This window comes from Phenylobacterium sp., assembly GCF_036495085.1.
Lineage (GTDB): Bacteria > Pseudomonadota > Alphaproteobacteria > Caulobacterales > Caulobacteraceae > Phenylobacterium.
In genome coordinates this window covers 1-44,704 of the sequence record NZ_DASXNL010000006.1, presented here as the reverse complement: position 1 = coordinate 44,704, position 44,704 = coordinate 1, and the positions used below count along the sequence as shown (strand labels likewise).

47 protein-coding genes are annotated in these 44,704 nt (G+C 67.3%); 19 read left to right on the top strand and 28 right to left on the bottom strand.

All coding sequences use genetic code 11. The features are described 5' to 3' along the window. Together VGI62_RS00795 and VGI62_RS00790 are read right to left on the bottom strand one after the other, a co-directional pair. A partial coding sequence (locus tag VGI62_RS00795; protein WP_331502480.1) for a hypothetical protein occupies positions 1-240 on the bottom strand: 240 nt, incomplete at its 3' end. A gap of 29 nt (positions 241-269) precedes the next feature. Further along, positions 270-464, bottom strand: a complete 195-nt coding sequence (locus tag VGI62_RS00790; protein ID WP_331502479.1) for a hypothetical protein — start codon at positions 462-464, stop codon at positions 270-272. Positions 465-614: 150 nt separating this feature from the next. Between VGI62_RS00790 and VGI62_RS00785 the strand changes: the two genes are divergently transcribed. Then, entirely contained in the window at positions 615-1,049 is a 435-nt protein-coding gene (locus VGI62_RS00785) for a hypothetical protein (protein WP_331502478.1), read from the top strand. Here the strand turns inward: VGI62_RS00785 and VGI62_RS00780 are convergent. From VGI62_RS00780 to VGI62_RS00760, 5 genes are all read right to left on the bottom strand, one after another. Further along, entirely contained in the window at positions 1,024-1,911 is an 888-nt protein-coding gene (locus tag VGI62_RS00780) for an alpha/beta hydrolase (protein ID WP_331502477.1), read from the bottom strand. The two genes, VGI62_RS00785 and VGI62_RS00780, sit on opposite strands and share 26 nt — an antisense overlap. Continuing rightward, positions 1,908-2,954, bottom strand: coding sequence for an amidohydrolase family protein (locus tag VGI62_RS00775; RefSeq protein WP_331502476.1), 1,047 nt, complete (start codon positions 2,952-2,954; stop codon positions 1,908-1,910). Before VGI62_RS00775 ends, VGI62_RS00780 begins: the two co-directional genes overlap by 4 nt. Positions 2,955-3,029: 75 nt before the next feature. Beyond that, a complete protein-coding gene (locus VGI62_RS00770) occupies positions 3,030-3,233 on the bottom strand; it encodes a hypothetical protein (RefSeq protein WP_331502475.1) in 204 nt (67 codons plus the stop codon). Between the two features lie 91 nt (positions 3,234-3,324). After that, the gene (locus VGI62_RS00765) at positions 3,325-3,525 is read right to left on the bottom strand and encodes a hypothetical protein (RefSeq protein ID WP_331502474.1); all 201 of its coding nucleotides are present in this window, start codon (positions 3,523-3,525) and stop codon (positions 3,325-3,327) included. A gap of 385 nt (positions 3,526-3,910) precedes the next feature. Next, complete coding sequence (locus VGI62_RS00760) at positions 3,911-4,408, bottom strand: FKBP-type peptidyl-prolyl cis-trans isomerase (RefSeq protein ID WP_331502473.1); 498 nt, start codon at positions 4,406-4,408, stop codon at positions 3,911-3,913. A gap of 119 nt (positions 4,409-4,527) precedes the next feature. Here VGI62_RS00760 and VGI62_RS00755 point away from each other — a divergent pair, with 119 nt between their 5' ends. Further along, positions 4,528-4,743 (top strand): hypothetical protein, encoded by a 216-nt coding sequence (locus tag VGI62_RS00755; RefSeq protein ID WP_331502472.1) that lies wholly within the window; start codon positions 4,528-4,530, stop codon positions 4,741-4,743. Positions 4,744-4,848: 105 nt separating this feature from the next. Here the strand turns inward: VGI62_RS00755 and VGI62_RS00750 are convergent, their stop codons facing one another. Beyond that, positions 4,849-5,844 (bottom strand): alpha/beta hydrolase, encoded by a 996-nt coding sequence (locus tag VGI62_RS00750; protein WP_331502471.1) that lies wholly within the window; start codon positions 5,842-5,844, stop codon positions 4,849-4,851. A 151-nt stretch (positions 5,845-5,995) separates the two neighbouring features. On the opposite strand from VGI62_RS00750, the gene VGI62_RS00745 reads away from it, so the two are divergent. Further along, complete coding sequence (locus VGI62_RS00745) at positions 5,996-7,276, top strand: J domain-containing protein (protein WP_331502470.1); 1,281 nt, start codon at positions 5,996-5,998, stop codon at positions 7,274-7,276. A gap of 62 nt (positions 7,277-7,338) precedes the next feature. Here VGI62_RS00745 and VGI62_RS00740 read toward each other — a convergent pair whose 3' ends face one another. The 6 genes from VGI62_RS00740 to VGI62_RS00715 all read right to left on the bottom strand — a co-directional run bounded on the left by VGI62_RS00740 (position 7,339) and on the right by VGI62_RS00715 (position 15,236). Then, a complete protein-coding gene (locus tag VGI62_RS00740; protein WP_331502469.1) occupies positions 7,339-8,427 on the bottom strand; it encodes an acyl-CoA dehydrogenase family protein in 1,089 nt (362 codons plus the stop codon). Between the two features lie 211 nt (positions 8,428-8,638). Further along, complete coding sequence (locus VGI62_RS00735; RefSeq protein WP_331502468.1) at positions 8,639-9,850, bottom strand: acyl-CoA dehydrogenase family protein; 1,212 nt, start codon at positions 9,848-9,850, stop codon at positions 8,639-8,641. Between the two features lie 157 nt (positions 9,851-10,007). Beyond that, positions 10,008-11,240 carry an acyl-CoA dehydrogenase family protein gene (locus VGI62_RS00730; RefSeq protein ID WP_331502467.1) on the bottom strand — a complete coding sequence of 411 codons (1,233 nt, stop codon included), beginning with the start codon at positions 11,238-11,240 and terminating at the stop codon, positions 10,008-10,010. 180 nt (positions 11,241-11,420) lie between these two features. Then, positions 11,421-12,614 (bottom strand): acyl-CoA dehydrogenase family protein, encoded by a 1,194-nt coding sequence (locus VGI62_RS00725; protein WP_331502466.1) that lies wholly within the window; start codon positions 12,612-12,614, stop codon positions 11,421-11,423. 105 nt (positions 12,615-12,719) lie between these two features. Then, positions 12,720-13,946, bottom strand: coding sequence for an acyl-CoA dehydrogenase family protein (locus tag VGI62_RS00720; RefSeq protein WP_331502465.1), 1,227 nt, complete (start codon positions 13,944-13,946; stop codon positions 12,720-12,722). A gap of 69 nt (positions 13,947-14,015) precedes the next feature. Further along, positions 14,016-15,236: an acyl-CoA dehydrogenase family protein gene (locus VGI62_RS00715; RefSeq protein ID WP_331502464.1), complete on the bottom strand. Its 1,221-nt coding sequence runs from the start codon at positions 15,234-15,236 to the stop codon at positions 14,016-14,018. A 150-nt stretch (positions 15,237-15,386) separates the two neighbouring features. On the opposite strand from VGI62_RS00715, the gene VGI62_RS00710 reads away from it, so the two are divergent. From VGI62_RS00710 to VGI62_RS00700, 3 genes are all read left to right on the top strand, one after another. Then, positions 15,387-17,060, top strand: coding sequence for a bifunctional lysylphosphatidylglycerol flippase/synthetase MprF (locus tag VGI62_RS00710; protein ID WP_331502463.1), 1,674 nt, complete (start codon positions 15,387-15,389; stop codon positions 17,058-17,060). 147 nt (positions 17,061-17,207) lie between these two features. Then, on the top strand, positions 17,208-17,798 hold the full coding sequence (locus VGI62_RS00705) for a response regulator (protein WP_331502462.1): 591 nt from the start codon (positions 17,208-17,210) through the stop codon (positions 17,796-17,798). Continuing rightward, positions 17,795-18,259 carry a hypothetical protein gene (locus VGI62_RS00700; RefSeq protein WP_331502461.1) on the top strand — a complete coding sequence of 155 codons (465 nt, stop codon included), beginning with the start codon at positions 17,795-17,797 and terminating at the stop codon, positions 18,257-18,259. The genes VGI62_RS00705 and VGI62_RS00700 overlap by 4 nt, the downstream gene beginning before the upstream one ends. 8 nt (positions 18,260-18,267) lie before the next feature. On the opposite strand, the gene VGI62_RS00695 is transcribed toward VGI62_RS00700, so the two are convergent. Further along, on the bottom strand, positions 18,268-18,471 hold the full coding sequence (locus VGI62_RS00695) for a hypothetical protein (RefSeq protein ID WP_331502460.1): 204 nt from the start codon (positions 18,469-18,471) through the stop codon (positions 18,268-18,270). Positions 18,472-18,635: 164 nt separating this feature from the next. Between VGI62_RS00695 and VGI62_RS00690 the strand changes: the two genes are divergently transcribed. The 4 genes from VGI62_RS00690 to VGI62_RS00675 are packed head-to-tail and all read left to right on the top strand — an operon-like array spanning position 18,636 to position 23,601. Next, a complete protein-coding gene (locus VGI62_RS00690) occupies positions 18,636-21,371 on the top strand; it encodes a peptidoglycan-binding protein (RefSeq protein ID WP_331502459.1) in 2,736 nt (911 codons plus the stop codon). Positions 21,372-21,414: 43 nt separating this feature from the next. Then, positions 21,415-22,338 carry a sulfite exporter TauE/SafE family protein gene (locus VGI62_RS00685; RefSeq protein ID WP_331502458.1) on the top strand — a complete coding sequence of 308 codons (924 nt, stop codon included), beginning with the start codon at positions 21,415-21,417 and terminating at the stop codon, positions 22,336-22,338. Next, positions 22,338-23,117: a TIGR02186 family protein gene (locus tag VGI62_RS00680; RefSeq protein WP_331502457.1), complete on the top strand. Its 780-nt coding sequence runs from the start codon at positions 22,338-22,340 to the stop codon at positions 23,115-23,117. The genes VGI62_RS00685 and VGI62_RS00680 overlap by 1 nt, the downstream gene beginning before the upstream one ends. 4 nt (positions 23,118-23,121) lie before the next feature. Next, positions 23,122-23,601 (top strand): DUF3429 domain-containing protein, encoded by a 480-nt coding sequence (locus VGI62_RS00675; RefSeq protein ID WP_331502456.1) that lies wholly within the window; start codon positions 23,122-23,124, stop codon positions 23,599-23,601. On the opposite strand, the gene pdeM is transcribed toward VGI62_RS00675, so the two are convergent. The 4 genes from pdeM to VGI62_RS00655 are packed head-to-tail and all read right to left on the bottom strand — an operon-like array spanning position 23,598 to position 28,170. Beyond that, positions 23,598-24,338 carry a ligase-associated DNA damage response endonuclease PdeM gene (gene pdeM, locus VGI62_RS00670; RefSeq protein WP_331502455.1) on the bottom strand — a complete coding sequence of 247 codons (741 nt, stop codon included), beginning with the start codon at positions 24,336-24,338 and terminating at the stop codon, positions 23,598-23,600. The two genes, VGI62_RS00675 and pdeM, sit on opposite strands and share 4 nt — an antisense overlap. Further along, positions 24,335-26,923 carry a ligase-associated DNA damage response DEXH box helicase gene (locus VGI62_RS00665; protein WP_331502454.1) on the bottom strand — a complete coding sequence of 863 codons (2,589 nt, stop codon included), beginning with the start codon at positions 26,921-26,923 and terminating at the stop codon, positions 24,335-24,337. The genes pdeM and VGI62_RS00665 overlap by 4 nt, the downstream gene beginning before the upstream one ends. 30 nt (positions 26,924-26,953) lie before the next feature. Then, positions 26,954-27,901, bottom strand: coding sequence for a phytanoyl-CoA dioxygenase family protein (locus tag VGI62_RS00660; RefSeq protein WP_331502453.1), 948 nt, complete (start codon positions 27,899-27,901; stop codon positions 26,954-26,956). After that, a complete protein-coding gene (locus VGI62_RS00655; RefSeq protein WP_331502452.1) occupies positions 27,898-28,170 on the bottom strand; it encodes a hypothetical protein in 273 nt (90 codons plus the stop codon). Before VGI62_RS00655 ends, VGI62_RS00660 begins: the two co-directional genes overlap by 4 nt. Before the next feature lie 133 nt (positions 28,171-28,303). Here VGI62_RS00655 and VGI62_RS00650 point away from each other — a divergent pair, with 133 nt between their 5' ends. Next, on the top strand, positions 28,304-29,452 hold the full coding sequence (locus tag VGI62_RS00650; protein WP_331502451.1) for a saccharopine dehydrogenase family protein: 1,149 nt from the start codon (positions 28,304-28,306) through the stop codon (positions 29,450-29,452). Between the two features lie 92 nt (positions 29,453-29,544). Here the strand turns inward: VGI62_RS00650 and VGI62_RS00645 are convergent, their stop codons facing one another. Then, the gene (locus VGI62_RS00645) at positions 29,545-29,913 is read right to left on the bottom strand and encodes a hypothetical protein (protein ID WP_331502450.1); all 369 of its coding nucleotides are present in this window, start codon (positions 29,911-29,913) and stop codon (positions 29,545-29,547) included. A 93-nt stretch (positions 29,914-30,006) separates the two neighbouring features. Further along, entirely contained in the window at positions 30,007-30,609 is a 603-nt protein-coding gene (locus tag VGI62_RS00640) for a glutathione S-transferase N-terminal domain-containing protein (protein ID WP_331502449.1), read from the bottom strand. A gap of 156 nt (positions 30,610-30,765) precedes the next feature. On the opposite strand from VGI62_RS00640, the gene VGI62_RS00635 reads away from it, so the two are divergent. After that, the gene (locus VGI62_RS00635) at positions 30,766-31,737 is read left to right on the top strand and encodes an SDR family oxidoreductase (protein WP_331502448.1); all 972 of its coding nucleotides are present in this window, start codon (positions 30,766-30,768) and stop codon (positions 31,735-31,737) included. Positions 31,738-31,814: 77 nt separating this feature from the next. Here the strand turns inward: VGI62_RS00635 and VGI62_RS00630 are convergent, their stop codons facing one another. After that, on the bottom strand, positions 31,815-32,042 hold the full coding sequence (locus VGI62_RS00630; RefSeq protein ID WP_331502447.1) for a DUF6471 domain-containing protein: 228 nt from the start codon (positions 32,040-32,042) through the stop codon (positions 31,815-31,817). Between the two features lie 240 nt (positions 32,043-32,282). On the opposite strand from VGI62_RS00630, the gene VGI62_RS00625 reads away from it, so the two are divergent. Both VGI62_RS00625 and VGI62_RS00620 read left to right on the top strand, forming a co-directional pair. Next, entirely contained in the window at positions 32,283-33,035 is a 753-nt protein-coding gene (locus VGI62_RS00625) for a PIG-L family deacetylase (protein ID WP_331502446.1), read from the top strand. Positions 33,036-33,596: 561 nt separating this feature from the next. Next, positions 33,597-33,776 carry an RcnB family protein gene (locus VGI62_RS00620; protein WP_331502445.1) on the top strand — a complete coding sequence of 60 codons (180 nt, stop codon included), beginning with the start codon at positions 33,597-33,599 and terminating at the stop codon, positions 33,774-33,776. On the opposite strand, the gene VGI62_RS00615 is transcribed toward VGI62_RS00620, so the two are convergent. From VGI62_RS00615 to VGI62_RS00605, 3 genes are all read right to left on the bottom strand, one after another. Then, positions 33,773-34,936, bottom strand: a complete 1,164-nt coding sequence (locus VGI62_RS00615) for a Gfo/Idh/MocA family oxidoreductase (protein WP_331502444.1) — start codon at positions 34,934-34,936, stop codon at positions 33,773-33,775. The two genes, VGI62_RS00620 and VGI62_RS00615, sit on opposite strands and share 4 nt — an antisense overlap. 131 nt (positions 34,937-35,067) lie before the next feature. Continuing rightward, positions 35,068-36,882 (bottom strand): PBP1A family penicillin-binding protein, encoded by a 1,815-nt coding sequence (locus tag VGI62_RS00610; protein WP_331502481.1) that lies wholly within the window; start codon positions 36,880-36,882, stop codon positions 35,068-35,070. Between the two features lie 174 nt (positions 36,883-37,056). Next, positions 37,057-37,551 (bottom strand): hypothetical protein, encoded by a 495-nt coding sequence (locus tag VGI62_RS00605; RefSeq protein ID WP_331502443.1) that lies wholly within the window; start codon positions 37,549-37,551, stop codon positions 37,057-37,059. 230 nt (positions 37,552-37,781) lie between these two features. Here VGI62_RS00605 and VGI62_RS00600 point away from each other — a divergent pair, with 230 nt between their 5' ends. Beyond that, positions 37,782-38,825, top strand: a complete 1,044-nt coding sequence (locus VGI62_RS00600) for an energy transducer TonB (RefSeq protein WP_331502442.1) — start codon at positions 37,782-37,784, stop codon at positions 38,823-38,825. A gap of 122 nt (positions 38,826-38,947) precedes the next feature. On the opposite strand, the gene VGI62_RS00595 is transcribed toward VGI62_RS00600, so the two are convergent. Beyond that, a complete protein-coding gene (locus tag VGI62_RS00595; RefSeq protein WP_331502441.1) occupies positions 38,948-39,568 on the bottom strand; it encodes a ParB-like protein in 621 nt (206 codons plus the stop codon). Positions 39,569-39,614: 46 nt separating this feature from the next. On the opposite strand from VGI62_RS00595, the gene VGI62_RS00590 reads away from it, so the two are divergent. The 3 genes from VGI62_RS00590 (at position 39,615) to VGI62_RS00580 (ending at position 41,602) form a co-directional block, all read left to right on the top strand. Next, positions 39,615-39,995 carry a hypothetical protein gene (locus VGI62_RS00590; protein ID WP_331502440.1) on the top strand — a complete coding sequence of 127 codons (381 nt, stop codon included), beginning with the start codon at positions 39,615-39,617 and terminating at the stop codon, positions 39,993-39,995. Between the two features lie 8 nt (positions 39,996-40,003). Beyond that, positions 40,004-41,200, top strand: coding sequence for a cytochrome P450 (locus VGI62_RS00585; RefSeq protein ID WP_331502439.1), 1,197 nt, complete (start codon positions 40,004-40,006; stop codon positions 41,198-41,200). 93 nt (positions 41,201-41,293) lie between these two features. Next, positions 41,294-41,602 (top strand): UrcA family protein, encoded by a 309-nt coding sequence (locus VGI62_RS00580; protein WP_331502438.1) that lies wholly within the window; start codon positions 41,294-41,296, stop codon positions 41,600-41,602. Between the two features lie 63 nt (positions 41,603-41,665). On the opposite strand, the gene VGI62_RS00575 is transcribed toward VGI62_RS00580, so the two are convergent. After that, positions 41,666-43,192 (bottom strand): M20/M25/M40 family metallo-hydrolase, encoded by a 1,527-nt coding sequence (locus VGI62_RS00575; RefSeq protein ID WP_331502437.1) that lies wholly within the window; start codon positions 43,190-43,192, stop codon positions 41,666-41,668. Positions 43,193-43,370: 178 nt separating this feature from the next. Here VGI62_RS00575 and VGI62_RS00570 point away from each other — a divergent pair, with 178 nt between their 5' ends. Continuing rightward, positions 43,371-44,393 (top strand): hypothetical protein, encoded by a 1,023-nt coding sequence (locus tag VGI62_RS00570; RefSeq protein ID WP_331502436.1) that lies wholly within the window; start codon positions 43,371-43,373, stop codon positions 44,391-44,393. Positions 44,394-44,404: 11 nt separating this feature from the next. On the opposite strand, the gene VGI62_RS00565 is transcribed toward VGI62_RS00570, so the two are convergent. Then, positions 44,405-44,614, bottom strand: coding sequence for a dodecin family protein (locus tag VGI62_RS00565; RefSeq protein WP_331502435.1), 210 nt, complete (start codon positions 44,612-44,614; stop codon positions 44,405-44,407). Positions 44,615-44,704: the final 90 nt, after the last annotated feature.

The following is a 44,704-nucleotide window of genomic DNA, read 5'->3' as shown; positions in this document are numbered from 1 at the left end:
CCCGTCGCCGAAGCCCATGATGTACTCGTAGGGTTTGCCGGCGCGCTGGATCGTATTGGAGACGACCATGCCGAGCTTGGCCATGTACCAGGTCTTCTGCGCCTCTAGGTCGCTGACGTTCAGCCCGGGACCGGCCACGTGGGCGGGCTTCAGTTCGGCCGGCGGGCCCTCGGCCCAGGCGACGCCGGCGCTCAACGCCAAACCTGCCGCCACCGCGGCGGCGATCGTCCAGGTCCTCATGCGCGTCCCCCGCTTCGGTTGCTTGCCGCCTAGCTGTCCAGGCTCTCGTCGTTGTCGCTCATGATGTGCTGGTAGACCGCGCTCGCCATGCCGCGGACGGTGCGGGCGGCGGTGAGCAGCGCCGCTTCGCCAACCAGGGTCGCGCCCTCGCCGGCCAGTTGGTCAAGCTCGTCGGCGATCGCCGTGAGCTTCTGGTAGACGGCGATGTCGGAAACTCCGCTCATGGATGCACCCCTACAAGCCCTCCGCGCACCGCGCAAACCACTCGAATGATGGAAAGCGTCAGCTTCAGTCGATGCTAACCACGTAAGTTCACCCTGAATTGACGGCGATGGGCGCATAACAACGCAGTTCGTCAATCTGGGGTCCGCCAGGTGTTTCCGACTGTTCCGTTTCGCACGACGCGTCTCGTCTCAGCACTGGTCGTCCTGACCTGCGCCGTGATGCTGGTGGCGCCGCTGGCTCTCCCCGCCGCGATCTCACCTGAGAGAGCCTGGGTTGGCGCACTGATCTTCTACGGCGTCACGGCTGGGGCCTACGGAACCCTGCCGTTCATCCGCAGAGGCGACATCGCCGCGGTCGCGATGTGGCTGATGCTGGCCGTCGGGATTGCACCCTGCGTCGATGGTCATGAGCTCTCGCCCCCGAACATGTTCGCAGACATGGCAGGCGTGCTGATGGCCATCGCGCCGATCTACCTTGCCCGCTACCGCCAGGTCGTGCAGGGCGACACACGCTTCCATCGGCTCGGCCGCGATGTCGACATCGCAGCCGAGCAGCCGGCTACTTCAATTCCGCAAGCCAGCTGATCACCGCGGCCTCCAGCGCAATCCGCCGGCCGCTCCAGCCATGGTCGGTGGCTTCGTGCCGAACCGTGACGGACCTGCCGCCCGCGTCCTGAACCGCTTTGGCCAGCTTCTCGGCGCCAGGCGCCAGTCCGTCATCCGAGGTCAACACCAGTAGCGGCTTTCCGGCGAGGCCGCGGGCCACCTGGGCGTTGAACGAAAGCCTCGGCGTGAGGCCGATGACTTCGTCGGCCATCTTCTCAGGGGAGGTCCCCGCCAGGGATTCCATATTGCCGGCCATCGACTTCACGACCGCGGTCTTCGCGGCGGCCGTGGCTCCCTGTCCTCCCATGTCGGCGGCAGAGATGAGTATTGTGCCGGCCAGGCCCGGGTCTTGGGCCGAGGTGAGCGCGCTCACCCAGCCGCCCATGCTGTGCCCGGCGATCACTAAACGGGTGGTGTCGATCCGCAGGCTCGAGGCGTGGGCAGGGTCGCGCAGGTAGGCCAGCACCGCTTTGGCGTCGGCCAGATTCCCCTCGAAGCTGAAGGTCCCGGGGCTGCCCCAAGAGCCGCGATAGTTGAAGGTCACGACGTTCCAGCCCGCCCGTCGGATCGCCTGGGCCAGGTCGAGGTTCTTCTCGTTGCCCGGCAGGCCGTGCAGCAGGACCACGGTCGGATGGCGCCCCGCGCCGCCGGCCAGATATGCGACTCCGTTGATCTCCACCCCACCGCTCGGGATATGCAGAACCTCCATCCGCGGCGGGTTGGCGGTATCGGACGCAGGGTCAGTGAAGACCGCCGGGGGCAGCGATACGGGCTGGGCCAAGGTCGCCATCGGCGCCGCGCTGAAGGCCGTCAGCGCGGCAAGTAGGAGCAGGCCCCTCATTGCAGTCCAAGACGGTAGGTGTTTGCCGCCGTCCCGGAGAAAAGTGAGGTTTTCTCATCGGGCGAATAACCCTTGGCGATGCGCTTGAAGGCGTTCCACAGGGTCGCGTAGTCGCAGCTCCCCATGTCCACGGGAAAGTTGCTCTCGAACATGCAGCGCTTGGGTCCGAATGCCTCGATGCACGTCTCGATATACGGCCTCCACTCGGCGGCCAGCTGCTCCGACGGCGCCCTGGGCTCGGCCAGGAACGAGGGGAAGTTGCAGAAGGCCATGGCCAGTCCGCCCAGCTTCACCACCACGTTCGGCGACTTGGCGAGTTCGCGCACGTTCTCCCGCCAGATCGGGAAGCGCTCCTTGAGCTTGCCTTGATAGCTCGCCCGGCCGAGCGGCGTGCCGACGTGGTCGAGGACGATGTGGGTTTCCGGGAAGGCGCGGGCGAGGCTGATCGCGTCCGGCAGCTGTGGCTCGAGGAGCCAGGCGTCGAAGGAGAGCCCTAGCGGGGCCAGGCGCCTGAAGCCTTCGCGAAACTTGTCGGAAAGGTAAAGTCCGGCTTCCGCCCTGTTGAGTGGGCCCAGCACTTCCTTGTCATCCTCGAAAGAGGCCGAGTTGCGGATGCCCCGAAAACGCCCACCGCCAGCTGCGATGTGGGCCTCCAGCACCGGAACCACGCCGTCACCCAGGGAAAGGTCCGCGCGACTGACGATGCCGGCGCAGGCGCGGGTGTCGCCGTACATGCCGCTCGCGCTCATGGCGGCGACACCGTTTACGAACTCGGTCTCGCCGACCGTTCGCATCTCCACGGGCCCGTCGGCCCTGTAGAAAGCGCCGCATTCCACGAAGACAGTCGCCACGATCCGGTGGCCGCTGCCCGTGTCGGCCAAGAGCTCGTCCAGCAGGTAACGCCGCGCATCGGCGATCGCGGTCATGAAGGGGTGTTCAGGCGCAGCCGCCGAGGCGCCCGGCGCTACGTAGCTGCGGCGGTCCCATAGGTGATGATGCGGATCCACGATCGGCAGATCGGGTTCCAGGATCGTTTCGGCCATGTGGATTGTCCCCTAAGGCGGCTGCGGACGATCCTCTCCTATCGGACGGCGCGGCGGCAATCCAAAACGGCGTCGCTAGAGCTCCGCCATCGATTCCATGGGGAAGGCGAAGGCCCGCATCGACCCCGGCAGACGAAGCGCCGCGCGGGTGCCTTCGCGGATGTTCTGAAAGCGGACGGCGTGCTGAGCGCTGCCCACCCACTGGGCGCGTCCCGTCTCACGCTCAAGATACTCCAGGCCGTTCAGGCTGGTACGCGCGACAACTACGGCGAATGTCATGTCTCTGCCTCCAGTGTTCGCCGAACGTGTTCTGTTTCGGCTCACTGCGGGCGGGCGTTTCAAGACCCGTGCCGGGGCGCCGAGGGCGCTCCTACCTTGGCGGCCCGGCACGCCGGGCGAGCAATGCTGAGCCTTCGGGCGTGATGTCCCATCCTTCGCGGCTACGCTCCGCGAGGCCCAGGTCAGTGAGCGTCCGAGCCGCCCCAATGTTGATGAACGGAGCTTCCGCACCCGTCTTTTTTCGGGCGAGGTTTTCGAGCGCGTTCAACTGAACGTCGGTGAGGTCGACCATTTGGCGACCCTACACCCACAATGGAGTCGCGGCCCGATATTTGGAACATCGCGGAGGGCTCAGCCCAGGATCTTCAGGATCAGACCCAATACCGCCATGGCCAGAAATGCCCACATAGCGAGCGAGAAGCCCACAGCGGCGAGCAGCCCAAGGAAGCGCCCCGACCGGCTGGCCGGGCGTTGCCCCCTGGCGTCCGCAGGTGGGCCATCCGCAGGTGGTTTTGTCGCGTCCCCGTTCACGCCACCTCGCCCCGCCGCCGTTCCCGAAGCGCGAGACCTTATGGTTCGCTCGCTCGACGGTCGGGGGTTAAGGGGCCACGTCCCGGCGCGCCGCGCAAGGGTTTGAGGTTCCGCTTTCGGCGCAGCCGCCCAAGACATTGACGCCGCTACGGAACCTTCGCCGCAGCAATGGCCACCAGTTCGACGTCGAAGACCAGAATCGCTTCCGGCGGTATGCCTCGCCTCTGCGTCACCTGGGAGTTTTGCGCTGCGCTCGCCGGCGTCTCGAGGGGGCGTCCGGGGCCGTAGGCCAGGTATGGCGGCATGGTGATCCGCCACCGATCGCCGGGCCGCATGAGTTGGAGCGCCGCACTCATTCCCGGAATCACTTCTTTGACGCCGAAGGTCGAGAGCCCGGACCCGTCCGCGGGAGACGTCGAGAACACCTCCCCGCTTTCGAGCCGGCCGACATAGCGCATGGTGATGGTGTCCGCCCTCGTCGGGTGCGGGCCCGTCGCCGGCCCGGCGACCAGCACCTGATAGGCGATGCCGGGCAGAGTGACGGTCTTGGCGTCCGCCGGAGCTGCTCTTGCGCCCGGCGCGCCGAGGGCGAGCGACAGGAGGGCCAAGAAGGTCGTCAGGCGGCGAATCCCGGCTATCCCCAAAACGCTCGCTCCACCGTAAGCTGTGTCGGCGCCATCTCCACAACGGCGTCGCTCTGGATTACGGTAGTAAGGTTGAGTCTGGCCCAAACTGGTCCGGGCCGCGAGAGGGAGACAAACACGTGAAACTAAGGACGATTGGCCTGGCGCTCGTCGCTACAGGCTTCATGGCCAGCTCCGCGCTTGCTCAGGCGACAATGCAGCCCATTCCGAACCCCTCGGATAAGGCGGCTCATTCAGCCAAGCACTCGACGAAGAAGAAGCACGCTGCGAAGCCCGCCGAAGCCGGCACACCGGCGCCTGCCGACGCGAAGTCCGACGCAGCGCCTAAGAAGTAGCGCCTGCCGGCGGGCGGGGGCGCCCCGTCCGCCGCTCGCGCCATCCGTTTTGGCGCCAAGCGGCCGCGCGCAGCGGCCGCGGCCGGCCGTATGCGTCGACGTCGCCTATCTGCGCGTTGCGTCGAGCACCTCGAACACCGCGTTCAGCACGATATCCGGCCGTTGCTGATGAATGTAGTGGGTCACGTCGGGCACCACGCGATCGACGCCGCGTCGCGACAGCTCCGCCATCTCCTCATGCATCGTCGTCCAGACTTTGCGGATCGCGGCTGTCTCGTCGGCGGAGAGGCCCGGCATGGTGTTGGCCCCGGCGGTCAGGATGACCAGCGGCATGGTTCCCAGCGAGCGCCGCGCTGCCATCAGCTCCTTGCTGTCGGTTTTCTCGAACGCGATCTGCTCGGACAGCTGCGTCCGGTAGTAGTCGGGCCCCTGAGCCTGGGCGTAGAGGTCCGCAGCCTCCGGCGGCGCGTCCGCCGGCGCGGATCGAACGCAGACCTTCTCGAGCCGGCTTGGGCGAGGCGACTGCGCACATAGCGGAAGGCCGACGTCCGCCGCCTTGAGGATATCTGGCACCCTCGGCACGACAGCCGTCATGCGGTCGAACTGCCGGTCGGCTGAAGGATCGACCAACACCATGCCGGCCACCTGGCCGCGATGCTCGAAAGCAAAGAGCCGCAGATTGAAGCTGGCCAGCGAGTGGCCGACCAGGATGTAAGGGCCGGGCTCGCGCGCGGCCTGCAGCGTAGCGGCAAGGTCCGCGGCGAGGGCGCGGCTGTCCCTTGGCTCGGGTCCCGGCGTGCTTCGGCCATAGCCGGCCCGGTCATAGGCGCAGACCCGCGTCCTGGCGGCGATCTGGTCTTGCACCATCCGCCAGCTCGAAGCTCCATCGCCCAGGCCGGAATCCAGCACCACCAACGGCGCCCCATGGCCTTCGCAGTAAAGGTTGATCTTGCGTCCATCCGGAAGCTTCACGAGCCGCGAGCCCTCCAGATAGCCCGTCCACCAGTCGCCGGGCGGCGGCGGCGCCTTGCGCGCCTCGGCTGTCCCCGCCAGCAGCAGCCCGGCGACGACGCCGGCCAGCACCGCGACACCTCGTTTCATGCGACCCGCTCCAGCACAGCTTCAGCAGGAGCAGACCCCAGCCTGCTCGACCTGTGAAGAGATTTCCGCAAGCTCGCGTGGAACGCGCACGGCGGTTGTGGCCATATCCATGCCCGACCTATCCTCGCGGCCGGGAACAAATGGGGCGAGCGTGGGGCAGCGTATTCAGAACAGCTACTATGGTTTGCTCGGCGTCGCCCCCACGGCGACAGCCGACGAGATCAAGCGCGCTTTCCGCCTCCTCGCCAAGGAATGCCACCCGGACCAAAATCCTGCTCCCGCGGCGGCGGCGCGATTCAAGGTGATAAGCGAGGCCTATGCCGTCCTGTCGGACATCGACAGGAGGCGGACATACGACGTGTCCTACGAGGTCGCGAACCGGCCGCCTGCATACAAAGCGCTCGAACCCATACGCTGTTCGAATTGCCGCCGGCCGACCATCCAGCCGCGACGCGTTGTCCATTGGTCAGTCGTATCGTTCCTGGTCGCGACCTGGCGAAATCCGTCCGAGGGGATCTACTGTGCGGGCTGCGCCGGCAGGACCGGCCTGCGCTGTACGGCGATCTCCGCCGTGCTCGGATGGTGGAGCGTACAGGGGCTGTTCTGGACGCCCCTTTCGATATTGCGCAATGCCAACGGCGGGCGGCGTCCGGACGACGCCGATGCCGGACTTCTCTGGCAAAACGCGCTGGCGTTTCGTTCCCAGGGCGAGCTGGCGATCGCCCATGCCCTGGCTCGACAAGTCGCCGCCTCCGGGTCGGAACATGCCTCGGAGGCCATGCAGATGCTCACGCAACTGCGTCGGGCAGGCGTTCCGCAAGACGCGCCTCCACTCCCGGATGCCTGGAAGACCCAGCCCGCCAACGTGGCGGCGCAGGCGGCCATGGGGTTGTTCGTCCCGCTTGCCGTCGCAGCCTTGGTCTATTCAGCCCACGCCCCGGCGCTCAACGCTGCGCCGGCGCCCTTGCGCGCCACCGAAACAAGCGCTCAGCAAGCCGCCATCGCCCCGACCTGCGCGCGAGCGCCCGCCGATGGGGAGGTGCTGCAGGGCCACCTCGACCAATCGGAATTCGGACATCAGCTGGAAATCAACAACGTCTCTGGCAAACCCGCGATCATCAAGGTTCGCGAGGCCGTGTCGGGCATCACCCAGGTCGCGTTCTTTGTCGGCAAGGGCGGGAAGGCGAGCGTGGGGCCCCTGCCGGACGGCGCCTACCGCATTCAGTATGCCTTTGGCCCGGCGCTAGCGGAAAACTGCAAATCATTCACGTACATAGACAGTGCGTCGGAATTTCCTGATCCGGAGACCTTCAGAAAGGAACATCGCGGCGGGCGGACGATCGCCCAGCGCCTGTCCTACACGCTCTATCCCGTCCCGAAGGACGCCTCGGGTCCCGAACAGATCGATCCGGCGAGTTTCCTCGCCGAATAGACCTGATCGAGCGCCGAGCCGGAGCCGCTTGACCGCGGGGCAGCGGCTCCGGGCTAGGCTTCTTAATATCCCTGGATCCGCGCGTAGCGGTCGCGGTGGAACGCCTGGTTGCCGAAGGCGGCTTCCGCGGCACGGGCGCGCTTAAGGTAAAAGCCCGCGTCGTGGGCGTCGGTCATGCCGATGCCGCCGTGCATCTGGACCATTTCGTTGGAGACCAGATGGAAGGTGTCACCCATCTTGGCCTTCGCGAGGCTGACCAGCTCCGGAACGTCGGGGCTGTCGGCGTCGATGGCCGCGAGCGCGGCTTCCACCGCCGAACGCGAGAGCTCCAGGTCGGTGAACATCTTGGCCGCGCGGTGTTGCAGGGCCTGGAACGAGCCGATCACCTGGCCGAACTGAACGCGGACCTTCAGGTAGTCGAGCGTTGTCTCGAAGGCCTGGACGGCGGAGCCCAGCATCTCGGCGGCCACGCCGGCGCGGGCCCGGTCGAGCACTTTTTCGATCAGCTCCGGCCCGCCCGCCAGCGCCTCGGCGGCGGCGCCGCTGAACTCGATGTTGGCCGCGCCGCGGCTGTCGGCCAGGTGCAGGCGGGTGCGCTTGACGCCGGCATCGTCAGCCTTGACCAGGAACAGACCGACGCCGTCTGGGCCCTTGGCCGAGACGATCAGGATGTCGGCCGCCATGCCTTCCAGCACGAAGGTCTTCTTGCCGGTCAGCTTGCCGCCCGAAACGGTGGCCGCGACCTTGTCGGGCGCGTGGTGGGCGCCCTCATCGATGGCGAGCGCGCCAACAGCGGTGCCCTCGGCGATCTTCGGAAGCCAGGTCGACTTCTGCGCCTCGGTGCCGCCCAGGATCAGGGCCGAAGCGGCGGCCAGGCCGGAGGCCAGCAGCGGCGAGGCGGTCAGCGTGCGGCCGAGCTCTTCCAGGACCAGGCCCAGGCTCAGGTAGCCGAAGTTCGAGCCGCCGTATTCCTCGGGGATGATCACCCCGGCCCAGCCCATCTCGGCCATCTCGTTCCAGGCTTTGACGTCGTAGCCCAGCTCGGCGCCTGAATCGCGCATCTTGCGGAAAGCGGTGACGGGACTCTTTTCCTGCACCCAGCTCTTGGCTGCGTCGCGCAGCATGCTCTGTTCTTCGCTCAGAACGGCCATGTCGTTTTTCCTCGTGAAATTCGTGTTGTTCTAATGGGTTAGGGTAAAAGCGTTCCGGCCTCGCGCGCGCAGCGGGGAGGGGCGTCCGTCGAAGAGCCGGTGGCGGAGGAGCTCGAGCGCGGTACGGCGCTCGCCCCATCCGCCATGCCTTCTGCCAGGCGTGGTCCCCCCACCCCGCGAACGGGGAAGGTGATGGATCGCGGGTTCGTCATCACTTGCTTTGGGTCAAGTCCGGCAGGCCCAGGATGCGCTTGGAGATGATGTTGGACTGGATCTCCTGGCTGCCGCCGTAGATCGTCGTCGCCTTGCCGCCAAGCCACCCGCGCACGGCGGTGAGTTCCTCGGCGGTGAAGGCGTCGCCCTCCCAGCCCAGGCCCTGGCTGCCCATGATCTCCAGCGTCAGCTCGGCGCGGTCCTGCATCACCCGCGTGCCGGCGTTCTTCATGATCGAGGTGGCGGCGGAGGGGCCTGAATTGCCCTTGGCCTCCATCATCGCCCTGACTGCCGTCTGCTGGAAGGCGCGTGTGTCGATCAGGTTGTTGACGATCCGGGTGCGCAGGTCGCTGTCTGCGATCCGGCCCTTGTCATCCGTCCCGACGTATTCTTTGGCGAGAGCCTCCAGGGACTTCTGCGCCCCGAAGAAGCCGCCACCGCCGCCGGCGCCGGAGAGGCCCGAGCGTTCGTGCTGCAGGAGCCGCTTGGCGATCGTCCAACCGCCGTTGAGCGGGCCGACCAGATCCGATTTCCTGGCGATCGCGTTGGTGAAGAAGGTCTCGCAGAAAGGCGAGTTGCCGCTGATCAGCTTGATCGGCCGGACCTCGACGCCCGGCTGGTGCATCGTGAACAGGACGAACGAAATGCCCTCGTGCTTCTTGGAGGTGTCCGTGCGCACCAGGCAGAAGCACCAGTCGGCGAACTGCGCGCCGCTGGTCCAGATCTTCTGGCCGTTGATCAGGAAGTGATCGCCCTTGTCCTCGGCCTTGGTCTGCAGGCTGGCCAGATCCGATCCGGCGCCCGGTTCGGAGAAGCCCTGACACCACTGGATCTCGCCCTTCACGATCGGCGGGATATGCTCCTGCTTCTGGGCCTCGGTGCCGTATTCCAGCAGCGTCGGGCCGAACATCATCACGCCCATGCCGCCGATCGGGTTGTAGGCCCCGGCGCGGTTCAGCTCCTGTTGGATCACCCGGGCCTCAGGTGCCGAGAGCCCGCCGCCGCCATAGGCCGCGGGCCAGGTCGGCACGCCCCAGCCCTTCTCGCCCATGGCCTTGCGCCAGGCTTCCTGGTCGGCCGAGGGCGTCCTGCGCTCCTCGGTCATCATCGGGTTGGGCTTTCCCTTCAGCCCGGCGGGGAAGTTGGCCTCGATCCACTCACGCGCGCTGGCGCGAAAGCCCTCAAGGTCCGTACCGCCAAAATCAGCCATCAAATTCGCTCCTCAAAAATTCAGCCTATCTTATTTCCCGCTCGCCCCCGCGGAAGCGGGGATCCAGGCTTTTCCTGATGCGGCATATAGCGCCGGGAACCCTGGGGAACGGAAGTATTCGAATACACAAAAATACGTGGGCGTCCCTTCGGCAGGATCACCCCTTCTGCGTCACCTCCGGCAAACCCAGGATCCGCTTGGAGATGATGTTGAACTGGATCTCCTGAGACCCACCGGCGATGGTCCCCGACTTGCCGCGCAGCCACGCGCGCGCGGTCCCCAACTCGTCGTCGCTGAAACCTTCGCCCGACCAACCCAGCCCTTGCGCGCCCAGGATCTCGACCGCAAGTTCGGCCCGTTCCTGGCGAACCTGCGAGCCGACGTTTTTCAACACCGATGATACTGCGCTTGGACCCTGGTTCGATCGCGTCTCCGCCGCCGCACGCTGCCCGGTGAGCTGGAAGGCCCGAGCCTCCATCAAATGCTTCGTCAGCCGGCTGCGAAGGTCCTGGTCGGCGAGCCTGCCGTCGTCGTCGACGCCCACATAGTCGCGCGCCAGGGTCTCAAGCGAAGGTCCCGGCACCACGCCCGGTCCAGCCTGCGCGCCCGGCGCGGCGTTGACCCCCGAGATCCCCTGCCGCTCGTGTTGCAGGAGCCGCTTGGCGATCGTCCAGCCGCCGTTCAGAGGCCCGACGAGGTTCTCCTTCGGCACCTTCACGTCCGTGAAGAAGGTCTCGCAGAAGGGCGTCGTGCCGTTGATCAGCAGGATCGGCCGCGGCTCCACGCCCGGGCTTTTCATGTCGATCAGCAGGAAGCTGATACCCTCGTGCTTCTTTGACGGATCCGTGCGCACCAGGCAGAAGCACCAATCCGCGAGGTGCGCGCCGGACGTCCAGATCTTGCTGCCGGAGACCAGGTAATGGTCGCCCATGTCGACAGCCTTGGTCTGCAGGCTCGCCAGGTCCGACCCGGCGCCGGGCTCCGAGAACCCTTGGCACCAGCGCAGCTCGCCCCTCACGATCGGCGGGATGTGTCGCTGTTTTTGCTCCTCGTTACCGTATTCCAGCAGTGTCGGGCCGAACATGATCACGCCCATGCCGCCGATCGGATTGGGCGCGCCGATGCGGGCCATCTCCTCGCTCAGCACTTTAGCCTCCGCACCGGAAAGGCCGCCGCCGCCATAGGCCTTGGGCCAGGTCGGCGTGCCCCAGCCCTTCTCTCCCATGCGTTGCTTCCATAGAGCCACGTCGCCGGTGGGAATGGCGCCGTTCAACTCCGGTTCGGCGACAGCGCTCGCGTCGCGCCGGAGCGACGCCGGGAAGTTCGCTTCCAGCCACTCCCGCGCTTCGGCGCGGAAGCCATCGAGTTCTGTCCCGCCAAAGTCGGCCATCGTTCTCGCTCCCTGTGCTTCCCCACTCCCAGAGTGTCATGCCGGATATCGCGCTATGAAAGACCAGGACCCGCAGACGCCGACGTTCCAAAGCTAGTCGCAGAGCGTGGCGAGTACGTGTCCCGGACAAATCGTCTGCGCGCCTCCGGAGTGACAGCCAAAGGCATGCGAGGGCGCTCGTCACCCGTTCTGCGTCGTGTCCGGCAGGCCCAAAATCCGTTTCGAGACGATATTCGACTGGATCTCCTGGCTGCCTCCGAAAATCGTCGTGGCCTTGCCCGAGAGCCAGGTGCGGACGGCCTCGCGCTCGTCCCTGGAGAACTCCTCGCCTTCCCAGCCCAGGCCCTGGTGACCCATAATCTCCAGCGTAAGCTCGGCCTTTTCCTGGCCGATCCAGGTGCCGGAGTTCTTCATCACCGAAGTGGTGGCGCTCGGGTTGACGTTGCCCTTGGCCTCTTCGGCCGCGCGCTGCAGCGTGAGGCTATGAGCCCTGGCGTCCATCATGTGCCTGGCGACGCGGGTTCGCAGGTCGCTGTCGGCGATCCGGCCCCTGTCGTCGAGGCCGACGTACTTCTTGGCCAGGTCGACGACGTTGGCGCCGGCCATCATCCGCCCGCCGCCCTGGCCCGACCGCTCGTGCTGCAGGAGCCGCTTGCCGATCGTCCAGCCGCCGTTCAGCGGCCCGACCATGTCGTCCTTCTCAGCGCGTGCGGCGGTGAAGAAGGTTTCGCAGAAGGGCGAATTGCCGGCGATCAGCTTGATCGGCCGCGTCTCGACGCCCGGCTGACGCATGTTGATCAGCACGAAGCTGATGCCCTCGTGCTTCTTGGAGGTGTCCGTGCGGACCAGACAGAAGCACCAGTCGGCGTACTGTGCGCCGCTCGTCCAGATCTTGCTTCCATCAATCTGCCAGTGGTCGCCCTTGTCGACGCACTTGGTCTGCAAGCTCGCCAGATCCGAGCCTGCGCCCGGCTCGGAGTAGCCCTGGCACCAACGAAGCTCACCGCGCACGATCGGCGGGATGTGCCGGCGCTTCTGCTCCTCGGTGCCGTATTCCAGAAGCGTCGGGCCGAACATCGACGTCCCCATGCCGGCCACGGGGTTTTCCGCTCCGATCCGCCCCATTTCCTGCTGCAGCACGCGGGCCTCGGCGCCTGAAAGCCCGCCGCCGCCGTATTCGGTGGGCCAGGTCGGCGCGCCCCAGCCCTTATCGGCCATCCGCTGCTTCCACAGCTTGCCGTCGGCGCTCAGGTTTTCGTCACCCGGGATCATCGCCGTAAGCTGGTTCGCCAGCGATTTTGGGAAATTCGCCTCGAGCCACTCGCGCGCCTCGGCGCGGAAAGCGTCCAGATCGGAGCCACCGAAGTCGGCCATCCTGAAATCTCCCTAATATCTTATATTTTCAATATCTTAGTCATAAGCCTAGCACGGAAACGCGTCAGATTGGAGTCTCCCCGCGACTCGCGGTCGGACCTTGCTTCACTTCGGGTCCGGAAGCCCCAGGACCCGCTTGGAGACGACGTTCAGATTTATCTCCGATGTGCCGCCCTCGATGGAATTGCCCTTCGATCGCAACATGGTGCGAAGCGCGGTGATTTCGGGCGGCGAATAGCCTTCGCCATCCCAGCCCAGGGCCTGATGACCCATGGCCTCGACCAGCAGCTCGTTGCGCTCCTGGGCGATTTTGGCGCCGGCGTATTTCATGATCGAGGTTGCGGCCGAGGGGCCCTGGTTCGACTTCGCCTCGTCGGCCACGCGGCGCACGGTGAGCTGGAAGCTGCGGGCCTCCAACAGGTGGTCGGTGATCCGCCGGCGCAGGTCACTGTCGGCGAGCCGACCGGTCTCGTCGACGCCCACATAGTCCCTGGCGGCCTCGACCACGGTTGGCAGCGGCGTCGCCTGTCCGATGTTGCCGCCGCCCAGCCCCGCCGAGATGTTCTCGCGTTCGAACTGCAGGAGCCGCTTGGCGATCGTCCAGCCGCCGTTCAGCGGCCCCCAGAGCTGGTCCTTCGGAACCTTCACGTCGGTGAAGAAGGTTTCGCAGAAGGGCGAGGTGCCGTTGATCAGCGGGATCGGCCTGACTTCGACGCCTGGCGCGCTCATGTCGATCAGAAGGAAGCTGATCCCCTCATGCTTCTTGGTGGTGTCCGTGCGCACCAGGCAGAAGCAGCGGTCAGCGAGATTTGCGCCGCTCGTCCAGATCTTGGACCCGTTCACCAGCCAGTGGTCGCCCCTGTCCTCGGCGCGTGTCTGCAGGCTCGCGAGGTCGGAACCGGAACCTGGCTCTGAATAGCCCTGGCACCAGCGGACCTCGCCCTTGATGATCCCGGGCAGGTGCTGGGCCTTGAGCTCGGATGTGCCGTACTCGATCAGCGTCGGGCCGAACATCATCACGCCCATGCCGCCGATCGGATTGCGGGCGCCGATCCGGGCCATCTCTTCCTGCAAGACGCGGGCTTCCCGGCGAGACAGACCGCCTCCGCCGAATTCGGCCGGCCAGGTAGGCGTGCCCCAGCCCTTTTCGCCCATCGCCTTGCGCCAGGCTTTGGCGTCATGGCTCTCATCGCTGGCGAGGCCTGCCGCCATGGCGGCTTGCCGCGACGGATCACGTTTGAAGGCGTCCGGGAAATTCGCATCCAGCCATGCCCGGACCTCGGACCTAAAGGCCTCAAGGTCGCCGCCAACATCCGCGCCAGTATCAGGCATTGGGAAATCTCGCCGTTAAAAATTAAAACCTTCGAGGCTCCGGCCAGAATAGACCGCAGCCCAAACAGCCTACTTGGGATCCGGGAGTCCAAGGACCCGCTTGGAGACCACGTTCAGATTGACCTCCGAGGTGCCCCCCTCGATCGAATTGGCCTTCGTGCGCAGCCAGCCATGCACCGTGGTGATCTCGGGCTGGCTGAAGCCCTCGCCTTCCCAGCCCAGGCCTTGGCCGCCCAGGGCCTCGACCATCAGTTCCGAGCGCTCCTTGGCGAACTCCGCCGCCGCATATTTGATGATCGAGGTCGCGGCTGACGGGCCGTTGGCCGCCCGGCTCTCCGCCGCGGTCCGCCCGATGGTCTGGCGCAGCGCCTGGAAGTTCATCTTGTTGAGCGTGATGCGTTGGCGCAGATCCAGGTCAGCCAGCTTGCCCCCGTCCATTCCGACGTAGCGTTTCGCCACTTCGCCCAGGTCGCCCGAGGCGCCGCCGGCCGTGCCGCCCTCGCCAAAGCCAGCCGAGATGTTCTGGCGCTCGTATTGCAGCAACCGTTTGGCGATCTCCCAACCGCCGTTGATCTTGCCGACCAGGTTGCCTTTCGGGATTTGCACGCCGGTGAAGAAAGTCTCGCAGAACGGGCTTTCGCCGGAGATCAGCAGGATCGGCCGCGTCTCAACGCCCTGCGTACGCATGTCGATCAGCACGAAAGAGATGCCCTCGTGCTTTTTTGAGGGGTCGGTGCGGACCAAACAGAAGCACCAGTCGGCCTTGTCGGCGTAGCTCGTCCACACCTTCTGGCCGTCGATCCGCCAGTGATCGCCCTTGTCTTCGCAGCGGGTGGCGAGGCTCGCGAGGTCGGAACCAGCGCCGGGCTCGGAGTAGCCCTGGCACCAGCGAATCTCGCCGCGCGTGATCCGCGGCAGGTGTTCCCGCTTCTGCTCGTCGTTGCCGTACTCAAGCAGCACCGGCCCCAGCATCCACAACCCGAACGAAAGCAGCGGGGAGCGGTAGCGACCGGCGGCGATCTCCTGCTCGACGACGCGGGCCTGCTGGGCATCGAGTCCGGCGCCGCCGTATTCCTTCGGCCAGGTCGGCGCCGTCCAGCCCTTCTCGGCGACGCGGCGCGTCCAGACGGCTTGCGGATCTTGGGAGCCCTCGAAAGCGCGGCCGCCCCAAACGGCCTCGGGATCGGTCTCGGCGTTCGGCTCACGCAGCTCGGCCGGGTAGTTGGCCGCCAGCCAGTCGCGCACCTCCGTGCGAAACCCATCAAGGTCGGCGGCGCCGAAATCAGCCATGGCGGTCTCCAACGCTCGACGAAAGGAAGGCGCGCCACATTAGCGCTGCGCCTTGCGAGAGCAAGCGGGACTAAACGGATGTTTGAGGCGACGATCGGGCGCGAATTGCAGCTATAAGGCGGCAACCCGTTGGCAGACCGATAGGCCTGGATGCGTTTCCTGAGAGATCTCCGCCCCGCGGCCTTCGAGCTTGCGCCCTGGACAGGCGCGATCCTTACGCTTGCAGCAGGGGTGATGCTGCTGGCCTCCGGCGCCACGCCCTCGGAGCCCGCGCGCTTCATGCGGCTGATTCAGATCACCCCGGTCTATCTGATCGAGGCCGCGCACTTCCTCTCCAGCATCCTGGGCTTGGTGCTGATCCTGCTTTCGTTTGGCCTGCGCGCCCGCCTCGACGCGGCCTGGGGCGCGACCATGGGCGCGTTGCTGCTGGGCGCCAGCCTCGCCCTGCTCAAGGGGTTCAACTGGGAAGAGACAGCGGCCCTGGTTGCGCTGGCGTTGCTTTTGGCGCCGTTCCACGGAGCCTTCCCGCGGAGCTCGCGGCTCACCCGGATGGAGATCACGCCGGGTTGGCTTTTCTCGGCGGCCTGCGCGGTGATCGGCGCCGGGCTCTTGGGCCTGTGGACGTTCCAGCACTCGGACTACGCCGACCGACCTTGGTGGCGGGTGATGGCTGACGCCGACGCCGAGCGCGCGGTCCGGGCCTGGGCCGGCGCGGCCATTGTGCTCTTCGCCTTTGGCCTCTGGCGGCTGTTCGCCTCGGCCGCGACACCGCCGGTGGTCGGCGAGAGCGACCCCGACTTCGAACGGGTGCGCGCGATCCTAGCCAAGGCGGAGTCGGCCGAGCCCGGCTCCAATCTGGCGCTGCTCGGTGACAAACGGTTCCTCTTCTCTGCGTCGGGCGAGAGCTTCCTGATGTTTGGCGTCCGCGGCCGCGCCTGGGTCGCCCTCGGTCCCCCGGTCGGCCGCCGTGAAGAGCGTTCCGAACTTCTCTGGCGCTTTCGCGAACTCGCCGATTCGCACGCTGCGCGGCCGGGGATCCACGGCCTGAACGCTGAGGACCTGCCGGAGATCGTCGAGCTGGGATTCTCCATCCAGAAGGTGGGCGAGAGCGCCGCCGTGCCTCTCGAGACCTTTTCCATGGACGGACGAAAGCGCGGCACCGCGCGGCGAGCATGGCGCAAGCTCGGCGAGGCCGGGGCCACTTTCGAGGTGCTCGAGGGCGAGGCGGTCACAGCCATGCTGCCCACCCTCCAGGAGATCTCCGACCAGTGGCTGTCCCACCACGCCGGCGGCGAGAAGGGCTTCTCCATGGGCGGTTTCTGGCCGGGCTATGTGCAGGAGTTCCCCGTGGCCCTGGTCCGCGTCGAAGGCAAGCCCATGGCCTTCGCCACGCTTTGGACGACAGCCCGCCGCAGCGCCTTTTCCATGGACCTCATGCGCTATGCCGACGACGCCCCGAACAACATCATGGACTATCTGTTCGTCGAGCTGATCGGCTGGGGTCGCGGACAGGGTTATGCGGCCTTTGAATTCGGCATGGCGCCGCTCGCTGGCCTCGAGGACCGGCCACTGGCCCCGATCATGAGCCGCGTTGGCAACCTGCTCTTCGAGCGCGGCGAGGAAATCTACAACTTCCAGGGCGTGCGGCGCTACAAGGACAAGTACGACCCGCTTTGGCAGCCGCGCTATTGCGCCGCCCCGCACAAGTGGTCGATCCCATGGCTTATGGCCGACGTCGGCCTGCTCTCGTCTGGCGGGGTCTCAGGCCTTTCCAAGCGGCCCAGGAAGGCTGAGGAGCCCAAGGAACTCGCGGCGGCGGCATAGAACGCCGGCGATCAGCCGGAAGCGGCTGTCCGGATGTGCGAGATACTTCCCGTGTTCCGACAAGACTTCGTTAACCGCAACCGCCGGTATAGTCCCTACGCCTGCGAATAACACGCTCGCTGGATTGGTAAGGGGGGCTTTACCGCCATGGCGCTCGATCCCGCTTCGCGCGCGCGATTCAACCTGGAGCGGGCGGCAATCCTGCTGCTCGACGATACGCCCGTGGGCATGTCGATCCTGGTGCAGATCGTGACCGGGCTTGGCGCCAAGCAGCTCTACCGGTGTACGACCGTCGAGCAGGCGCAGGAAGTCGCCGTCAGCCAGCAGATCGATCTGGCGATCGTCGACAGTCTGTCGCCCTCCGGCGGCGGATACGACTTCATCAAATGGATGCGCCACAACGCCGCCGAGCCCAACTGCTATACGCCGGTGCTGGTCACAACGGCTCATACTCCGGCCAGCGACGTCACCCGCGCTCGTGACTGCGGCGGCCATATCCTGATCAAGAAGCCGATCGCCCCGATGGTGATGCTTGAACGGATCATCTGGGTTTCCAAGGAGGGCCGCACGTTCCTCTATTCCGATGGCTATGTCGGCCCCGACCGCAGGTTCCGCGACGAACCGCCGCCGGGAGGGGGCCGCCGCCGCGAGGACCGCGCGCCAGCGACGCCGAACAGCGACGAGGAGATCGCCCTAGGAGCGCTCGGCAGTAAACCCAAGGCTCTGAAGGCCTCATGAGCAGTGTTCGGTTCGTCTTCCCTAAGCACCGGCTTGCCGAACTCCTGCGCGAGCCAGGCGGCCTGGCGGTGGCGGAAGCCCTGGATCGCGCCCAGGCGAATCTGGAGACCCTCAAGCCCACATGCCGAGCCGAGCTGATGGCGCTGCTGGAGTTGGCGGAGGTCGCCTACGGCCGGCTGGGTCAAAGCTTCGACGACGCCGGCATGGCCGAACTCTACACGTTGGCGGCACATGGGATCGGCGCAGGCGCCGTCTGCGGCGCGCCGGCGGTCGACGAGGGTCTGAGCAGCCTTTGCGACTTGGTCGATCACCTCCGCACTCGGCGCGTCTACGACCGCGAGGCGATCGGCGTGAATATCCGCGCCTGGCGGCTGCTGATGACGCCCGGCCTTCCGGCCGAGGGAATAGCGCCTGTCCTCGCTGGCTTGCGGAAGGTCAGCAAACGGTACGCTCCGACCTAACGTTGATCCTAGCGCCCGGTCGTCACGCCTACCAGGTTCAAGAGGTGCACCAGGATCGGCAGCAGGCCGGCGGCGGCGGTCACCATAATCACCCGCCAGGGCATCATCCTGGGGCCTCGCCGCGGATCGGGCGGCCGGGCGCCGCGCCAGCCGGAAAAAATCGCCAGGCCAAGGAAGACCGCGCCAATTGTCAGAGTGAGGGGGATATCCATCCGGGAGGCCTATCGCAGGCGCCCGTGACGAACGGAAGCTGCGGCTTCCACCGGGTCTGATCCATCCACAACCGAAGCGCCCGCCCACCACATCTAGCGTTAAGCTTTCGTTTACACCCCAAGCAACGGTGGGTAGCGTCTTTACATCCGGGAGGGGCGATTCGATGACTGCGGCGGCGCCCTGGAGCGTCAAGGGTATCGATCCGAAGGCGCGAGAAGTCGCCAAGGAGCTGGCGCGTCGGTCAGGCATGACGCTCGGCGAGTGGCTGAACCGGGTCATTCTCGAAGACGATGTTCCCGAAGAAGTAACCTCAGAGGCGCACTTTGGGGCGCGGCCGCTCCGCGCCGCGAACGAGACGCCGAAGTCGTTCATGCTGACCTCGTCCGCCGGTTCCGAGTCCGACGACCTGGGGCGTATCGCCTTTGCGCTGGACCTGCTCACTGACCGCATAGAATCCTCCGAGACCCGCGCCGGCCTGGCCATCTCCGGCGTCGAGCACTCCGTACGCCACGCCATGGCGCGGCTCGAAACAGCGGAACGCGAACAGCTGGCGTTCGTGGCCCGCCTCGACGCCGCCGCCGAACAGCTGGCTGCCGGCCAGGCGAGCGCCGCCGAGCGGCTGCGTCACATCGAAGATGTCGCCGGTCCGCGTTCCGCCGAGGCGATCCGACGGCTGGAAGAGACCGTCGCTCGAGCCGAAACGGCAGGCGATCCGGCGGTGCTCATCGAGGAGGTTGTCGAGCGCTTCGGACAACGGATGGCCGACGCTGAGACGCGCACCCGCGAGGCGCTCGACAGTCTCCGCGACGCGCTCGCCCAGCTCGACCAGCGGATGCACGCCGCCGACGGCAGCCTGCGCGGCGACATGGGGCAGCGGCTGGAAGGCCTTGCCGAAGACCTGACACGACGGGTCGAGGACGCGCGCACGGAGATCGCCACGCGCTTGGCAGCTTCCGGGCCGGAGCGCCTGGAGGAGAGGCTCGGCCAGATCGCCGCGGACGTCTCCGCCGCCGAGCAGCGCTCAGCGCGCGCCATTGAGACGATGGGACGCGAGGTCCTGAGCATGGCCGACATCTTGACCCGGCGCGTGCAGAGCGCTGAACAACGCAGCGCCGAGGCCATCGAACAGGTTGGCGGCGAGATCGCTCGCATCGCCGGCGCGGTGGAGAATCGCCTGGGACGAACCGATCAACTGCATGCCGAGGCGCTGGAGCGGCTGGGCGCGGAGATCGGCCGTATCACCGATCGGCTCACCGATCGCATCATGCAGTCCGAGCGCCGGGCCGCCCAGGCCATCGACGACGTCGGCGAGCAGGTGGCCAAGGTCACCGAGCGCATCGAGCAACGGCATGAGCGCGCCGCCGGTGACCTCGCTGAACGCTTGCGCCAGAGCGAGGAGCGCACCGCCCGGCTGCTGGCCGATTCCCGCCGGCGCCTCGCCTCCGAGCCGTTCCCCGAGGCCTTCCCAAGGACCGCGAGCGAGACCATTTCCGAGCCGACACGCGAGGCTTTCAGCCCCGCGGCGGCTGCGCCCGCACCGGACGAGGCGGCGGAGACCGTCTTCACGGCTGCGCCGATGGTGTTCGGTGCAGATTTCCTCTCGCGCGCGGAACCGGTCAACCAGCCGGCGCTCGATCCGTGGAACCCCGCGTTCGGCGAAGAGGATTTCGCTGCGGCAGGCGCCTTCGCACCGATCGCCGAAGCCGCCGCAGAAACCGAGGCGGAGGAGCCGGCCGGCCTCGAACTCGACACAGTGATGACGGAGGCCGCGCCAGCGCTCTCCACCCGCGAAGTGATCGAGCAGGCCCGCGCCACCGCTCGCGCCGTCGCCGGGCCGCGCGAAGACGTCCTGCATGCGCCAGAGCCTGCGCCGCGCCGCTCGCGGGGCCTGTTCGGCCTCAAGCCGAACCGACCCGCCTCCACTTGGCAGACCGCCCTCATGGTCGCCGGCGGAGCGGCCTTCCTGAGCGTCGGCGCAGCTGGAGTGGTGCTGTTGGAAGGCCCGGCTGCGACACGCCAGGCCCAGGAAGCAGCCTCGATCGAGACAAGCCCCCGCGCGGCGCTCGCGCTGACGCCGGCGACCGGCCCGTCAGCCCCGGCCGTCCAGAAGGCCCCGGCTCCTGCGGTGGTCGAGCCTGCCGCCGCAGCGCCGCGGCCCGACCCTGAAGCCACCGACTACATCGAGACGGTTCGCGCCGTGGAGGCCAGGCAGCCCGGCGCGCTTGCTCACCTGAAGGTCCTCGCCGATGGCGGCTGGGCCCCAGCCCAGGTTTACCTGGCCCGGCTCTATGAGACAGGCCAGGCGGGGGTCGTCCAGAACATCGGCGAGGCCCGTCGCTGGACCGCTCGCGCCGCTGACGCCGGTGACCCGCCGGCCATGCATAACCTCGCCCTCTTCCTGTTCCGCGGCGAGGGCGGGCCGCCCGACGCGGCCGCCGCCGCTCAGTGGTTCAAGAAGGCCGCCCAACATGGCGTGGTCGACTCGCAGTACAATCTCGGCCTGCTCTATCAGTCGGGTTCGGGCGTGCCGCGCGACCTAGCGCAAGCCTACAAATGGTTCCTGATCGCCGCCAGCGCGGGCGACGCCGAGGCCCGCGCCAGCGCCACGGAGTTGCAGGGCAAGGTGCCTGCCGCCCAGCTGGCGACGGCGGAGACTCAGGCCAGCGCATTCGAGCCGACCCCCGGTGTGGCTGTATCTGAGACGCCGGCCTCCGGCCTCTCGGTGACCGCAGCTCAGAAGGTCCTTGGCCGGCTCGGCTACTACAAGGGCCGCCCGGATGGCGCGGTTTCGCCTCAGCTGAAGCTTGCCGTGACCGCATATCAGCGCGATCAAGGCCTTGCGGCCACCGGGTCGCTGGATCCTACCACTGTCGCGCGGCTCACCGTCCTGACACGTTGAGGCGCGCTCGGGCCGCCTGCTCGTAACCGTAGGGCCGCAGAGCTTGGACCTCTACCTGCCCATCGCCGAGGTCTCCGTGAACGCGCCGTTGCTGGTGGCGTTGGGCGCGTTGGTGGGCTTCATCTCGGGCATGTTCGGGATCGGCGGCGGCTTCCTGATGACGCCGGTGCTGGTGTTCCTTGGCATCCCCCCGGCGGTCGCGGTGGCCAGCATGTCCAACCACGTCGCCGCCTCGTCGATGTCGAGCGTGATCTCCTACGGCCGCAGGCGCGCGGTGGACTTCCGGATGGGCGGTGTGTTGGCGGCCGGTGGGGTGGTCGGCGCCGTGCTGGGCGTTGAGATCTTCCGCTGGCTGCGCCTGATCGGCCAGGCCGACCTGGTGGTGGCGCTCTCCTATCTGATCTTCTTAGGGATCATCGGCGGCCTGATGTTCTGGGAGTCGGTCGGGGCGATACTGCGACGCCGCCGCAACCAGCCCCCACCGCCTCCGCGCGGCCGGCGGCCGCCCTGGCTCTATGGACTGCCGCTGAAGATGAGGTTTCCGCGCTCGCGGCTCTATATCAGCGTGATCCCACCCATCCTGCTGGGCGTGTTCGTGGGCATGCTCTCGGCGATCATGGGCGTGGGCGGCGGCTTCGTGCTGGTGCCGGCGATGGTCTACATCCTGCGGATGCCGGCCGGCATCGTGGTCGGCACCAGCCTCTTCCAGATCATCATCACCACTGCGCTCACCGGCGTTCTGCAGGCAGGGCGCAACCAGACGGTCGACATTCTGCTGGCCACCCTGCTGTTGCTCGGCGGCGTGCTGGGCGCCCAGTTCGGCGCGCGCGCCTCGTCCCGGTTCCGGGCCGAGGAGCTTCGCGCCCTACTTGCGCTGATCGTTCTCCTGGTCGGCCTCAGGATGGGCCTTGGTCTCTTTTTTACGCCGCGCGAGGCCTTCGTGCTGATGTCGGGGACCGGCGGCTGATGGCGATCGCAGCGCCGCCTCCCTCGGTCCAGGCGCCGCGCGCCATGCCGGCCATCGCCGCGGCCCTGACAGACACCAACGTGCGGGTGAACTCCGATTTCCGCGGCGACCGGATCGTGCTCTACGGCGCGGTCTTCGATCCCCTGTGGCGGCCCAGCGACGTGCTGGTCATCGTACGCGGCCCGGAACAACCGGTACGCATCGCCCGCAAGAGCCGTGTGGCCGGCGTCTGGATCAACAGCCGGCCCGTGGTGTTTCACGGCGCGCCCGGATTCTACATCGCAGCTTCGAACCGGCCGCTCGACGACATCGCCCATTTCGCCGAGCTACGTCGCCTGGGCGCCGGCGTCGATCATCTGGCGATCAATGCGCCGGCCGAGCAACGTATCGAAACCCGCTACGGCATCCGCGACATGGTGGTCAGCCGGCTGGGGGCCGACTACTACGACTGGCGCCGCGCCGTCGTGAGACTGAAGGAGGCGGAGCACCTCTACGATGTCGACGAGCATGGCGTACGCTTCGTCGATAGGGGGCTATTCCGCGCCGAGATCGCGCTGCCGGCCGAGGCGCCGATCGGCCGCTACGACGTTCGTATCTTCCTGTTCCAGAACGGCCACCCGGTCTCCCAGCGGTCACGCACGCTCACGGTGGAAAAGGTCGGGGTAGAACGCGGACTTTACCTTTGGGCGCACCAGAGGCCATGGTCCTACGGTCTAGCTGCGATGGCTTTCGCATTGGCGGCCGGTTGGGCGGCGTCGTCCGCTTTTCGGAGAGACTGAAATCGTGAACGACCAGCCGAGCGCCGCTGCGCGGCATGATGCCATTCCCCCAACTCTGTGGCTCATCGCACTCAGCGCGCTCGCGCCTTTCCCCCTGGCCGCCCTCGCCTACGGCTGGGGTCCGCCGGCCGTGGCGCTCCCTGCGCTGACCGTCATCCTGACATGGTCGGGCGTCGTCCTGGCCTTCCTGGGCGGCGTCCGGTGGGGAATGGAGACCGTTCGTCCGAGGCCAAGGGCCGAGCGGCTGCTGATCTCGGTGCTGTCGCCCATCGTAGCCTGGACGCTGCTTGCGACGCGTCATCGCATTCCCGATGGCTGGGTGATTGGCGGCTGCATCGGCGCCTTCCTGGTGCAGTGGCTGTTCGACCATCATGCGCCCGACGTCCCTGCCCGCTACCCGAGGCTCTCCACCACGCTCACCGCCGGAGCTTGCATCTCGCTGGCGGTCTGCCTCGATCAGGCGATGAAGACCGGTCGCCTCTAGTCTCCCACGAGCGAGCGCCAACCCACCGCGTGCACGCGGCCCCGGCCCAGCGCCCCGGCCAGAGGGGGGCGCAGGAAGAGGCCGGCGAAGGCTGTGTCGCGCACATTCAGTCCTCCCGCGTAGGCCCCGAACGCCGGCAGGACTGCGCGCTCGGCGTCGGTGACGAAGCAGCGGCGGCGTACGCTTCCGAGCGCGCCCTTTACCCTGGCGGCGGGGTGGAGGTGGCCGCAGATCTCTCCCGCCTGCGCCCCGGCGCGGGGCTCGTGGCGCAAGGTGAGCCCACAGAGTTCGAACTCGTCGGCGACCTCGCCGGGAAGCGCGCGAGGCCCATCGGCGTCATGGTTGCCGATCACCCAGACGAGGGTCCGTCCCCGCGCCAGTTCGCGCAGCCCCTCGGCATCGTCGCCCGCCAGCCGCGCCTCTGACTTTCGGTCGTGGAAGGTGTCGCCCAGCAGAACGAGCAGTGTCGGTGAGAGCGCCGCCACCTCGGCGGCCAGTCGGCTCAGGGTCTCGCGAGTGTCGTATGGCGGCAGCATCTGGCCGCGGGCAGCATAGGATGAGCCCTTTTCCAGATGCAGGTCAGCGACCACCAGGGCGCGCTCCGCCGCCATCCACAGCGCCCCTGAGCTACGCAGCATCACCTCGGCCGGCCCCACCGATGTGCGCAGCGACCCGCATTCCGCCACCGAGTAGTCGTAGGCGAACGCCTTGGCGGGCAGAGCCTCGGGCGCGCTCACTGCAGGGCCTCGGCGATCAGGTCTTCCTCGGCTTCACGCAGGATCATGGTCTCACCCGTGTGGCCGGGACTGCGCTCCTTGCCAATCTCGAGCAAGATGGGAACGGAGAACGGGGACAGGTGCTCGAGCGGCGCATGGCGGATGCGCCCTTTGATGCGCGCCAGCATCTGCCCCAGCCGCGCTACGTCGATAAGTCCGCTCGCCGCATCGTCGCGCGCACAACGCAGCAGCAGGTGCTCCGGCTCGTGGCGACGAAGGGTGTCGTAGATGAGGTCCGTCGAGAAGGTGATCTGCCGCCCTGACTTCTGCTGCTGGCCTGGAAAGCGCCGCTCGATCAGCCCAGCGATGATCGCACAACCCTTGAAGGCGCGCTTCATCATGAAGCTCTCCGCAAGCCAGGCCTCCAAGTCGTCGCCGAGCATGTCCTCGTTGAAGAGTTCGCTGAAATCCAGCCCTTCCAGCGGATTCAGCGTCCACACCGCCAGCGCATAGTCGTTGCAGACAAAGCCGAGCGGCGCAGCCCCGATCCGTTCCAGCCGGCGCGTCAGCAGCATGGCCAACGTCGTGTGCGCCAGCCGGCCTTCGAACGGATAGCAGACCATGAAATGCCGCCGGCCGCGGACGAAGGTCTCCAGCAGCATCTCGTTTTCCTCGGGGATCACCGAGCGGTCTCGCTGGGCCTCAAGCCATTCGCGTACGTCCGTTGGCAACACCTGCCAGTGCGCCTGGTCGTACATCAGCTGGCGGACCCGCTTGGCGAGGTAGGTCGACAGCGCGAACTTGGAGCCTCCCCACGACGGCATCTTTGGGTCCGCCGCGGGCGCGGGCTGCACCAGGACATCAAGATTGGTCACCGCCACCAATCGCCAGACCTGACCGGCGAAGACGAAGGTCTCGCCGGGCTCCAGCATCTCGACCATGCCTTCTTCGATCTCACCCACCTTGCGGCCGCCGCCGCCGCGGCGCGTGGCGATGCGCACCGCCAGCATCGCCGGCGAGACGATGGCGCCGATGTTCAGCCGGTGGCGCTGGGCGGTCTCGAGGTTGCGAACCCGCCATAGCCCGTCCAGCCCCTTCACGATCCGGCGAAAGCGATCATAGGTCTTGAGGGCGTAGCCGCCGGTGGAGACGAAATCGACAACCTGCTCAAAATCCTCCCAAGGCAACGCGCGATAGGGCCCCGCCGAGGTCACCTCGTCATAGAGCGCCAGGAGATCGAACGGCTCCGAGCAGGCGCAGCCCATGACGTGTTGGGCCAGGACGTCCAGCGCCCCGACCCGCGGCGGATCTCCGTCGAGCTTGTTCTCAGCGATCGCTTCGCGCGCCGCCTGGCATTCCAGCATCTCGAACCTGTTGGCCGGCACGAACAGCGCGCGCGAAGGTTCATCGAGCCGGTGGTTGGCCCGCCCAATTCTCTGGACCATTCGCGAGGCGCCCTTCGGCGAGGCGAGCTGGATGACCAGGTCGACGTCACCCCAGTCGATGCCGAGATCCAACGTCGAGGTGCAGACCACGGCGCGAAGCTCGCCCCTGGCCATCGCCGCCTCGACCTTGCGGCGCTGTTCTGCGGCCAGCGAACCGTGGTGCAGCGCGATCGGCAGCGCATCCTCGTTCAGCCGCCACAGTTCCTGGAAAGCGAACTCGGCCTGAAAGCGGGTGTTGACGAAGACCAGAGCTGTCCTCGCCGTCTTGATGACGTCGTACACCTCCTGCATGGCGTGCTGTGCGGTGTGCCCCGACCACGGTACCCGACCCTCCGACAGCAGCACCTCGACAACCGGCTCGGCGCCCGAGGGTCCGCGCACAAGGTCGATGGAGGCGTTGCCTCTGCCGCGTCGATCCGATCCTCCTGCGACTCCTGCGTTCGGGGACGATTGCGGGGCGCAGCCTTGCTCTTCGCTTTCCCCGAAGGCGGCGGCGGAGGTGTCAGCAAGGCTGACGGCGGGGCCGTGGCGCGCCATCCAGGCCTTGATCACTTCAGGGTCGTCCACCGTCGCGGAGAGGCCTACCCGACGCAGGTTCGGCGCGAACCGAGCGATACGGGCGAGATCGAGCGCCAGGAGGTCTCCGCGCTTGGAGGCGTGCAGGGTGTGGATCTCGTCGAGGATCACGCACTCGAGGCTTTCAAAATAGAGCCGCGCCCCTTCCCAGGCGCAGAGCAGCGCCAGCTGCTCGGGCGTGGTCAGCAGGATGTCAGGCGGTTTCACCCGCTGCCGTTGCCGGCGGGAAACGCCCGTGTCGCCCGTGCGGCTCTCCGCGACGATCGGCAGACCCATCTGTTGGATCGGGGCGTTCAGGTTTCGCTCCACGTCGACCGCCAGGGCCTTGAGCGGCGAGATGTAGAGCGTGTGCAGGCCGTTCGGCGCGTTCGTGCGCGGCCGGTCGGCAAGCGCGATCAGGCTCGGCAGGAACCCCGCCAACGTCTTGCCTCCGCCGGTCGGCGCGATCAGCAGCGCGTCGCGACCGGTCTGGGCCTTTTCGATCATCGCCAGCTGGTGGGCGCGCGGGCTCCAGCCCCGCTCGGCGAACCAGTCGGCGAACCGGGGCGGCAGTAGATCGGCGGAAAGGCCCGCAGAGTCGGCCATCCCGCGCCTATAGCATGTTCCCGTTACGTTTCATGGCCCAAAGGCGGGGCGACGTACCCGCGCCGGGTTCTCCAGCCGCGTCATCCAGTAGTCGCTGTCGAAGGTCGGGTCGCCCGTCAGGTGACGCCACAGCTTGATGCGGTTCACGTATTCGAGCCGTCCGGTGTCCTGTTCGAACCAGGGTTCCGGTGTCATCAAGATGCTCTCTACCGTCTCCGGCAACTGACCTTTCACGAAGAAGATCGGCCGCTCGGCCGGCGCCTCGGGCATCGTCGCCATGTCCCAACGCCGGATCTGCGGCTCTACCGGGTTCATGCGGATCTTGAACATGGTCCGGGTGCGGTCCGACAGGTTCACCCCGCCCCCGTGCCAGATGCCGTTGTGCAGAAAGAGCAACGTACCGGCCTCGCAGACCATGTGCTGCTGGCCGACCATGTTCTGGTAGCGGCCCAGCGACACTTCGCTGACCTTGCGCAGGTGCGTGCCGGGGATGAACCGGGTGCCACCCATCAGCCGGGTCACCTGGTGTGGATAGTACATGATCTGCAGATCGAAACCCGCCTGCGGGTCGATTGTGGAGTCCTGGTGGGTATGTTGCGAAACGTTCTCGCCGCCTGTCTCATAATAGGCAGGTGGGAAGGTCACGTGCAGGAAGTGATGGTCGAACACTGGCTCGGGACCAACCAGGCTCCGGATCGCGCCCGCCACCAGCGGCAGCTTCAGGAGCCGGTCGATCGCCGAACCCTGGGGATAGGCCGCGCTCAAGGGGACGCCCGGCGCTACCTCGGGGATGCCGGAGCCGGACAGTAGGCGGCCATAGGTCTGGCGCATCTTCGCGCCGGGCTCTGGCGCCTCGCCCGCCTCGGCCAGGAACTGGTCGTTGATCTCGGCCGGAACGACGCCGTCGAAGCGCAGGAAACCGCGCGCGACGAACCGGGCCATGTCGAGCGAGCCGAGCAGGGGCGACGGGGTGGTCATGCGACGGCCTCCACGAGCTTCTCGAAGAAGAATTCATACTTCAGATAGGCGAGGTCGAATTCCTCGCCACGACTGTGCGGCACGATCTGAGAGGCCTGGATCAGCCGCCAGCCATCCTTCAGCGCCTCCACGCCGGTGCGATAGGGCGGCTGGTCGGCGTCTCCAGCCATTGGGCGCGTCTCGCCGGTCCCGTCATAGACAGCCCAGGCCACAGTGGGCGCATCGAGCGCCGAGTTGGCCAGATACAGTACCAGCACCTTCTGGCGCATCGCCAATCCTTCCGCCGGGCGAACGCCGGGTCGCGGGACGATCATGGCCAAGCCGGCGGGCTGCGTCGAACGATTGCTTACAGCGTCAAGCGTGGGCAGGGTGCCGCCGCATCGTCGCCAAGGAAACCGCACTATGAAGCCCAACGCCGAGTTCGACATCATCGTCTATGGCGCCACCGGCTACACCGGACGGCTGGTCGCTGAATACCTGGCCCAACGCTACGGCATCGGCGGCGAGGTGAAATGGGCGATGGCCGGGCGCAGCGCCGCCAAGCTGGCGCAGGTCCGCGACGAGATGGGCGCGCCAAAGGACACGGCGCTGATCGTCGCCGACGCCGACAATCCGGCGGAGCTCGACGCGATGGTCCGCCGCGCCAAGGCGATCATCACCACGGTCGGGCCCTACCAACTCTATGGTGACAAGCTCGTGGCGGCCTGCGTGGCGGCCGGGACCGACTGCCTGGACCTCACGGGCGAGCCCAACTGGATGGCCACGATCATCGCCGCCCACCACGCGGGCGCCAAGAAGAGCGGCGCGCGGATCGTTCATTCCTGCGGCTTCGACTCTATTCCCTTCGAGCTCGGCGTCTTTTTCGCCGAGGAGACAGCCAAGGCGAAGCTGGGCGCGGCGGTTCCCCGCGTGAAGGGCCGAGTCCGCGCCATCCAAGGCGGGCTCTCCGGCGGCACGGCCGCAAGTGGAGCTGCGACCATGGCGGCGCTGCAGAAGGACCCTGGTCTCATCGCTCTGATGATGAACCCGTTTGCGCTCACCCCTGGCTTTGAAGGACCCCCTCAGCCGGCGGCCAATTCCGTTGAGCATGATCCGGACGTCGGCGCCGACGTCGGGCCGTTCATGATGGCGGCGATCAACACCAAGAACGTTCACCGCTCGAACGCCCTCATGGGTCACCCCTGGGGTACGGACTTCGTTTATGACGAGATGGCGGTGGTGATCCCGGGCGCGCCCACAGAGTTTACCGGCATGGAGAACCCGCCCAAGCCCGGCGAGGGACCCTCCAAGGCCGAGCGCGAGGCCGGCTTCTACGATATCGCCTTCATTGGCATTGCGCCCGATGGGCGGAAGGTCCGGGTCTCGGTGAAGGGCGACCGCGATCCCGGCTACGGCTCGACCTCCAAGATGCTGGCCGAGGCCGCGATCTGCTTGATCAAGGATACGCCGGACGTTCCAGGCGGCGTCTGGACACCCGGTGCGGCGATGCAGACTAGGCTCGTCGACAGGCTTCAGAAGAACGCTGGCCTAACCTTTGCGGTGGAAGGCTAGCGCCCTGATCGCGAGATAGGTCGGTCAACCATCCGACCTCGCCGCCGTCCTCCCCCGCAAAGGAGGGGGACGGGGCGCGACCACCACGGGCCTTAGCAGGCGTAGCGGGTGGCCACCGGAACGTTGCGGCCGATGTAGGGATCCCAGACCCACCGGGTGCTCTCGCAGACCCGGTAGGCGGGCGGGGCGTAGGCGTAGCCGTAGCTGTAGGCCGGATAGTATCCGGCGCCGTAGTAGCCGCCATAGTAACCGCGGTTGTAGTAGCCGTGGTTGCTCGCAATGGCCGCGCCCAACGCCAAGCCTACGACACCGGCAGCCACGGCGGCGCCGGCATTGTTGTGCCCGTAGTAGTGGCCGTAATGGCTGTAGCCGTGAGGACGCGCCTGGGCCGGAGCCGCCGTCGCGCAGACTGCGCCCCCAAGCGTGATCGCCGCCATCGCGGCCGTGAGAACCTTTCTCATCGTTGCTTCCTCGTAAGGCTTACGGCCGGAAGGCCTAATGTTCGTCCTCGCCAGGCTACGAAGCGGCGACTGAATGGCGGCTGAACGGGGGTGTTACCTGACTGCAGGTTCGGCAAGGCCTTCGTGTTCCATGGCCAGGCGCACCGCGGGGCGGGCCTTCATCCGCGCCACGAAGGCCGGCAGCGGATCGGGCAGGGTGATCCCGAACCCTGAGGCCCACCGGCACATCACAAAGAGATATGCATCGGCGACGGTGGCTGTCCGGCCGAACAGGTAGTCGTCCGTCAGGCCTTGGGCGAGCAGGGCCAGCCGCCGGCCGATGACCTGGGCTGCCTCAGCCTTCTCCGGGTCCCCCGCGCCGGGCCTGAAATAGGGTTTGAAGCTCTTGTGGATCTCCGAGGAGATGTAGGCGAGCGTCTCCAGCAGGCGATATCGGCCCATCGGCCCGGGAGGGCTCAGCGAGCTGTCCTGGTCCGTCACCCAGCTGAGGATGGCGATGTTCTCGGTCAGCACCTGGCCGTCGTCGAACTCCAGGGCGGGCACATAGCCCTTTGGGTTTATCTGCAGGAAGTCCCGCCCGTCTTCGGTCGTCTTAGCCTTCAGGTCGACCCGGATACGGTCGAAGTCGAGGCGGGCCTCGTGAAGGGCGATGTGATCAGCAAGGCTGCAGGCGCCTGGTGACAGATAGAGCTTCATGGCTTGCCCTTTGGGTCTTGAGGGGGTGGGTGCGGCGGCAAAACCCGCCGCGCCGGGTCCACGTTCCGCCGCGTCACAGTGGACGGCCACGGGGCGGCGCGCCAAGCTGGCGTCGAGCCTCACGGAAGCTCGGGGCCTAATCCAGGGAAGCGCGCAATGCAGGACTTCGCAGGCAAGATCGCCATCGTCACTGGCGGCGGAACCGGCATGGGGCGCGAGCTCGCCCGCCAGCTGATCGCAGAGGGCTGCAGCGTCGCCATGTGCGATGTCTCCGCGAAGAACATGGCCGAGACCATCGCGCTATGCGAGGCGGACGGCGTTCCGCAGGGCGCCCGGGTCACCGCACACCTGGCCGACGTTTCGGACGAGACCCAGCTGATGCGCTTCCGCGATGAGGCGGCGGCTCAGCACGATACCGACAAGCTCCACCTGCTCTTCAACAACGCCGGCATCGGCGGCGGCGGCTCGATGATCCTCGACAGCCGCCAGGAGTGGGAGCGGACGTTCAACGTCTGCTGGGGCGGGGTCTATCTTGGGGTGCGCACGTTCCTGCCCATGCTGCAGGCGGCCGATCAGGCCCACATCGTCAACACCTCCAGCGTCAACGGTTTCTGGGCGAGCCTCGGTCCGAACGTCAGCCACACGGCCTACGCCGCGGCGAAGTTCGCGGTGAAGGGGTTCTCCGAAGCCCTGATCACCGACCTGGCGCTCAACGCCCCTCACATCAAGGTCTCGGTCGTGATGCCCGGTCACATCGGCACGTCCATCGTCGCCAACTCCCGAAAGGTGATGAGCGGCCGCGATGAGGACACGCTGAGCGAGGAGGACCTTGTCCGCGCCCGCGAGCGCATCGCCCGCGCCGGCGTCGACGTGAGCCAGCTTCCCGACGCGGCCCTGCAGGCCATGGTCGCCGAACAACATCGCCGCTTCCTTGAGGAGGCGCCGACCACCGCGGCCGAAGCCGCCACCATCATCCTCGATGGCGTCAAAGCCGACCGCTGGCGCATCCTGGTCGGCGAGGACGCCCACCGGATGGACGCGCTGGTCCGCAAGGACCCCGAAGCGGCCTACTCGCCGGAGTTCTTCGCGGTCCTCGCCAAGGAAGTCGGCTGGAGGCTTGGCGGCTAAAGCTCCGCTTCGCGCGGGCGTCGCCCCACGCGGTACCTTGTGGCATTGGCGGTTCTGAGGGGCCGCCTCGTGGCCGTCTAAGTCAGGTCGTCGAGGCGCAGGGTCGAGATGTCCATGGCCACCAGGCACTGGATAAGGAACGTCCCGGTGAAGCCGCCTCGGCTGATCTTGTTCCTGAGGTTGGCTTCGGTCTCGCGGACGCCGATGGCGGCCAGCCGTTCGACGAGCCCTTTATATGTGACGCCCTTGCGCATCATCGCGGCCCGCAGCAGGCCCTTGGTGAAGACCACCCAGTCGCGGTCCATTCTTGCCCCCCAACATCCGAAACGCCGGCGGCGACCCAAGACCTCCCCGCCGGCTCGAAAGCTCGACCGCTCGAAGTCGGCGGGCTTGGATAATCGCGTTATCCAAGTTACGCGATTGAAACGAACGCCATCAACTTCGATACATTTACATCGTATCGCGTTATTTTAGCGGTTTCCAGTCGCTTTTGCATGGGCTTGTCGCGATGGCGCTGGGGCGGTCCTTGGCCTAGCCTCGGCGTCATGGCGACAGTGCTGGCGGTTCACGCCCATCCCGACGATATCGAGCACTTGGCGGCTGGCTCGCTGGCGGTGCTGGCGGCAAAGGGCCATGCGATCCGCATCGCCACCCTGACCGCCGGAGAATGTGGCTCCGCGCAGACCGACCTCGCCGCCACCGCGCGCATCCGCAAGGCGGAGGCGGCCGCCGCGGCCGCCCTGATCGGGGCCGAATACGCCTGCGCCGACCTGCCCGACCTGGGCGTCTTCAACGACGACGCCTCGCGCCGCGCGGTGACCGAACTCATTCGATGGGGCCGCGCCGAGGTGGTGATCGCCGCCTCACCGGCCGACTACCACCCCGACCATGAGGCGGCGAGCCAACTCACCCGAGATGCCTGCTTCGCCGCCTCCGTGCCCAACTACCGGACAGGTCCGGCCGCAGCCCTGGAGGCCATCCCGCACCTCTATTTCATGGACCCGATCGGTGGGCGCGATCGGCAGGGAAATCGCATCGTCCCCGATTTCGGAGTCGATATCGCCGAGGGGTTCGCCATGAAACGGCAGATGCTGGCGTGTCATGCCAGCCAGGCCGCCTGGGTCGCCCGCCAGCATGGGATCGCCGACCACCTGGGTTCCATGGAGCGCTGGTCCCGCCGCCGCGGCCGCGACTTCGGCCGCGAGTTGGGCGAGGGCTTTCGCCAGTATCGGCACGAACCCTACCCGAAGACGCCGCTGCTGCAGGACCTTTTCGGCGAGGCGCTGGTAACGGTCTGAACGCCGGCGACGTTTCCGGTGAAGACTTGGCGCGCCTTGCGAGTAGGCTCGCCCCGTAGCGAGAAGGAGATCGTGTTGGACAGGCGCCTCTTCATCACCTCAGCCTTGTCGCTGTTCGCTCCCGGCCTTGCGCTAGCCCAGCGTCCCGATCGCGGCGGGGGGAGCGGCGGCGAGGCCCCGTTAGGTCAACAGCCGCCTGCTGGCCGCGGCAGAGGTGGCCGGCCGGGCGGATCCGGTGGCGGACAGGGCGGTCGTCCAAGTGGCGGCGGAACCGGGGGCGGTCGCCCCGGCGGAGGACAGGGCGCGGCTCCAGGCGGCGGAGGCGGTGGACGTCCCGGCGGTGGCAGGCCGCCCAACGCAGGCGGACAGCGGCCTCCCTCGGGCCAGCGGCCTCCTGGTCAGCGGCCTCCGCACCAGGGCGGGCATCGCCCGCCTTCGCGACCTCGGCCGCCACCGCCGATCGGGCCGCACCGGCCGGGTTCGGGGCGCCCGCCCAACTTCCGGCCCGTCCATGGCCGGCCGTGGCGCTATCCTCCTGGCTGGCGTTATCGCAGGTGGAGCGTGGGCCTGACCCTGCCGGCGCTGTTCCTGACGCCTCAGTTCTTCATCGACGACACCCTCACCATGGGTGTCGCCGGGGCCCCCTTCGGGTTCCGCTGGGTGCGTTTCGGACCTGACCTGCTGCTTGTGGAACTCCGCACCGGCCGCATCGTCGACGTGATCTACGGCGCCTTCTTCTAGGACCGCTTCATCGCCGCATCGTAGCGCGCCCACATCGGGCGGCAGTCCAGCATCTCGCCCGACGTCATGGCCTCGTCTATGGCCATGACCGTCAACCCGGCCTCCAGGCCCTCGAACGGCGTGACCGGGAATGGCGCGCCATCCTGCAGCGAGGCCAGCAGGTCGCGGGCCATGGCCTGGTCGGCGCCGTTGTGCGCGTCGGCAGTGCGGCCGCCGTAGTCGATCCGCTCCGGTTTCTGTCGCGAGAGCGCGCGACGCACCATCAGCCTATTGCGGACCAAATCGGCGATCAGCGTCCCTTCGGTCCCGGCCACGTACCAACGCCGCTCGGTCAGGCCCACGTGGCTGTTGGCGTGGAACGACAGCCTCACCCGGTTTTCGTACTCGACCATCGCGGTCTGGTGATCGGTGACGTCCATGTCGGATTGGAAGGCGTCGTTGGCGCCCATCCAGCCGGGGTCGGGGACCACATAAGCCGGCTCACCATCGTCCCAGGTCCGGCTCGCCGCCGCGCGCTCGGCGGTGAAGATCCGACGACCGCCAAAGCTCGCCACCTTTGCAGGGCGCGCGCCGGCGATCCGCCCGAAAATATCGAAGTCGTGGCAGACCTTGTCGAGCAGGTAGGACCCTCCCCATTGAGCGCGCCGCCGCCAATTCCGCGCCAGATAGCCGCCGTGCTCGGGGCCCAGGTGCTCTGTGGCGTCGATGGAGACGATCTCGCCCAGCTCGCCTGAGTCCACGCGCGCGATGACTTCGCGCACGATCGGCATCGAGCGCATCACAAGGCCGATGTACAGCGGAGGACCCGCGGCCTGCGTCAGGCGGCTCGCCAGCGCCAGGCTCTCAGCCTGGGTGCGCACGATCGGCTTTTCGGCGAACACCGGAAAACCGGCGTCCAGCGCCAGGTTGATATGCTCGAAATGCAGGTGGTTGGGCGTGCCCACCATGACCAGGTCGAAGGGCCCCTGCGCCAATACCTCCGCGGGCGTGGCGAAGCTCGGTCCCCCGGCGATCCCGGCGGCGGCCAGGATCTGCGCGCCGACCGGCGCCGGATCGACCTGGCCCGCCACCTTCAGGCTCCAGCCGACCTCGCGCATAGCGGCCAGCACATGGGCGATCCGCTGTCCAAGGCCTATCACCCCGATCCGGTAGGTCTTCATCAGGTTGTCCGTGTTGGCTCTGACCGCGACCTCAGCATGTTCCGCAGGGATCGGCCACTTGCGCGCGGTTTTCGGCTAAAGGCCTTGGCGCCCGCAGGGGTATTGCGCCCCGCCGGAACTTGGACACCAACCTAGGTCGGCGCACCCGCGGTGGGCTGCGGGGCAGCGTCCGTCGGCTCGCTCGGCGCCGCCACAGGCGTCGGTGCGACCGGCAGGGGCGCCGGCGGCCCGGGCGGTATCGGGCCGTTGGGCAGGCGCTTCAGCGCCTGAGCCATGTAGCCGCGCCAGATCTCCGAAGGGGCCATCGCTCCGGTAATCCCGCGCATCGAGGTGTTATTGTCGCGACCCACCCAGACCACAGTGGAAAGCCCACCGGTGTAGCCGCAGAACCAGGCGTCCTTGTAGTCCGAGGTCGTCCCGGTCTTCCCGGCCAGGTCATAGCCCGGTACCATCGCATGCGTGCCGGTGCCGATCTTCATCACCGTGCGCATCATCTGCTGCATCTCGCCCAGCGGCGGGTTCTGGATCGCCTGCACCGGTGAGCTCGCCCGATGCTGGAAGAGCAGCTGGCCGCCGCTGGTGCGGATCCGTTCGATGCCATAGGCCGCCACGCGGTAGCCGCCGTTGCCGAAGGCGCCGTAGGCCTGGGCCATCTCCAGCGGCGTGACCAGGTTCGTGCCGAGCGCCATCGCAGGGTCGGTGTTGAGGGTCGAGCTGATCCCGAGCCGGTGGGCGGTGGCTGCAACGTTGTCACGCCCCACCTGGTCGGCGAGCCGCGCCGCCACGGTATTGATCGAGTGCGCCAGCGCCTGTTCCAGGGTGACCTGACCCATGAACTCGGGCTCGAAGTTGCGGGGCGACCAGCCGTTGATGGTCACCGGCTCGTCGACAACGATCATGTCCGGGGTGCCGCCGGCCTCCATGGCCGTCAGATAGACGAAGGGTTTCCAGGATGAGCCCGCCTGCCGGTGGGCGTTGACCGCACGATTGTAGGGGCTGTGCCCATAGTCCACGCCGCCCACCATCGCGCGCACGCGCCCCGCGCCATCCAGCGTCACCACGGCCGCCTGCTCGACACCCTGGTTGGCGAAACGCTCCGCTGTCTTCCTTGCCGCATCGCCCGCGGCGATCTCGGCCGGCAGATCCAGCGTGGTCTCGACCACGAGGTCCTGCTTCACCGGTCCGACCACGGCGCGTGTCTGGCCGTCCAGCCAGTCAACGAAATACTGCGCCGGCGCCGATGGGGCGGTCGGCCAGACCCTGGGAGTCTGGCTCAAAGCCTTGGCCCGCTCGGCCGGACTGATCGCTCCGGTCTCCACCATCGCATCGAGCACCAGCTTGGTTCGTTCGGCCGAGTTCTCCGGCTGGTCCGCCGGATCGTAGTGGGTCGGCGACTTCAGGATTCCGGCCAGCATGGCGGCCTCCCTGACCGTCAGCCTGGACGCCGGCTTGTTGAAATATCGCTGGGACGCCGCCTCGAGCCCGTAGGCCCCCTCGCCGAAATAGACGCGGCTCAGGTAGAGGCCGAGGATCTGCTTCTTCGTATAGGTGCGCTCGAGCTGCACGGCATACATGAGCTCGGTCGCCTTGCGCTCGATCGTCTGGTCGGCGCTGAGATAGAGGTTGCGCGCCAGCTGCTGGGTGATGGTCGAGGCGCCCTGGCTCTTGCCGGCGCTCAGGTCGGCCACGACCGCGCGCGCCATGCCCACGGGATCAAAGCCAGAATGTTCATAGAACCGCCGGTCCTCGATGGAGACGAACGCCGCCGGCACGTAGGCCGGGAGCTTGGCCAGGTCGACCGGCGGAGCGTAACGGCCGCCCCGTACGCCGATCACGGCGCCTGATCGGTCGACGTAGGTGATCTGCGCGGGACGGGTCAGGGGGGGCAGGCGCGGCAGGTCAGGCGCGGACAGCGACAGGGAACCAGCGGCAAGAAGGGCAAGCACCAAGGCAAGAGTCTCCTGGACGGACGCGCGGCCCCTCAGCGCGAATCCGGATTCGTGTCCCTTGTGTCGCGCCTCAGCCTTTCAAGAAAGATAATTCGCCGTAATGCGGCGACCGGGCGCGGCCTGCCGCCGCGCCTGCGCGGCCAGCTTGGCCCGCTTCCCGGCGCGCGCGCCCTACCAGCCTCGGCTGCGGGCGGTAATCACCAGGTGCGGGGCGGCGAGTTGGTCGGGGGCTCCCATCGCCAGCGTACGGATCACCGCCTCGGTGGCGCCGGCGCCCCGCAAGCCGTCGACCACGGCCTTTGCGCGGGCCTGGGCGATCTCCTGCTGGTGAGCGATTGCGCCGTGGCTGTCGGCTGAGGGCAGGATCACGACTGCGACGCCCGGGTTGCACTTCAGCCAGACAGCCGCCTTGGCGACCTGCCGCTGGGCGACGTCGCTGAGCCCGGTTTCTGCGAAGCCGAAACCCACTTCCATCGGCGAGACAGAGGCGATGTCGCCCACCGGGCAAGCCGCAGGCTTGGCGCCCTCGCCGGCGCGGGTCTGCAGAACCGCCTGGCTGGGCGTCGGCTTTATCCGCTCGGTCATGCAGCCGCCGAGCGCCATGGCGCAGATCAGGCCGACGACGGACGCGGCTATGGGGGCGCGGAAGCGGGCGTGTCTGCTCATCTGCCGCAGCTACCACCACGCCCCAAAGGCGCCTAGTCGCGCCGGCACGCCATCCTTGGCCGACTGTGGGTTATTCCGGGCAGCCGGACTTGCATCGCGGCCCAGGTTCGGGGTCCGGTCGGAGCCCCGAAGACGTCCAATCCGCCCGACTAGACGGGAGCCCTCGGGCTGCGCCGGAATTTCAGCGCGATGCCGGTTTGGATTACGTTCGGCGTCCAGAGGAGGCGATCATGCCGCTGATCCTGATGCTCGCCGCCCTGGCTGCGCAGCCACCAAACACGGTTTCCCCCGTCGTTGTGACCGGCGTAACCGCACCGGCGACCACGGTGCGAATGGACGGCAAGGACCCGGCGAGCCGGGCGATTATGGATGCCTGGCCGAGCCCCGCCTACGATTCAACCCAGGACGGACGGGTCGTGTTGAGCTGCCGGGTCGACAGGCACGGCCTGGCCGAGTGGTGCGAGGTGGCCTCCGAATCCCCCAAGGGGGCCGGCTTCGGCGAGTTGGCTCTGCAGATGCGGATGCTACTCAAGGTCACGCCGCCCCGCGGCCCCGACGGACCGATCATGGCCACGATGCCGCTCGCCGTGGAGTTCAAGAGCACCGACGAACATCCGTCCACGCAAGCCTACCGTCCGCATGACGCCCTTCAGCCGGACAGCGTCAACATCTGGAATGATCCTGTGTGGGCGCAGGCGCCTCGCTTTGAGGATCTCGCGAGGGTTTATCCGGCCGGCGGCCGGGGCGTGGAGGGTTATGTCGTACTGCATTGCCTCACCGGCGCATCCGGCGGCCTCTCGGATTGCACGATCCTGAAAGAAACCCCGATCGGCCACGGATTCGGCCGCGCGGCGCTCCGGCTCAAACCAAAGTTCCTGGTCGACACCCGGCGAGAGCCGCCGCATCGGCGAACATTGCTGTGGGTGGACATTCCGATTCGGTTTCCGCCGGCCAGCCAAATCGACCGAGTCGTTGATGCGCCTATCTGGGTCGCGGGTTTCGATGCGCGATCGGCGATCAAGTTGTTCCCGCCCGAGGCTGCTGCCGAAAAGGTGACGAGCGGCCGCGGCGTGGCGCGCTGCCAGATCGCTTCCGACGGCTCGCTGCGCGCTTGCAGGCCGACCGGCGAGGAGCCTTCCGGGCTGGGATTCTCCGAGGCCGCCGCCAAGCTTGCAGGGACGCTCAGAGCGAACCTCTGGTCGCTGGATGGCGCGCCCGTCAGCGACGGGGAGGTCGAGGTCGCTATTCGGCTGAACCTGAAACCCCCTTCGTAAGACTACCGGCGCGACCGTTCCTCCCCACCGGCGGAGGCAGCTCAGCCGACAGAGGTTAGCCTCCGCTGGCTGGGGATCCCTTCAGCCGCTTTCTCGGTCCCCCAAAGCCCGTGGCGCTTGCTCTAGTCCGGGGAGCTCGGTCCGCACCAGCCGGGCATGAAGTCCGCCGTGTCAGCCTTGGCGAGCTTCAGGGCGTGGGAAAGCGCCGCGCCGAAATCCTCGGCCAGCAGCCTGGGCTTCACCCGCCGGCGCAGGTAGTTGGCCCAGATGAACTCGCTGAACGGGGTGATGTCCTTGGCGAATCCGCCGGCTCGGCGAAGTTCGCCCGCCAGGCTGCGGTAGGGGTCGTCGGGCAGGTCGGCGACTGCGATGGGAATCGCCTTGAATGCGACGCGCTCGCCCGAGGCGTCGTAGGGGTGGCACCAGGCGCGCTGGTCGAGATAGCTCCAGAACTCCGGCCGCTTGAGCCCGCGCAGGTCGGAGATCACATCGACCAATATATCCTTCACCCCTTCCTCCAGGAGGGCTCGGCAGAGGTGATGGTGGTCGAGGATGTAATGCCGGTCCTTCGGTCCCTTGACCACCGGGATCATGTGCCGGCCCAGGTACTCGGAGCCTTCGGCGCCGCCCTTTTCGCGCCACAGCCGACGCTTTTCAGCGACTTCGCGATAGCCCACGGTGATCTGGGTTGGATGCAGCTCCTTGATCGCCACCGGATTCAGTACAGGCTCATGCCGCGACATGCCCCAGTCCCTTTCTGAGCTTCCCATAACCGGAGACTAGGAAGCCATGAGTGCGCTCTACGTCCAAATCGCGATGTGCCTAGGCGCAGCCTGGCTGGCCGGGGGCGTCATTGGAGCCGAGCGCAGCTTCCGCGCCCGGGCGGCGCTGCGCTGGGTGGAGGCCATATTTCCGGCGCGCGTCTACGCTTGGTCGCGCTTTCGCTTCCGAGCGGCCGAAGCCCCCGACCAGGCGAGCCTGATCGACCTCCTGCGCCGGCACGATGTGTCGCTGCGCGAACTTAGCTTCGGCCGTTCCCATGACGGCGCCATTCTCGAGTTCAGCGGCAATGTGATGGCGGCCGACGACCGAGCGCTCGATGCGCTTGCAGCCAGCTTGCGCGAACTCGCCAGCCTGGCCGAATTCGAGCTTTCCCGGATCAGCAAATAGGGCCCGCCATGAAGATCGACCTTCTGTCGCCGACGAGCTTTTCCGACGGCCAGCCGCACGACCAGTTCCGCTGGCTGCGCGAGAACGAGCCTGTGCGTTGGCATGACGAGCCGGGCGGCCGCGGCTTCTGGGCGGTGACCCGACACGCCGACGTCTGGGCCGTCGACCGCGATTTCCAGGCCTTTTCGTCGGAGCCTACGATCATGATCCCCGACCCGCCGCCCGGTCAGGGACAGGGGTTCGGGCCCTACAAGATGATGCTGATGATGGACCCGCCGGAGCACACCGCGTTCCGCAAGCTGATCCGCCAGGAGTTCACGCTGCCGGCGGCGCACCTTCGCGAGGAACGGATCAAGGCCCTTGCCCGCGGAATCGTCGATGCGGTGATCAAAAAGGGCGAGTGCGATTTCGTCGCCGAGGTCGCAGGCGAGATGCCCTCCTTCGTCATCGCCGAACTGATGGGCTTGCCCCTGGATGACGGGCGAGAGCTCTACAAGCTCACCGAGACGATCCATACCGCGCCGGAGGCCTTGCCGCCGGGCGCGGGTGGCGCTGCGGTCGCCAAGATGTTCGAATACGGCCAAGGCGTAATCGCAGAAAAGCGCGCCCGACCCGGCGACGATCTGGCCTCCAGGCTTCTGGCCTGCGAGGTCGACGGCCGTCGCCTCGAGGACATGGAGTTCCTGCTGTTCTTTCTGCTGTTGGTCGACGCCGGCGGCGACACGACGCGGAACCTGTTGTCGGGCGGGCTGCTGGCCTTGATGGCGAATCCCGGCCAGTTCGCCTGGCTGATGGCTGACCTGGCCGGGCGCCTGCCCGTGGCGCGCGAGGAGTTGCTGCGCTGGACGAGCCCGGTGATCTACATGCGCCGCACCGCTCGCCATGATGTCGAGCTCGCCGGCCGGCAGATCCGCGAGGGCGACAAGGTGGTCATGTACTTCGGCGCCGCCAACCGCGACGCGACCGTATTCGACAGACCCGACGCCCTGGACCTGGCCCGCGAGCCGAACCCTCACATCGCCTTCGGCACCGGGCCGCACGGCTGCCTCGGCCAGCACATAGCCCGCATCGAGATCGACGCCATGCTCACTGAGGTCCTGACCCGCATGGGCGACTTCGAACTGGCTGCGCCGCCCCAGTGGCTGGCGTCGAACTTCATCTCGGGTCCGAGGGTCATGCCGCTGAGATTCAAGGCCCGCAAATAGGGAGGCCTGTGCCGTCCGGCACAGCCGGCCCGTCGCTTCGGCGCCAAAGCTTGGGAGTCGCATGTGGGGCGACCCAAGCGAAGGACCACCATCATGAAACGGGTTATTCCAGCCGGCGTTGCGCTCGCACTCCTTGCGGGCGCCGCCTCAGCCAGCACCGCTACGATGCGCATCCACGTCGGCGACCTCGAGCCGACCACGAGCGCCGGCGCCCAGGAGATCCTCTCCCGGATCGACATCGCCGCCAGGCAGTTCTGCACCGTCCCCGGCGAATGGACTTACGACGCCGAGTACTGGCGGTGCCACCGGACCATGGTGGCGACGGCGGTGAAGAGCCTCGACGCTCCGCTGGTCACGGCGCTCTACGACCAGCCGCAGCCGACAAGGTTCGCTCTCCGATAGTCGACCGCGTGCAAGGTCGCAGCGTCCCCGCACCCTCTCGGCGGGGACGCTGTCCTTGGTGAGTCACCAGTCCAGGTCCGCGAGCAGGCCAGCATAGACCTCGATCCCGTCCCAGAGGTTGCCGAGTCGCAGGTTTTCGTTCTGGGCGTGCTGGTTGTCGTCGTAGTTGGCGATTGAGACGCCGACCATCGGCGCCTTCATCTGGTTGACGATCTCGGCCATGCCGGAGCTTGCGCCGGAGAACGGCAGCCGTAGCACCGGGTAGCCGACTGTGCGGCCGATCGCCTCCGCCACCGCCTTGGCCGCCGGACCCTCCATCGGCGATTCTGTGGCGACGGATTCACCCTCGTCCCAATTGATCCGCACCACCTTCGGGTGCGCTAGCCGCGTCGCCAGGTCCGGCGTCCCGCGCACGATGAACCAGCCCTGGTTAATCAAAAAGGCCTCGGTCAGCGCGTGCACGCGGGCCGGCGTCTCGCCGGGGGCGAGTCGGAAGTCGAACGAGGCGTTCGCCTCGGTGGCGATGGCGTTGGCGGCGTTTGGCCCTTCGTCACCGGCATGGATCGCCCGGACATTCAGGGTCGGCGCCATATAGCCGTCGGCGAGCCTCGGCGGGCCGATGTTGCGGCCAAGGCCCAGCGCCGTCTTCAGGCTGGTCTCCACGGCGGGTAGGGCGGCCAGCGCGGCCCGGTCGGCCGCCGAAACGGGCTGGACGTCGTCATAGATGCCGGGGATCAGGATCCGCCCTTCGTCGTCGCGAAGGCTTATCACCAGCGAGGCGATCATCACCGTCGGGCTGGGCGCCCAACTGCCGTAGTGGCCGTCGTGAAGCGGCTTCAGCGGCCCATAGACCGTGGCCGTGAAGCCGGCGATCCCGCGGTTGCCGAAGTTGATCTGCTGCTTGCCCGACTGGTGCATTGGCCCGTCGCCCATGATCAGGAGGTCACCTCTGACGGTTTCCAGGTTCTTGGCCACGAGCCTCGCGAAATGTGGCGAGCCCTGCTCCTCCTCGCCCTCGTACAGCAGCTTGATGTTGACCGAGGGCTTGATCCCCGCAGCCTTCAGCGCATCCAGGGCGGAGATAAGCGCCTGGATTGAGCCCTTGTCGTCGCCGGCCGAGCGGGCGAACAGCCGCCAGTCGGGATCGAGCGGGCCGGCTGTCGCCTTCCAGTCCACGGGCCTGGCTTCCGGCAGGGCAGTCCGCATCGACGGCTCGAACGGCGTCGAGATCCAGCCCTTCTGCCCGATCGGCTGGCCGTCGTAGTGGGCGTAGAACGTCACTGTCCGTTTGGCGCCCGGGACCCTCATCTCGGCGAACACAGAGGGCGGCGTGCCGGGCTCGGAGGTCAGAAGCTGGGTTCGAAACCCGCGCTTCTCCAGCAAACCCCCAATGTAGGCGGCGTTCTTCTCCACGTCGGAAACGGTGGTCGCGACGTTGGGCATTGAGAGCAGGGCCGAGAAGTCGGCGACGATTTCCTTCTCGTGCGCCTGTCGCCAGGCTCGCACCGCGGCTTTCGGCGAGGCGGCCTGTGCCGACCCCGCGGCCATCAACGCCACCGCAGCGCCCGCGACCCATCCGCGCCAATCCATCATCCACCACCCCCTTGAGCTTCGCCGCCAAATGCCTAGCGAGCCTGCGCCGCCGACGCCAGCACGATGGCCCGCATGCCTACAGCTTCAGCATGAGGCGGCCGCCGGATCGGCGCCGCCGAATTCGCCTCGCGCGGCGCGACAGTTCTGCTACCAAAACGGCATGAAGAGGGGCTGCATGATCCGATCCGCTCTCGCGAGCCTGTTGGCCGCCGCCAGCCTCGCCCAGCCCGCCTGCGCAGCCTCGATCCCCCTCCCGCGCAGCGCCGATGGGCACCCCGACCTCTCCGGCGTCTGGACCAACGCCTCGGTGACCAAGCTCACCCGGCCGCCAGGCGTCTCCGGCCTGAGCGTCAGCCCGGCCGAGGCCAAGGCGCTGGCCGGCGCCAACCCGATGACGCGGCTCCTCGACGCCGGCTCCAAGCCGTCTGATGCGGAGGAGGGTGCGCCAACTCCGGGTGACCCCGGCGGCTACAATACCTTCTGGCTGGATCCTGGCCGCAGTCTGGCCCAGGTGAAGGGGGAGTACCGCACCTCGTGGATCGTCGACCCGACCGACGGCCAGTTGCCGTTGTCGCCGGAGGGCCGCGCCCTGGTGGCCAAGGCCAACGCCTACTCGCGGGCCGCCGACACGCCCGCCAACCCCGAGAGCCTGGAGCCCTGGGACCGCTGCCTGATATCCTCGCGCGGCTCCGGCGGGCCGGGCATGCTCAACAACATCTACAATTCCAACCTGCAGATCGTGCAGACCCGCGACCACGTGGCCATCGAGATCGAGATGATCCACGACACCCGCGCTGTCCCGGTCTTCCGCGACAAAGCCGCAGCACTATCCGCCCACGGCCCGGCGGCCCTGCACCCCTGGCTGGGCGACGCCACGGCCTGGTGGGAAGGCGACACCCTGGTCATCGAGACCATCAACGTGAACGCCGAGCAGGGTCGCGCGGGCCCGATCTATCTCACGCCCAAGGGCAGGGTCACCGAGCGCCTGACCCGCGTCTCGCCAACCCAGATCCTCTACGAGTTCCAGGTCGAAGACCCCGTCTACTACACCCGTCCCTGGCGTGCCGAGATGAGCCTCACCGCCAGCAAGGATCCGCTCTACGAATACGCCTGCCACGAAGGCAATTACGCCCTCGTCGACATCCTTAAGGGCACGCGAGCCGCCGAAAAGGCTAAACTTGGCGGCGGCGTGCAGTAGGCTCCGGGGTCCTATTCCTTCTCGTACTTGAAGCTGACCCGTAGGCGGCTGCGATAGCTGTCGATCTCGCCCGTGGCGCCCAGTGTGATGTCCAGCTCCACCACCTCGGCGACGCGCAAGTCGCGCAATGAGCCCGCCGCCGCGGCCAGGGCCTCCTTGGCGGCGTCTTCCCAGCTGGTCTTGCTGGTGCCGATGATCTCGGTGACCCGATAAACACTCATGCGCGTCTCCTCCTGCATACCCCCGATATCCAAGTCTCGCGCCCCGAGCCGTATGCAAGTCAAGCCCTCTGGGCGGGCCGCCAACCCCCT

What these genes read in the sequence shown, in the direction of transcription:
- VGI62_RS00790 (WP_331502479.1), bottom strand. Translation starts at nt 464, where the DNA reads ATGAGCGGAGTTTCCGACATCGCCGTCTACCAGAAGCTCACGGCGATC.
- VGI62_RS00780 (WP_331502477.1), bottom strand. Translation starts at nt 1,911, where the DNA reads ATGAGGGGCCTGCTCCTACTTGCCGCGCTGACGGCCTTCAGCGCGGCG.
- VGI62_RS00775 (WP_331502476.1), bottom strand. Translation starts at nt 2,954, where the DNA reads ATGGCCGAAACGATCCTGGAACCCGATCTGCCGATCGTGGATCCGCAT.
- VGI62_RS00770 (WP_331502475.1), bottom strand. Translation starts at nt 3,233, where the DNA reads ATGACATTCGCCGTAGTTGTCGCGCGTACCAGCCTGAACGGCCTGGAG.
- VGI62_RS00765 (WP_331502474.1), bottom strand. Translation starts at nt 3,525, where the DNA reads ATGGTCGACCTCACCGACGTTCAGTTGAACGCGCTCGAAAACCTCGCC.
- VGI62_RS00750 (WP_331502471.1), bottom strand. Translation starts at nt 5,844, where the DNA reads ATGAAACGAGGTGTCGCGGTGCTGGCCGGCGTCGTCGCCGGGCTGCTG.
- VGI62_RS00740 (WP_331502469.1), bottom strand. Translation starts at nt 8,427, where the DNA reads ATGGCCGTTCTGAGCGAAGAACAGAGCATGCTGCGCGACGCAGCCAAG.
- VGI62_RS00735 (WP_331502468.1), bottom strand. Translation starts at nt 9,850, where the DNA reads ATGGCTGATTTTGGCGGTACGGACCTTGAGGGCTTTCGCGCCAGCGCG.
- VGI62_RS00730 (WP_331502467.1), bottom strand. Translation starts at nt 11,240, where the DNA reads ATGGCCGACTTTGGCGGGACAGAACTCGATGGCTTCCGCGCCGAAGCG.
- VGI62_RS00725 (WP_331502466.1), bottom strand. Translation starts at nt 12,614, where the DNA reads ATGGCCGACTTCGGTGGCTCCGATCTGGACGCTTTCCGCGCCGAGGCG.
- VGI62_RS00720 (WP_331502465.1), bottom strand. Translation starts at nt 13,946, where the DNA reads ATGCCTGATACTGGCGCGGATGTTGGCGGCGACCTTGAGGCCTTTAGG.
- VGI62_RS00715 (WP_331502464.1), bottom strand. Translation starts at nt 15,236, where the DNA reads ATGGCTGATTTCGGCGCCGCCGACCTTGATGGGTTTCGCACGGAGGTG.
- VGI62_RS00710 (WP_331502463.1), top strand. Translation starts at nt 15,387, where the DNA reads ATGCGTTTCCTGAGAGATCTCCGCCCCGCGGCCTTCGAGCTTGCGCCC.
- VGI62_RS00705 (WP_331502462.1), top strand. Translation starts at nt 17,208, where the DNA reads ATGGCGCTCGATCCCGCTTCGCGCGCGCGATTCAACCTGGAGCGGGCG.
- VGI62_RS00700 (WP_331502461.1), top strand. Translation starts at nt 17,795, where the DNA reads ATGAGCAGTGTTCGGTTCGTCTTCCCTAAGCACCGGCTTGCCGAACTC.
- VGI62_RS00695 (WP_331502460.1), bottom strand. Translation starts at nt 18,471, where the DNA reads ATGGATATCCCCCTCACTCTGACAATTGGCGCGGTCTTCCTTGGCCTG.
- VGI62_RS00690 (WP_331502459.1), top strand. Translation starts at nt 18,636, where the DNA reads ATGACTGCGGCGGCGCCCTGGAGCGTCAAGGGTATCGATCCGAAGGCG.
- VGI62_RS00680 (WP_331502457.1), top strand. Translation starts at nt 22,338, where the DNA reads ATGGCGATCGCAGCGCCGCCTCCCTCGGTCCAGGCGCCGCGCGCCATG.
- VGI62_RS00665 (WP_331502454.1), bottom strand. Translation starts at nt 26,923, where the DNA reads ATGGCCGACTCTGCGGGCCTTTCCGCCGATCTACTGCCGCCCCGGTTC.
- VGI62_RS00660 (WP_331502453.1), bottom strand. Translation starts at nt 27,901, where the DNA reads ATGACCACCCCGTCGCCCCTGCTCGGCTCGCTCGACATGGCCCGGTTC.
- VGI62_RS00655 (WP_331502452.1), bottom strand. Translation starts at nt 28,170, where the DNA reads ATGCGCCAGAAGGTGCTGGTACTGTATCTGGCCAACTCGGCGCTCGAT.
- VGI62_RS00650 (WP_331502451.1), top strand. Translation starts at nt 28,304, where the DNA reads ATGAAGCCCAACGCCGAGTTCGACATCATCGTCTATGGCGCCACCGGC.
- VGI62_RS00645 (WP_331502450.1), bottom strand. Translation starts at nt 29,913, where the DNA reads ATGAGAAAGGTTCTCACGGCCGCGATGGCGGCGATCACGCTTGGGGGC.
- VGI62_RS00640 (WP_331502449.1), bottom strand. Translation starts at nt 30,609, where the DNA reads ATGAAGCTCTATCTGTCACCAGGCGCCTGCAGCCTTGCTGATCACATC.
- VGI62_RS00635 (WP_331502448.1), top strand. Translation starts at nt 30,766, where the DNA reads ATGCAGGACTTCGCAGGCAAGATCGCCATCGTCACTGGCGGCGGAACC.
- VGI62_RS00630 (WP_331502447.1), bottom strand. Translation starts at nt 32,042, where the DNA reads ATGGACCGCGACTGGGTGGTCTTCACCAAGGGCCTGCTGCGGGCCGCG.
- VGI62_RS00625 (WP_331502446.1), top strand. Translation starts at nt 32,283, where the DNA reads ATGGCGACAGTGCTGGCGGTTCACGCCCATCCCGACGATATCGAGCAC.
- VGI62_RS00615 (WP_331502444.1), bottom strand. Translation starts at nt 34,936, where the DNA reads ATGAAGACCTACCGGATCGGGGTGATAGGCCTTGGACAGCGGATCGCC.
- VGI62_RS00605 (WP_331502443.1), bottom strand. Translation starts at nt 37,551, where the DNA reads ATGAGCAGACACGCCCGCTTCCGCGCCCCCATAGCCGCGTCCGTCGTC.
- VGI62_RS00600 (WP_331502442.1), top strand. Translation starts at nt 37,782, where the DNA reads ATGCCGCTGATCCTGATGCTCGCCGCCCTGGCTGCGCAGCCACCAAAC.
- VGI62_RS00595 (WP_331502441.1), bottom strand. Translation starts at nt 39,568, where the DNA reads ATGTCGCGGCATGAGCCTGTACTGAATCCGGTGGCGATCAAGGAGCTG.
- VGI62_RS00590 (WP_331502440.1), top strand. Translation starts at nt 39,615, where the DNA reads ATGAGTGCGCTCTACGTCCAAATCGCGATGTGCCTAGGCGCAGCCTGG.
- VGI62_RS00585 (WP_331502439.1), top strand. Translation starts at nt 40,004, where the DNA reads ATGAAGATCGACCTTCTGTCGCCGACGAGCTTTTCCGACGGCCAGCCG.
- VGI62_RS00580 (WP_331502438.1), top strand. Translation starts at nt 41,294, where the DNA reads ATGAAACGGGTTATTCCAGCCGGCGTTGCGCTCGCACTCCTTGCGGGC.
- VGI62_RS00575 (WP_331502437.1), bottom strand. Translation starts at nt 43,192, where the DNA reads ATGGATTGGCGCGGATGGGTCGCGGGCGCTGCGGTGGCGTTGATGGCC.
- VGI62_RS00570 (WP_331502436.1), top strand. Translation starts at nt 43,371, where the DNA reads ATGATCCGATCCGCTCTCGCGAGCCTGTTGGCCGCCGCCAGCCTCGCC.
- VGI62_RS00565 (WP_331502435.1), bottom strand. Translation starts at nt 44,614, where the DNA reads ATGAGTGTTTATCGGGTCACCGAGATCATCGGCACCAGCAAGACCAGC.